Genomic DNA, 57,671 nt, shown 5'->3' with positions numbered 1-57,671 from the left:
GAGTTATATAAGGTTGTGATATCACCAGGGAACTCTCCCCAACTACTGAGCAGAATGGAGATTTTGCCCTTCAAATAATTGTTCACAGCGGATTGGAGGACAGCTGCTGTTCGTTCAAGCCAAGCGGGATCTTCCTTCTCGGTAGTAACCGGCTTCCGTTTCATGATGAAAACCAAATAATCATGTGCGTCTTTCGTAGACCAGCTATCGAATTTCTCGGCAAATAATTCCTCAACCATATTACTGATGGCATATTCCATTAAGGATAGACGCCCCATATCATATTCAAGGAAGTCAGATTCAAGTCGAATCATCATACATATACAAGTCTGTTCATGAAAATCAGGAAGTTCCAGCATATGCATTTTTTCTTGAAGCGATTGCTCAGAGAGTTTGCGTCCCTGAAGGAGATCATTCAGCAAGTTTCCTCGTAGTAGAGGCAGGTTTTCTTTGAACGTGTAAGTAAGCCGCTGGGTGGAGATGACTTCTTGCCATTCCTTCTGAAGCTTATCCATGACCCGACCAACCGTAGCTAGCAAATCCTTCTCTGTAACGGGCTTCAATAAATAATCCTCCGTACCTTGAAGGATGGCCTCTTTGGCGTAGTTGAAATCAGAGTAACCCGATAAGAGAATACACTTCGTTTTCTGCCATCTATCATTGATTTCAGCAATCAGTTCCAAGCCAGTAATCCCCGGCATTTGAATGTCCGTAATGACGATATCAATGGAAAATTGCTCAAGCAGCTCCAACGCTTCTTTACCCGAATATGCTTTGAAAATTTGTTCGATGCCCAGCGACGCCCAGTCAATCGTGGCGTGCAGCCGATCTACTACATGCGCTTCATCATCAACTATGAGAAGTTGAATCATGATCTTCTCTCCTGAGCAGCTGGAAGAGTTTCCAGCTGCTTCTCACGCTTCCAAGTCAACACAGCTTTCATGCCCCCATCTTCTCCTAATTGAAAAGTCAGCCCGGATCCTTCTCCAAATTGATAAAATAGCCGATGATGAATATTCCATGTGCCACAGCCAATGTCATCGGATATTGGTTGCTCCAGCTGTTTTGATAGCTGAGTTAATTGCTCTTGGTTCAGACCAGGGCCGTTATCCTCGACAATCACTCGGTTCCAGTCCCCATCTTGCTCGCCCTTGATGGTGATGCGGTCACTTTCCATACTGCGTTCAATACCATGAAGAATGGCGTTCTCCACCAAAGGTTGGAGAATAAGCCTAGGCACCGATTCGTTCAACATATCATCCGGAATGCGAATGTCGTACACTAGCCGATGAATACGCAACTGCTGAATGTTTAAATAGTGAATAACGAAATTCACTTCTTCCTGCAGCCGTACGACTTGTTTCTCGACTCTTGTTGTATACCGATAAAACTCGGCTAAATTTTGTGACATCRCCACAACGGATTCCTTATCCTCCATCTCGGCTGAATTGATAATGAAGAATAACGAATTGTACAGAAAATGCGGATGGATCTGTGACTGTAGTTGCTTCAAAGTGGCTTCGCGGGAGCGTATTTTCTCCGCATAAACATCTTCCACCAGCACTTGAATTTGCGTCGCCATTTCATTAAATCGTTGAATAAGGAAATCAAATTCATTCTTGGCTTTGTAGTCGATGCGTGCTGATAGGTCGCCCCTTTTCACCTTCTGTACACTTTGAATCATCTTGCCGATAGGTATCTGTACATTCCGATACAAGATAAAAGAAGCTAACACACTCATCATGAGCAAAAGTCCGATCGAGATGTAAAACAATTTGCGGGTCATGGTAATCGGAGACAGTATTTTCTGAACGGGCACATAGTCGACCAAATACCAATCCAGTTGTGTTGATTTTACATAACTGACCAGATACTGCTGTTTATCGATTTTTATTTGCATTTGGCCAGAGAGCGGTAGTGTAGATCCAGTTAGTTGTTCCCTGATCGAGGCCGTAATGGACGGATCTGAGGAACTGTTAAGAATGGAGGCCTGCCCACCATCCACCAAAAAAGGATCGCTTCGTTTATCTTTCTTATACACATCCAACAGCTGAACCATATTCTGCACACTAAATCTCACTTGATAAAGCACATTGGTTTGATCCACAATCTGCGCACGAATGGGCTCGCTAACTTCCCTAATGAACGATCCAACACCTTTGTCACCTTCACGTACTTCATAGGTCCAAGTTCTCTGAATCGGTCGATGCCAAGGCCATGCATCTGTACCATTTACGAAGATGCTGGAGGACAGCACTTGCTTCCCTTTGGGAATAGCTATCGTGAGTTCATTTACCCAACCGCTGGAGACACTTTGCAGGCTAAGCTTTTGGATGATGCGCGATTGTTCCTTCAACATGTCATAATCTGGCGAATCGTTCTTATCGATGTATTCCCTCACATAGGGGTCACTTCCCAAAATCACGGGAGACATCGCTAATCGCTCCACATCTGCATCCAGCTGGTGCATAAAAAAAGACAGTTGGTTCAAATTGGACGATTGTATCTGATCTTGAACGACATTGTTTGTAATTCGATTCGTATAACTGTAGAGCAGAACAATAGGAATGAGAAGCAGAACCAATAAGATTAAGATTTTGCTGAAAATATTCAGTTTATAGGGCATCATACGAAATCACCTTCCACGTATCTGCTAAGCTAACCAACTTCAAATTTAATATACGAGAGATGCTGTCTAAAAGAAAGGCGGCATCTCCCGTATTTACAATTCTGGTTATTAACCTTTAACAGCACCGGCGGAAAGTCCGCTTACGACGTAACGCTGAGATACTAAAGCGATGATGAGAACCGGAAGTGTGATAATGCAGGCGGCTGCCATCAATGCCCCCCAGTTGATTTCCGAGTAGGACATAAAGTTAAATACAGCGATCGGAAGCGTCTTTGTTTTGTCTCCGGCTAGAATCACTGAGAACATGAAATTGTTCCACGAGAAGATGAAGGAGAGAAGCGATGCCGTAATAACGCCAGGTCCCGAGATGGGCAAAATAATTCGTAAGAAAACTTGGTGGTGTGTACAGCCGTCGATAAGACCCGACTCTTCGATTTCGGTAGGCAGAGCCTCGAAAAATGAAATCATAATCCAAATAATAAAAGGCAGTCCGACAAGCATATGGCTTAAAATAAGTGCTGTATACGTGTCCACCAAATGGATTTTGGAGAACAAGATGAACCAAGGAATTAGAAACGTAATTCCCGGGATAATTCTCGCGACTAAGATGAGAAGCCCCAGCTTCTGAAGGTGATGACGAGCAATCGCATAGGCCGCAGGGAGACCTAGAATAAGTGACAACAGTGTTGAACCAGCGGCAACGAGGAAGCTATTCCAGATAAATCTAATGAAATCATATTCTTTAAACACGCTGACATAGTTGTGAAACGTCGGTTTGAAGATAAACATTTGGCCAGTCGACAAGATCTGTGATTGCGTCTTAAACGATGCTAGGAGCATCCATACGAATGGAAATGCAAACACAATGACGACCAGAAAGGTGAGCAGCGTTTGTGCAATTCTAGGACCTTTCTTTTTTTTCATGATGTGGCTCCCTCCATTCGTTTACGCATCCAAATCATAAATAAGGTTAATCCCATAACAAGGGCGAAGAAAATGACAAGTAGTGACGAAGCCATTCCAAGCTTAAAGTATTGGAAGCCAAGTACATATCCGTATAGATTCAAAGTCTCTGAAGCGAAGTTCGGTCCGCCTTGCGTCGTTGCATAAATGATGTCGAAAGTCTTCAAAACGTCAATTAATCGCAGCATAGCGGCCACAATAATGGTCGGTCTTAACAGTGGAAGTGTAATGGAAACAAACTTTCTCCATGTACTTGCGCCGTCTACATCCGCCGCTTCATAAGGATCTGTTGGGAGTGTAGCTAACCCTGCCATAATAATGAGTGCAATCATAGGCGTCCATTCCCACACATCGACGATAACAAGCGAAGGGATAACCTGATTAGGTGAAGCTAACCATAGGAGTGGCTCTAGACCAAACGTTTTGAGCAGCATGTTGGCTACCCCGATCGTTGGTTCGTAGATCAGCATCCAGACTAAGCCCATGGCTACCGGTGTTGCTACCATTGGCAGTAGGAAGATTGTTTTTACGATATTTTTCCCTTTGAATTCTCTTGAGAGTAAGAGGGCGATGGCAATACCAAGAATCACTTCGAGGGTAAGTGCAGCGAAAGTAAAATAAAACGTAGAGCCTGCTGCATGCCAGAATCGTTCATCTTTGAACAGGGCTATATAATTCGACAAACCCACCCAGAGAGGTGGTGTCGTTGCGGACATGCTCCATTCATAGAAGCTGATCCGAACGGTATAGATGATCGGAAACAGCATCATAAGCAGGACGAAGATGACCGCGGGAAGTGTATAAATCCATTTTAAGTTGCGGTTAAACCAACTGTATTGCACGCTGCATACACCCTTCCTGATGCCTTGATTTTCTGTATAAAGATGAAAAGGGCCATCAGATGACCCTTTTCACCCATCGAACACGTATTTATCTTGTTTTATCTTTATCCATAATTGTTTGGAGTGCTTGGTTGGCTTTGTCAGCAACAGGTTGAAGATTCGTTTCACCTGTCATAACCTTCTGAACAATTTCACCAACGGCATCACGAGCTTCACCAACACTAATTACGGTTGGACGGTCGTGGTCAACGCCTGTTTTGGCACTTTCCTTGATGATCGGAATGAGCTCAGCTGGGAAGCCAGTTGTGCCTTCTGGTTTATCCCATACCGAAGCGCGGGCACCAGGGTTACCTTTTTGCTGTGTTTTCAACACAATATCTTTACTTGTTGCCCATTGAATGAATGCCCAAGTCGCGTCTTTATTGGCGGATTTGGTGTTCATCGCAAGCCCCCAAGATGTAATACTGTAAGGTTTGGAGCCTGCTTTACCCCCAGGGAATACAGCAAACCCAACTTGATCAGAGATTTTCGATTTCGCCGGATCCGTTGCGTTCTGGTAGAGTGAGTTCGCATCGGTTAAGAAAGCGACCTTACCCTGCGCGAAGATACCGAAAGCTTGCGGCCATGACATATTGAGCACACCTGGAGGCGCATAATCTTTCAACAATGTACCGTAAGTCGTAAAGGCCTTGAGCGCTTCAGGCGTATTAATGCTAGCTTTTTCCCCTGTTGTGAAGTCTGCACCCTCGGAGTACAAGAACGAAGATACTTGCGTAACAAGTGGGGAACGTTGGCCTCGGGCTACGAATCCGTACATCTCATTTTTCGGATCGTGCAGCTTTTTAACAGCCGCGGTAAGCTCCTCTAACGTTTTAGGAACAGCGATACCCGCCTTTTGCAGCAAATCTTTCCGGTAATACAAAATTTCTTGTTCCGTAATGATCGGGATACCAGCTAATTTGGCATCAACTGTTGTTGAACCGATGGCGGATTTTGAGAAATCATTAAAATCGTAGTCTTTTGCTTTTTGAGCGTATTCATCAAGAGGTTGAAGCCAACCATTTTTGTAGAAAAGCTTGCCTTCTTGAAGAGGGCGATACATAAAAACATCAGGTGTTGCAGAACCAGAAGTGAATTGCACAGTCAGTTTCTGTGTGAGTTGATCCTCGAAAAAACTTTCAACATTCACCTTAATGCCCGTTTCTTTCTCGAAGTCAGGAAGCAAAGGCTTAATCGCTTCAGCCCAAGGATGGTTGGCTGTTACTAAGGAGATCGTCTTCCCTGCGAATGGCTTCGCATTGGCTGTTGCAGCAGCACTTGGCGCTGTTGTTGCTTGTTCTGTCTTCGTGGATGTATTGCCGCATCCTGCAACCACCGTTGCAGCCATGACGACTGTCGTGCTGACACCAATCCATTGTTTGAATGATTTTTTCATGTAATATGTGACCTCCCAAGTACGTTCAAATGGTTGTGTTTACATCTCTAAGAGTACCTGATTCCTCGGTTTGGTTGATATAACTAAGATTCAATATGGATAACTACAACTGAAGGAAATGGAAGTGCTGTAAGTAGTGTTGCCATTTTTCAAAGAAATTGTGAAGACCAGGGAGTCTACTGGAAATGAGATGGTTAATACCGCACCCGTACATAGCGGGGCGGTATTGACACATTACATCACTACGTCTACAATGTATAAAAATACAAATTAATGAATAATTATACGAAAGTGGTGACGACAGTGCAACACATTCTGTCCTTGCAAGAACTCGACAAAGAGAGCTTGTTCTCCATCATACTCAAAGGCATTGAGATCAAAAACAATCCCGAAGCTTACTACCATCAATGTGAGCGTAAGGGGTTGCTCATGCTTTTTCAAAAATCATCGACCCGAACGGCGCTTTCCTTTCATTCAGGTATTCATCAAATGGGTGGCTACGCGGTGAATATGGATTGGGATGCCAGCAATTTCAGTATCTCTCCCATTAAATACGAGGTCCGTTATGCATCAAGGAACTGCGATGTCATCATGGCTAGGCTCAAAAAGCATGTAGATGTACTAGAATTAGCTACCTATTCGGGGGTGCCTGTGATTAATGGATGTTGCGACATGTACCATCCGTGCCAAGCGCTTGCAGATTTAATGACGATTTATGAAGTTAAAGGGACTTTTGAAGGTGTAACTTTAGCCTATGTTGGCATTCATAATAATGTCGTCAATTCTTTAGTTGCAGGTTGTGTAACATTGGGAGTTAACCTACTGCTAGTCACCCCGATCGTGAATGAAGCTTCGTGGGATGAAGAGTTGATGAAGCGCGCTTATCAAAGTGGATTCGTTGAGGAGGTTGAAGTGCTGTCTGCTGCAATGAAAAAGGCTAATTTTATCTACACAGATACATGGGTCGACATGGAGTTTTTCTCGGATGCAGCTTACCAAGAAGAGAAGCAGAGACGAATTGACATTATGATGCCTTTCCAGATCAACAAGCACAGTCTTGGAAAGCATTCACCCTATATCATGCATGATATGCCCATTCATCCAGGTTTTGAAATTGCAGAAGATGTGGTTGAATCGGAGCAATCGATCATTTATCAGCAAGCGGAGAATCGGATGCATGTTCAGAAGAGCTTGCTTTTACACCTACTGAACATATAGATGGAGACCCACAGCAAATCGCTGAGGGCCTCTTTTACATAACCTAACCTCGCTTGAAAAAAGCAATCACAAACTCACGGAAATGAATGGCAGCCTGAGAGAGATAGTGCTTGCGATTCCAGGCGATACCGAAGGTGCGTTGACAGTAGGGTTCTGTTATTTTTAATTGCACGGTGTCCGGATTGGAAGCTCTTCTCCCTAAGGAAAGCGGAAGTGTGAAAGTAATGCCGAGCCCCATCTCGACCAAAGTTTGAACAGCGCTGACTTCCTCAAGCTCGAACGCGATGCGAGGTTCAAACCCCGCCTGACGGCAGAAGCCATCCGTAATTTCCCGGAAATTCGTTTGGGAGGACAAGGAGATGAAGGGTTCATTTGCAGCTTCTACTAACCGAATACTGTCTCTAGCGGCAAAACGGTGCCCCTTCGGGACTGTCAAATACAGCTCTTCTTCAACGAGTGTAAGCCATTCAATATCCGGTCCGATTACCGGTGTAGAAGAGATACAGAAATCGATTTCGGCATTCTCGAGATCATTTTTCATTTCCAAGGCAGATGCCAACTGTCGCTGGATGACTCGGACATGGGGGTGAAGGGTCAGGAATTCCTTGAGCAGAGTAGGCAGTACGTACGGTAGCGATACAAAAAGGGAAACGACGCCATGGTCGAGTCCAGCCATATCCTTGATCTCTCGTTCGCCTTCTTTCAGCTCTAGGAAAGCTTGCTCAACGCGGCGGAGATAGGTCTTCCCGAAGGCATTCAATTTCACATGCCTGCCTTGACGTTCGAACAAAGGGATACCTAACCTCTTCTCTAGCCGCTGGATAGAGTTGCTAAGGGAAGGCTGTGAGACATTGAGTTCTTTGGCCGCTTGGGTCATATGCTCAAGGCGTGCGACAGTCTGAAAATAATGAAGCTGTAGGAATTCCATGGTGAATCCTCGCTTTGTACATAACTTTGATGTGATCATTTTATCATATAATATGTATTATACATTATTGTTTTTCCCTCTTATACTAGTTCAACAGACAGAAAACCTTTGTGGAGAATGGAGCGCATATGTTGACTAGAGAGAGAATTTGGACGAAAAATTTTGTTGTCGTATGTATGAGCAGCTTTTTCATGTTTCTCACTTTTTATATTCTTGCTACGGCATTTCCCTTATATGTAAAAGATAGCTTGCACGGCGATCAGCAGCAAATGGGATTGTCGATAACGATTTATGTCATCGGTGGGGTGTTGATTAGACCCTTCTCAGGACAGTGGGTAGACCGATATGGTAAAAAGAAGATGGCCATTATCGGAATGGTCATTTTCTTATTGGCTTGCATCAGCTATTACGGTGCGAAGGGGATGTTCATGTTTCTGGTGATTCGTCTCATTCACGGCATGAGCTATGCGATCGCCTCAACAGCGACGAGTACGATTGCATCGTCACTCGTACCTAATTCACGTCAAGGTACGGGAATGGGCTATTTCAGCATGTTCATGAGTGTCGGCATGGTCATAGGTCCTGCACTGGGTTTATTTTTATGGAAAGATAAGGACATCCATGTGTTGCTGTTGGCGATTTGCGTGATTGCTGCGCTCTCGCTTCTTTTCACGCTGTGTATGCGAGTGCCGAAGCTAAGCCAAGAAGCGCTGCAGCCAGTGGAGCCAAAGCAACGGGAGAAACGACGCTTGCAGTGGAGTGATTTCATCGAACCCAAGGCACTGCCTATTTCGGTGGTGGGGTTTATTCTAGCTTTTGCCTATAGCTCCTTATCTGGCTTTATGTCCTCGTTTACGGTTGAAATTCATCAATCTCAAGTGGCAGGCACCTTCTTTGTTGTGTTTGCGCTGATGATCGTGGTGTTCCGGCCGCTGATTGGGAAAATATTCGATACTTACAATGAACATTATCTGTATTACCCTGGCATTATCTTGTTTGCAGTAGGCATGCTGCTGTTAAGCCAAGCGCACACGGCAACGATGGTTTTGGTGGCGGGCGTCATTATGGGCGTAGGCTATGGCGCGCTCTTACCTTGTTTTCAGGCACTAGCGATGAAACTGGCCCCTGAACACCGCAGAGGGAGTGCAACGGGGACATTTTTCTTGCTATTTGACCTCGGGTACGGCTTAGGGTCTTACGTCATGGGAATGATCGCTTCCGTATCGGATTATCGGATGATGTATGTCGTTGCAGGGCTCGTTCCGTTGTTATCCGCGGCTTTGTACTATGTGCTGCACCATCGCCCTCGAGCGAAGATCCAACTCCATAATCAGAATGCCAAGTTAGTATAAATAGGAGAATAGGCATAAAAACGTAAGCTTTTCCTCAAAATAAACCTTGTTCGAGAATTGTTTGCAGAGGAGAAGGTTTTTATGAAACGAAAGTTCTTATTAGTAACGCTGCTTGTAACGATGGTTCTCTCTTTCACTTTCATGCCGCTGGGCGCACAAGCCACCGCTGGGAAAGAGCCTGGTTCTGCGATGTGCATGAACGATGCGAAAGTGAAGCTGAAGCAAGACATGAGGAGACTTTGGGTCGATCATGTAGGCTGGACGAGGAGTTACATAATCAGCGCAATTGCTGGGGTTGAGGATCAGAAGGACGTGTTGGATAGGCTGTTGAAGAACCAGCAGGATATCGGTGACGCGGTGAAGCCATTTTATGGGGAAGCAGCAGGAAATAAGTTGGCTGAACTGCTGAGGGAGCACATCCAATTAGCTGGTGGTGTAGTAGACGCGGCGAAAGCTGGCAATCAAGCTGATCTAGCCAAATTAAACAAAGAGTTGTTTCGGAATGCGGATGATATTGCCAAATTTCTAAGCGCCGCTAACCCAAACTGGTCGGAGAAAGAACAACGGGACATGTTGTATGCACACTTGCAGTTTATTACCGATCAAGCTACTGCGAGGCTGAAAAAGGATTGGAAAGCCGATATTCTTGCCTATGATAAGGGTGAGGATCATATGATGATGTATGCGGATATGTTGTCAGATGGCATTATCAAGCAGTTTCCCGATAAGTTCAAATGAGTTCCCGAAATTTCAAATAAGCGCGTACCCCAAGCTGATACTGGTTGCATCCGGTGTCGGCTTGTTTTGTGCTTAATCGTGCGTAGATCGGGGGCGTCGTGCTATAATCGTGCCATATGAACGAGAGGAGAGGAAACGTCGAAACTTGTCGACTTTTCACGCCATATGGATATCAAAGAGCTCTTATCTTATTTAACCGAAGAGAATCTGATGCTGCTTTTGGACAAGTACCGTTCATTCGGTCCATTGCCTGGGCTGCTGCTTCCTTTTATGAAATCTTTCATTCCACCGCTCCCAACACTGGTGATCATTAGCGTAAATGCGGCTGTGTATGGGTTGTGGCTCGGTTTTCTGTACTCGTGGATCGGTATTGTATGTGGTTGCTTAGTGACGTTCGCGATTGTAAAAAAGGTGGCTGGCCACCCCTATCTCGTGCGCTGGTCGCAGAAACCGAACGTCCAAAAAAGTCTCATCTGGGCGCGGCGCCAAGCATTCAATTATGTCTTTATCCTTAGTTTATTTCCTCTGGGACCTTTTGTGGTCATTAATATGGCGGCGGGGCTGGTGCGGATGCGTTTTCGATCATTCCTCGTGGCGGTTGCAGCGGGGAAAGCGGTGATGGTTATGTCGGTAAGCTTTATTGGCTATGATCTGAAGCGGTTCATGGATCATCCGTATCAGCTTATTTATGTGGCCTTATTCATTGGGATTTCACTGGTGATTAGCAAAAGAGTAGAAAAACGGTTCATGTAATTGATGCCGCAAGATACCCCGCCTCTAGCAGGGCTTAATTCCCGATATACAGGGAGCGAAGCTTGAGCAGAGGCGGGGTCTTTGTGCATAGGAAAGAACTATTCGTTGGAGTCGCTCAACACACACAGAGTTAAGTTGGGATAGTTGGCTGCCAGCTCGGCGGCCTGTTGTTGTATTAGACGGAGGTCAAACGACTTGCTGAAAATTGCGCGATCAGGTAAAAATGTCACGCTCGTTCCAGTTTCCTTCGTCACACCCACCGTATGGACTTCGCTCTGAGGGATGCCATGCTTGTAGTGTTGCTGATAAACGCGCCCATCCCGCTTGATGGTAACGGAAAGCTTAAGGGAGAGTGCGTTGACGATTGGCATGCTGATGCCTTTCTCACTGCCAGGGGCGAAGAACTGGGCACTTCCGCGTAGGTGGTTCATATCCGTCAGAACAGACTGAACACGAAGTAATTCTACATCAGGCAAGGCCTGAACAGGGATGCCACGGCCATTGTCCGAGACTGTTATACTGCCATCCTCATGCGCAATGAGACTAACTTCCGTACATGTGCCATGCTGATGTTCCAACAGGCAGTTCTCCACGACAGCCCAAAGCAGCAGGTGTGGGTTATAGGCATCAGCGGCGCCTCCTAGGTAGTCAGGAGCATTCGTACGTGCCTCCGTCATCGCGATGTAGTCGGTTGTATCCATCAGATCCGAAGTAGCTGCGAGGAGTAAAAGCAGAGGAAGTACACGATGACCAGGAATTGCATACGTTCCGCCTCGCTCTTCTTGCACGAGCAAATCCGCGCCAACTAAGGCTTTCATATGATGATAAAGCTGCCCCGTCGTGCCCATATTCAAGCGTTCCACAAGCTCAGGTCCCGTTAGTGGCTCCTGTAATACTAATCGCAAAATATCCAAACGCTGCTTATGCGCAAGGGCTCCCAATACTTTGGCCGATTTATCGCCATCGAGTAAGAGTAACTGGCTGACTTGTTTGTCCTGCGGCTCCCAACGGTAGCTCGCATTCTCTCCCCGATACTGTCCAGAATAAAACAAACGGCCTAGCTCAGCCGAAGCAGGAGCTTCTTTGGTAGATGTGTTGATAGGGGAATGCTCCTGTGCATCCCTTTTCAGTAATTGCTGAACCAGCTGACCCAGTTGGTTCATTTGTGCCTTCAAAGCATCTAGCTCGGTGCCATAATCTCGCGTTGTGGTCAAAAAAGATCACCTCACATAAATTATTTAATTACGTAATTAAATAATAACATAATAGGGCTGTCTGAGGCAAGGGCGGGGGAATACAGTAATTGACTGCAAGACCGATGAACCTCCCCGGCCTAATTGAGGGCAAGGCAACAAGTGAGGAATTAAAAATAACTGGATTTTATGTAGCTACTTTTGCTGTGAAACCCACTTTGAGGAGATTAACTGGAAAAAATACAGCTAAATTTGAGCATTTACGCTGAATGTGGGGAATGTTGAGGAATTAGATGGAGTTTTTCCATCTAGTTCAGGAAAATGGTTATAAACGAGGGAATTAGCTGTAGGAAATCCAGTTAAAGTTTTCAGGCCCGCGAGGGGGACCTATGGGAGGAAACTGACGAGAGGGCAAGAATGCCAAAGGAAAGGCGATGCTACTTAAAGACACATGTGCAACGAGAATTCGAAATTCCAACCTTTCAGCATGTTCACCAATCCACCTCAAACCCGAACCTCAGCCACACCACAACCTCGCCTGAATTCAAACTCAGTCAAATCAAAATTTCGCCCAACCCCAACCCCGGATCGCAACCTCGCCCGAATTCAACCTCAATCAAATCAAAATTTTGCCCCACTCCCAACCCGGATCGCAACCCGAACCCGAACCTCAAGCCACACCACAACCTCGCCTGAATTCAACCTCAATCAAATCAAAATTTTGCCCCAATCCCAAGCCGGATCGCAACGGGAACCCGAACCTCAAGCCACACCACAACCTCGCCCAATTCAACCTCAATCCAACCAAAATCTAACCCAACCGCAACCCGGATCGCAACCGGAGACCCCAACCCCCGCGCGCTACATTGGATGTATCCAGTGTACGGTTCTGACAAGTAGCCAAGTATGAGTTTGATTGGACCAATCAAGCCACAAAAAAGACGAACCAACGCTTAATGCAGCGTTAATTCGTCCCTTCCTTGCGTTTCCAATTCCGTGTATACGCGGACCTGATCTTGATTGTCTATCGTAGCGAGCACGACGTGCTCGAGTTGGGCATGTGCGGCCTTCATCTGCGCCTCCAGCCAAGCCAGATCTTTCCCTTGCTGCGCGAGCAGCTTTTTATCATAGGCGCCTTGTATGATCAGTGGCTTCACGAGAGAGAAAGGGGCGCTGGGAATTGCCATATCTTTGGCGGTTACCGTTTGATGCTGCGGCTCGAGGAATACGGAAACCATCCCACCGGGCTCCCACAATGCTAGCGCCACTTTCTGGATATCCTCCACTTGTTGCTTGCGAAGCTCCGAGAAGAGGTGGTCGACTGAGATTTTGGCTTTGCGCAGGCCGCCCATGCGAAGTTTTCCGTGTTCAATAAGCGTCAGGGGTGACGGTTCAAAGAGATGTTTGAGGAAGTTCCATTTTAGACTCAGCCAAGAGGTTGTGAGATATAGTACGACGAGCGCAACGGTAGTGATCATGGAGCCTGTTAAAGCTAGGTGCTCATCCGAGAGCGGGTGTGCCATGATATTACCTAGAATAAGAGCGATGACAAAATCGAGAAAGCGGAGTTGAGAGATCGAGCGTTGGCCTAATGCTTTGGCGGTGATGAGCAGAAAAAAGTAGCCTACGACGGCACGTAAAATCCACTGCATGGTGGTCAGTGATTCTTGACTGCGAAAGAAGTCCAAGGGTCGTCACACTCCCAACATAAGGTAAATGCTCCCTATAACGTACCCTTGTATGGGATCAGCTATCCGCGGTTTGCAGGGGAGCAGCCCCGATGATCTAGTGCTTGTCGCTAGTGAGTCCGACCTGCTCCTCGCTCCAATCCCAGAGCTGAAGAGCTAGCGTGTCGTCCTTCGCTCGGGCGGAAACAGGCGCAATTGCCCGCCTGTAGAAGTACTCGCCGCTGACCGTCTGCACGTCCGGGCTTGTGGCCAAAAACACCGCCGTATCCGCGCCCTGCGCCGCCGTCAAGAAAAACGGCCGCATCATCGCATGCACGGCCTTCCCAAACCCGGTGTCGCGATCGACACCGATGTTCGTGGCCACGGCTCCCGGATGGAGCGAGTTGGCCGTGGCAGAAGTGCCTGCGAGCCGCTTCGCGAGCTCGCGGGTGAACAGGATATTCGCCAGCTTCGACTGGGCGTATCCGTTCCAGACCCGGAACCCTCGCTGCAGGTGAGGGTTGGCCCAATCGATGCGCCCGATTTTGTGGGCGCCGGAGGAGACATTGACGATCCGCCCCTGCGGAGCGCGGTTGATAGCGTCCAGCAGAAGCTGGGTCAGCAGGAAGTGGCCGAGATGGTTGACACCCATCATGGACTCGAAGCCATCTGCTGTGGTTTTTCGCTTCACGGTGACGACGCCAGCGTTGTTCACGAGCACGTCGAGCACGTCGTGCTTAGCTAGAAACGCCTCCGCAAAGGCTCGAATGCTCGCAAGCGAAGCGAGGTCGCAGAGCATCAGCTCGATGAGCTCGGAGCCGCTCTGGCGTCGTGCTTCTACGAGCGCCTGCTCGCCTCTTTGTTTGCTGCGGCAAAGCATGATGACGTTGGCGCCTAGCTTGGCCACTGCTACCGTTGTGGCAAGGCCCATGCCGGAGTTAGCTCCGGTGATGAGTACCGTTTTATTGTCCATCGCGGATCGCCTCCCTTTTACTTCCAGTATAGCCCATGAGAAGAATCCCCGCTTACTATATTGCGCTAACGATGCTGCATGGGGGTTTTCTTTTTATGTTAAACTAGTTGGATAGAATTCAATCAGTGGAAGTGAGGAGCGTGCACACGTGGAAGCGAAAAAAGCAGCAGCAGAGCTAGCTATTATGGAGATCCAAGATGGGATGATTGTCGGTTTGGGGACAGGATCTACGGCCTACTGGGCGATCCAAGGGCTTGGTGCTCGGGTGCAAAACGGCCTGCACATTCAGGCTGTTGCGACCTCAGTCGCCTCAGAGAACTTGGCTAAGGAGTTAGGCATCCCGCTTATTCCTTTTGCAGATATCTCAGAAATCGATGTCACGATAGATGGAGCCGACGAAGTCGATCCAGATTGGCACTTAATTAAAGGTGGGGGAGGCGCGCTGCTGCGGGAGAAAATCGTCGCATTTTCAAGTAAGAAGCTGATTATTGTGGTCGATGAAAGTAAAGTTGTTGCGCAGCTTGGCGCATTTCCACTACCTGTTGAAGTTGTTAAATTTGGCTATGAACTGACGATTCGAAAACTCCGAGCGCTTGGCTGCGAGCCCATGGTTAGAGTTGCTGACAGTCAGCCATTTGTGACGGACAATGGTAACTATATTATCGATTGTCAGTTTGCCAGCATCCCGAGCCCTGTTGAGCTTCATCAAGCTATTAATGGAATTCCGGGTGTAGTGGAGAATGGACTTTTTATCGGAATGGCGAGCCAGGTGATTGTCGGGTATAAGGAGGGTTCGGTGGGGAAATTGTAGGAAAATAACACGCCAAATAAAAAAGAGTTGCTCCACATGTCTCTGATGATTTGAGGGGCAACTCTTCTGTGTTTAAGTCGAGATTTAGAAGTCTCGATTGTCGTATTTTAAGAAATAGCTGGAAAACCTCCAGCTAATTCTGTCGTATTTCAACCAATTCGCAGATTAACTGGAAAAACTCCCGCTATTTCAGCCGTTAGGCGCCATTCTGGATCAAATGCTTCAGATTAGCTGTAGGAAATCCAGTTATTCGTCTCAAAAGGCTCATTCCGCTGAAATTAGCTACAGAAAAACCATCTATTCTACAGGAACTCCACCACGAGGGCGGAGGGGGATGGGCCTATTCTACTTGTCACTCCGTCGATAGGGCGAAGGAGGTGTTAGATTGGATGCAGTCAACTTGTAGCTCCAACACTAGGGCGAAAGGGTGTGCGAATGTATCAGTCAGTTGTGCAAGGTTATCCATGCGAATGGGTGTACGCTACCTGTCACTCAGCCGTTGGGGCAGAGGACGAATAGGCATAAGCAGGTGTACATGGTGGTGTTGAGCCTGCAAAGGCATCGCCTACACCAAAGGCTGCATACCCATCTCAACCCAACTCTCCCTTGTTGGACCATAAATATCGGGAACGCGCAATCCCGCTTGGCGCATCAAGACGATCATTTCACCGCGGTGATGAATTTCATGGGAGATGAGGACGCGCAGTGTAAGCCCGTTAGGCCACTGATCGCCATACATATCGCTTGTTTCGAACAACTTCGCATCTGTCCATTGCGATTGAATCGCTTCGATGGCTGCGGCAGCAGAGGTGCGGTAGGTGTCAGCGATGATTTGGGCAGAAGCGGGAGCAAGTTCTTCCCCTTCAGGTGCAGCGAAGGTCAGTCCCGTGCGGGATAGCATCTCGTGGACCGTTGTGGCGATGTGCCAAGCAATTTGTCCAAGTGAACGGAGTTCAGGTGTGATTTTCTGAGTAAGGGAAGCATCCGTTAGGGCGTCCATAACGCGCTGGGTGCCTTGCGCTTCGCGGGCATATTCGGTTGCAAAATCTTCAATCATTTTGATCATGGGGGTTGTCCTCCTCAAAGTTTTTCGCCAGAAAAACTGGCATCTTTAGCATGTGTTTGGTCTTTTCCCCAGAGGACTTCGGTCTTGTCTCCAAAGAACCTGGCATCTAGCATGCATTCCTGTATGGATACGTTGTCAGAAGGGGCAGAGTTTCATATAGATGCTTGCTCTTGGTTGATACGCACACCTCGTATCCCTAGTATAGACAAACAATGCTGACAACAGCGTGTCAGTGATTCGAATAGAGGGCGACTATTTTTTCGGCCTTTTCTTTGACGATGGCTGCGATATGCTTGGGTTCTAGAATACGCAGGTTTGGACCATAGCCGAGCAGCATGCCATGCAGCCAAGGTTCATCGGGCTGCGTCGCTCTAATCATGAGTGTTCCATCGGACTGAATGGTCACATCCTCAGGTCGGAAATAGTCTTCGATCTGCGCCCTAACATTCGGCTGCGCGTGGAGCACGAGCGTAATGAGGGTGGAAGGGTCTCTTTGGCCTCGACGATAATCAAGCTTCTCCAACGTTTCTTGTTTGCGTTCGAATGTTTGGGAAAGCACGTCGATGCCATTCATGCGGGATAAGCGAAAAACCCGGAAATCCTCCCGCAGCAAGCAGTAGCCGTACAGATACCAACCGAAGCCTTTGACCACGATGCCCATAGGTTCTACGGTTCGCACGGACGGTTCGCTTTGCGATGAAAGATAGGAAAAGGTGACGAGTCTTGTCTCCTTAATTGCGGTGCGAAGAGCTGTCAGCTGCTCTGTGTTTTGATGCCCACTGCTCCATGGATTCATATCAAGAATAAGCTGGTTGCCCAGTCTGGCTGCATCGGGTTGCTCGGATTTGGCGACGAGTGCGCCGACTTTATCCAGCAGATTGCTGATTTCTTGGTCGGGGACGGAAGCGCGAATTCCTTTGAGGCCCGTGATGATCGATTGCAGCTCTTCCAAGGACAGAAACTGTCGATCTAGCCGATATTGGTCCATGATTTCATAACCACCGCTGAGTCCCGCATAGGAAACAACCGGAATGCCAGCTTGGTTAATAGCCTCCACATCCCGATAAATGGTGCGCAAAGACACCTCAAACCGCTCGGAAAGCTCTTTGGCACTAATACGGCGACGATTGAGCAGCAGCATGGTGATGGCGAGTAAACGATCTATTTTCAAAAGGAACACCTCATAAATTCTGGTCGTATTCTTCATTCCTTATTCAATTATACAGAGGAAAATCCCTTGTTGCCCACTTTGCCGGAAGCTGCTAGGAAATCTCCGTTTCAAAGAAGGTAAACCCGAAAACCTAGGGAATAAGTGTAGCATAAATAGTTGAGAGGTGGCGGTTGTTGATGACACTTATTACGGACGAATGGATGACAAATGCAGATATTGTCACACTTCAACTTGCGATGGAACGGAGAGAAATCAACTCTGTAGATTTGGTTGTTTACTATACGGAGCGAATTAATACCTATAACTGCAAAATTAATGCGGTGCTGGAGCTGAATCCAGATGCAATAGAGATCGCGGAAATGTTAGATCGAGAACGTGCAGCAGGTGGGAGTCGGGGGCCTCTTCATGGCATTCCGATTTTGCTCAAAGACAATATTCAGACGGCTGACCGGATGCACACAAGTGCTGGGTCGATTTGTTTGGCGGAGCATGTGGCGACAGAAGATGCATATATCGCTGCCAAGCTGCGTGAAGCCGGTGCAGTGCTGCTGGGCAAAGTAAATATGACAGAGTGGGCCAATTTCATGGCGGTGGCGATGCCATCTGGTTATAGCTCAAGAGGCGGACAGGTGGCCAATCCGTATGGGCCTGGCATTTTCGAAGTTGGAGGATCCAGTTCGGGGTCTGGTGCGGCGGTTGCGGCGCATTTTGCAGTGGGAGCGATCGGTACGGAAACGTCTGGATCTATCGTCAATCCAGCGGGGCATAACAGTCTTGTCGGCTTGAAGCCAACGGTTGGCCTGTTAAGTCGCTCGGGCATTATTCCGCTTGCCAGTAGCCAGGATACACCTGGGCCAATGACGAGAACTGTGAGGGATGCGGCTGTGCTGCTTGGCGTTATGACAGGTGTTGACGCTTCGGATGCACATAGTATAGCTAGCGACGGTCAGGGCCACCGGGATTATACCCCCTATCTCGATCACCGAGGGCTTCAGCAGGCCAGAATAGGGATCCCACGCTGGTATTATCAGCAGTTGGATGAGGAAGAACGGCAGCTTGCCGAGCGAGCTATTCAAGTTTTGCGCGACGAAGGTGCGATTGTCATTGATGATGTGGTGCTTCCTTGCCAAGATGCTGTCTGGAACTACGACGTACTGCTCTACGAATTCAAAAGAGATCTCAACGCCTATCTGGCCAAGCTAGATCCGTCCCAGACACCTGTGCATTCCTTAGAAGAGGTTATTGCGTTCAATGAAAGGCATGCCGATCAGGCGCTGGTCTATGGGCAGGATACGCTGATTTGGTCAGAGGATGCGAACGGAACGCTTACCGAAGAGACATATTTGACGAGTCTACATAGATATCAGGAGCTCACACGAGCACAAGGGATCGATCATGCCCTTCACACGTATCAACTCGATGCGTTGTTTTTTCCCAAAGATGAAGGCGAGGATATTGCCGCCAGGGCAGGCTATCCACTGCTGATTGTACCCGCTGGTTACACAAGCAAAGGGTCAATGGGTGTCATGTTTGCAGCAGGAGCCTATAGTGAGTCGACGCTGATTAAGCTTGCGTATGCGTTCGAACAGGCGACGCTTTATCGCAAACCGCCTATTTTGTAGTTAGAATCTGCATACCTCATTGGAAAATTTGGAATAATAAACCGGAATTAATTCCATGATGGGAAGTGCGAACAATGTCTCGGTTTAGAAAAGGTTTTATAATCCCACTGCGTGCAGCAACGATGGGTATGCTCTTGAGCTGCGCTTTAAGCTTTGGTGGAACGGCAGAGGCCTTCACGCAAGAGGTGCCTCCACCCCCCTCACAACTAGCGCCTCCACAGAGTGGACAAGGTCAGCTTATCCAGACGCGTGAGATTGATGTCACCGGCGATGGCAAATTAGATACGGTCTCCCTTGTCGGTCTGAAATCAGACCTGAACAGCCCCTATTATGACAAGCTGTTTATCTCCGTCACTGGACAAGGCCAGGCGCAGGTCGTGATTCCGCTGGAAGGCGGATATAATCCGAAGATGGATTATTGTGATTTTATCCATGACAAGCTGCCTCAGATTTATGTGACCTCCGATACCGGCGGCAGTGGCGGGTTTACCTCGAATTACATCTATTCGCTCAAAAATAACGTACCCACTGCGATCCCGATGCCGGAACCGCTGCATGTCAAAGCAACCTTTAAGAATAATTATAAGGTGAAAATGAAAATCGAAGAGACCGGCAAATCCTTCACCCTCGATATTGCGGATCGCAAGGAGGCATATGAGCAATTTGGCATTTACAACCAAGGGAAGATTGTGAAGCCAATCATTGTTAATGTGGATGCATACAGCCTGTTGAAGCCTGTCGATGTGGACCGAGATGGTTTCTGTGAGTTGAAAGGCGTTCAACGCATCACAGGTATCGCGAATGCGGACACACTAGGCTATGTTACTTCGGTGTGGAAATGGCACAAAGGCCAATGGAAGCTGAAGGAAGCGGCTGTTAAGCAAACCTTGACGACCAGCATGGTGCGTGTACCGAGTCTTGAAGACGAGGATTAGATGCGACAAAGACCGCTCTTACACGGAAATATTTCCATGTAGGGGCGGTCTTTCATTCATGTGGGCTTATGCCCAGTTCCCATTGCGGAATATGGGCTCACGCGTGCCGTCTGCCAAAATTCCGTCAATCGCCATATCCTTGGAACCAATCATGAAATCCACGTGGATTAAGCTTTTGTTATAGCCATTTGCCTCAAGCTCCTCGGCACTCATCGTCGTTCCACCCTCAATCGTGAACGGGTAGGAATTGCCGAGCGCGACGTGACAGGAAGCATTCTCATCGAAAAGTGTGTTGTAGTAGATGAGGCCTGATTGTGAGATAGGCGAGTCATAGGGCACGAGTGCCACTTCACCCAAATAACGAGCGCCTTCATCCATATTCAGCATGTTGTTCAACACTTCTTGCCCCACTTCTGCGGTTGCCTCGACGACGCGGCCATCCTTGAAGGTTAGGGAGAAGCCATCAATCAATGAGCCTTGGTAGCTCAGCGGCAGCGTGCTGCGCACTGTACCGTTCGTGCCGTTACGGGCTGGCATCGTAAACACTTCCTCCGTCGGAATGTTCGGTACGAAGAAAATGCCGCTCTCGGTCTCACTGCCTGCAGCCACCCATTGATGCTTAGGTGCTAGTTCTATGTATAAGTCGGTTCCTGGTGATTGGAAATGAAGCTGCTTATACTTCTGGTTGTTCAGCATATTCTGTTTCGCGGTCAATGTAGCAATATGCTCTTTCCATGCCGCAACAGGATCTGCTTTGTCTACACGTGTCAGCTTGAAAATCTGCTCCCATAGCTGTGTAATCCGCTCGGATTCGCTCAAATTCGGGAATACCTTCGCTGACCATTCTGCCGTTGGATAAGAGACCATCAACCAGTTGACCTTGTTGTTGCGCATATAGGAAAGGAAGCCTGCGCGTGCAGTTGCTGCTGCTTTACCGGACATCGCGACACGTTCAGGAGCGACTTCCTTGAACAAGTCCGAGTTAGGCGCATAAATGGACAGGAATGCAGCGCCCTCCTTCGCCATTTCCTCCATGCCAGTTGCCCGCCACATAGGGTAAGTCTTCAAGGTGTCTTCGGAAGCGTTCTTGAGGCGGAGCGCCTTCACTTCATCGTCATCCCAATCCACTACAACGTCCTTAGCGCCTGCTTCATAGGCTTTCTTTGCCAGCTTACGAACGAAATCCGCACAAGCAATCGGTGTCGTGATGACAACGGTTTGATCCTTTTGTACATTTAATCCGACGCGTATCGCAAGCTCTGCATATTGATCTAAGTAATGCTCGAATGATTCCATCTCTTTGTCTCCTTTATATTTGAGTACCATTAATGTATGATAGAAAATAAAACTTTAACCCGTGGGAGAAAGGCTGGGCACATATGGAAACGAAAAACGCTGAAGCTAACGTAAGCGCAATATCAAATTTCATTAAGAACATTGTAAACGAAGATTTGAAATCAGGCAAAGTCAGTCAGGTCGTGACCCGATTTCCCCCGGAGCCGAACGGTTACCTTCATATAGGACATGCAAAGGCGATATGCACGAACTTTGAAATCGCGGATGATTTCAATGGACTAACGAACCTTCGATTTGATGATACGAATCCGGTCAAGGAAGATGTTGAATATGTGGAGTCCATTAAAGAAGACGTAGCATGGCTAGGCTTTAAATGGGACGGGCTTTTCTTTGCTTCTGACTATTTTGAAGAAATGTATAGCCGAGCATTAGTTTTGATTCGCAAAGGGCTGGCTTATGTAGACGACCAATCTGCGGATGAAATCCGTGAAACGCGTGGAACACTGACGCAAGGAGGAACAAACAGTCCGTATCGTGAACGCACGATAGAGGAGAATTTGTCCCTATTTGAGCGTATGCGTGCTGGTGAGTTCAAAGACGGCGAGCGTGTGCTGCGTGCCAAAATTGATATGTCTGCGCCGAATATTAATCTGAGAGACCCGGTCATCTACCGTATTCTTCACGCACATCACCATAACACAGGAGATGCGTGGTGCATCTATCCGATGTACACGTACGCTCACCCACTGGAAGATGCGATTGAAGGTGTCACGCACTCGCTTTGTTCAAGTGAGTTCGAGGATCAACGTCCGTTCTACGACTGGGTGATTCGTGAATGTGAGATGCCGAATGTGCCGAGACAATATGAATTCGCTCGTATTTCTCTAATGAATACCGTTACAAGCAAAAGAAAGCTGAAACAACTCGTCGACGAGAAAGCTGTTGACGGTTGGGACGATCCACGAATGCCGACTATATCAGGTCTGCGCCGTAGAGGCCTGACGCCAGAGTCGATTCGCAATTTTGTTCGTGAGCTTGGCGTATCCAAAGGCGGCGGTGGCAGTGTTGTTGACACTCGCATGCTGGATCACTTCATCCGCGAGGATTTGAAGCTGAAGGCGATGCGCACGATGGGCGTGCTGAATCCGCTCAAAGTCGTCATCACCAACTATCCCGAGGATGGCGTGGAAATGCTGGAAGCAGAGAATAACTCCGAGAACCCGGAAATGGGMAATCGCATGATTCCATTCTCCCGCGAGATCTACATCGAGCAAGATGACTTCATGGAAAATCCGCCGGCCAAATATTTCCGGTTATTTCCCGGCAACGAAGTGCGTTTGAAAAACGCCTACTTCATCAAATGCAACGACTTCATCAAGGATGCCGATGGCAACGTGGTTGAGCTGCATTGCACCTATGATGTTGAGACCAAGAGCGGCAGCGGCTTCACCGGCCGTAAAGTCAAAGGCACGATCCACTGGGTGGACGCGAAAAGCGCTGTACCAGCGGAATTCCGCCTGTACGAGCCACTGATCTTGGATGACGAGGAAGACGAAGAAGAGAAATCCTTCATGGATAAAGTGAACCCGAATTCCTTGCAAATCGTGCAAGGTTTCGTCGAAGACAACATGAAGAACGTGAGCCCACAGGATAAATTCCAGTTCTTCCGCCACGGCTACTTCAACGTGGATCCGAAGTACACAACACCTGATCATCMCGTGTTCAACTTGATCGTTTCGTTGAAAAGCTCGTTCGTGGTGTAACGAACGGATAAATAGTTAGAACAGCCCCCCAAGCGGATGCTTGGGGGTTTTTGGTTTAAGCTCGGCAAAAAGGGGAGCTATGCTATGGGCCCTAGATAACCAGCAAAAGTGCAAAAGTGCAACTTTTATGGGGCTTTTTGTGCGAAAAAGGTAGGAAAAATGCAAATAGGCAGTTATTTGGAGGAGAATCTCCGAAATCGCTGCGATTATGGAGAAAAGGTTGTATTTTCGCAAGTATTTACTACTAGCTAGGAGATTGGCGGGAAAAAGGGTGCCTATTAGCAGTTTTCAGGTTGGCTGAAGAACTAGGACAAGAGATTAAGATATTTGAGGATCTTCGGGAAAGACATTTTTCTGGAGAAGATGATCCAATTCCTGAAGATAAGTTCATGTCTGAGATGAAACGGATGTTTGATGATTTTGATTATGCCTATCCAGGTGGAGAGTCTAACAGAGCCTGCCAGCAAAGAGCGGTGGTCGTATTGAGAAATATCCTAGAAGAAAATAAAGGGAAGAAGATAGCCATTGGCACTCATGGTAACGTTATGACATTGATGATGAATCATTTTGATGCCACATATGGATTCGATTTCTTGAATCAAACCGTGAAACCTGATATTTATAAAATGCAATTTAATGACCTCGTACTAGAGGAAGTGACAAGACTCTGGGAACACCGTGAATAAAATGAACGACATATAACGATAAAACAGAGCAATCGCAGCCGAAGGAAGCTGAAGGATTGTTCTATTTGTATGTGCTAAAAAAGAAATTTTTTCATCACAATTATCCAGTAAAATAAAAGGATAATGGTTTCAATTAGGGAGCGTGACCACACGTGACATTAGTATTAGTCGTAGACGATGATCTGAATATATGTAAAATCACGAAGCTATACCTGGAGAAGAATGGCTTCGAGGTAGCAACGGCGAACGATGGCGAGCAGGCACTCGCTCGGTTCAAGGAGCTGCAGCCCGACTTCATCGTGCTGGATATTATGCTGCCGAAACGCGACGGGTGGTCGGTCTGTCAGATGGTCCGTGCACAAAGCGATGTGCCGATTCTGATGCTAACGGCGCGAGGCCACGTGGATGAGCGCGTGGAGGGCTTGCGGATGGGAGCCGACGACTATCTAGTGAAACCTTTTGACCCGAATGAACTGGTCGCACGGGTAACGACAATCCTTCGTCGGACGGGGCTCCGCACCCAAGTTGCGCCTGCGTCAAACGTGTATGAGGTAGGCAGCTTACGTATTGATAGCCTAGGTCATGAGGTAACCGTTGATGGGCAGGTTGTGGCACTGCCGAAGAAAGAGTACGAGCTGCTGCTGTTTTTCGTACGGAATCCGAACCAAGTGTTCACGCGCGAGGATCTGATCGCTAAAATCTGGGGGTGGGATTTCGAAGGTGAGGACCGGGTGGTCGATTTATATATCAAACGATTAAGACAGAAGCTCACAGCAGGGAAAGAGGATTGGAGTATTCGCACGGTGTGGGGTGTGGGTTATAAGTTTGAGGGACCTGGCGTATGTTGAGTTCCTTTTATCGCAAGCTATTATTTATATATATAGCCATTACGGTGGTGTCGATTCTAGCGATTTCGGGCGCAATTGGTTACACAATGAAGCAGAAGACGTATGACCGCAGTGAGAAGCTTTTACTGGAAAAAGTAGAGCAAGTGGAGGAGCTAGCGAAGGATTTGTTCGATAATTCGACGGCTCAGAAGGATTTCCGCAAGCAAATTAATGCCATGGAGAAAACCTCCAATGTCCGCGTTTCGGTCATTCGTCATCCTCGAGCGACCTTGGATAAAATCCAAGCTGTAGGCGAAGTTCCTGCCCGGCTGGGCTGGGTGGAGAAGGTACTCTCCGGTAACCCGGTGACGGTGAAGAGTACATTCGCACAGAATAGCAATGTCAAAATGCTGATCGTCGGACGTCCAGTCCTACAGGACAGCCGAGTGGTTGGGGCGATTTTTCTGTATACGCCTATCGTGAACATTCAAGGTACGATTAATGAAATTAATCGTGCGATTTATGTATCGGCCCTCGTAGTTGCGCTGCTGGCTATTGCACTTCTTTACTTTGTGTCGCGGCACTTTGTGAAGCCGCTGCAGCAGATGAGCAAGACGGCGGAGGCACTGGCGCTTGGGGATTTTAGCGGCAGGGTGCCTGTACGCGGAAAAGATGAAATCGCCTCGTTATCGGGTTCACTCAACCGAATGGCCGGCAAGCTGCAGAAGGTCGAAGAAGGCCGCAAGCGGTTTCTCTCCGAAATTTCTCACGAGCTCAGAACCCCGCTGACGACGATTCGTGCCTCTCTGCAGGGCATCACCGATGGCGTGGTAGAGCCAGAAGATGCGAAGGAATTCATCGATATCTCCCTCCAGGAGACACTGCGATTAAGCCATTTGGTAGATGATCTGCTGGAGCTGTCTTCATTTGAGGAGAAGCAGGTGAAGTTGACGATGCAAGCCGTTGATCTGCCGGAATTAATTGGACTCGTCGTGACACAGCTGAAGATGAAGGCGAAAGGCAAGGGAATTGAGCTCAGCGCAGATAGTGAGGCCCCATATACCGTCAAGGCTGACGCGGATAGACTTAGGCAGGTATTCATCAACTTGCTGGATAATGCGATCAATCACATTCCAGAGGGCTCACAAGCTGGGATCCGCGTGAAGGCGGTCAGGCAGGAGCGTTGGATCGAGGTATGGGATGATGGGCAGGGCATCTCGCCGGAGAAGCTGCCGTATCTTTTTGATCGGTTTTACAAAGCAGACGAAAGCCGCAATCGCGCTGGCGCAGGGCTGGGTTTAACGATTTGTAAACACATTATCGAAGCGCACGGCGGTTCGATTCTTGCCGAGTCGCAGCTGGGGGCTGGGACAGTTTTCAAAATCTTTTTGCCAATTGTATAAATGTAGGTGCATGACAAACTTATGACATAACTATGGGATAAGATAGGGTTCGTAAGGTACACAGCTAATAAACGAATCGAGGAGTGATTCCACATGTTGAAGAAGAAGTTAGCAGGAATAGTGTTGGTAGGTGCGATCGTATGTTCCGTTCCGGTAGCAGCTTTCGCTGAAAATGTACAAGGAGATGCGACAGCGTCTGCGACAAGCAAGTTTCATCCGATCAAGCAACTTTTGCTAGAAAAAGCGCAAGCTTTTGGCATATCAACGGATGGAAAAACGAACAAGGAGATCAAGACAGAGCTGAAGGCGGCTGGTACGGCGAAACATACCGAGCATCTGAATGCGGCGGCAGCTAAATTGGGTATCTCCACAGATGGCAAGACAGCGGAGCAGCTTAAAACGGAGATCCAAGCCGCTGTAACGGTGAAACTTCAGGCGAAAGCAACGAAGCTTGGCGTGAGCACGGACGGGCTGACGAACAAGGAGCTCAAAGCAGCCTTGAAAGCGGCCAAAGAAGCTAAGAAAGCAGCAAAAGAAGCGAAGAAATCAGAGGCTGTGAACAAGAAGGCAGCCAAATTGGGCATCTCCACGGATGGTAAAACAACCGAGCAAGTGTACGCGGAGATTGAAAGTGCCCTGCAAGCGAAATGGGCGAAAAAAGCAGCAAAATAAACGTGGCAAATAAAGCGGCCCTGAGCTCATAACTCAAGGCCGCTTTATATTAGGAAAGGTCAAATGCCACCAAATCTCTCGCCATCGTGATTGGGCCATCATATATCTCCGCCATGCCTTCCGTGTAGGCGGCCTCCGCCTCCTCATTGGCAGCAGGTGCAGGAATGTGGTGGGTAAGAACTAGATGCGCTACGCCCGCTTCTCGGGCAATTTCGGCCACTTCCAGCGTCGTAGAATGATACTTTGCCGGATTGGACAGACCAATGGTTTGCTCAGGGAATTTGGCGATCAGCGCGTCTAGCCACGCTTTGTTATAAGATTCGTGTACTAGTAAATCCACGCCGCGACTATGTTTGATCATATTGTCAACCGGAATGGTATCCCCCGAAATGACAACCGACTTGCCGTTGTATTCGAATTTGTAGGCAATAGCAGGATCAACAGGTTTATGATCGACTTCGAAACCGGTGATTTTAACACCACCCTGATCGTAAACAACACCATCGTTGCTTTCAAAATAACGAATGTCGGCCCCTTCACCCGCGGAGAAGTTATAGTTCACTCGAAGATTTACGTCGAAGTCGAAAGACGCTCTCATTTTGCCGATAATCTCCTTCGTCGTGGTCGGTCCGTAGACATTCATTGGACCTTTCCGCCCCTCAAAAACCCGATCCGCGATCACATGTGTCCGCCAGCTCGTAATGAAGACATCGAAAAACCCGGAATTATGATCACTATGATGATGCGTAAAAAAGACATCCGAAATCCGTTGCGGCATAACTCCTGCCTTAATTAGCTGGTCAACGGTCGCACCTCCGCAATCGAATAGAAAGGCTTTATTGCCTGCGAGAATTACGACGCCTGCCTTCGCCCTGCCATAGAAGGCTCTCGGTGTGCCTGTGCCAAGAATGATGACTTTGATATGCTCATGATACTCTGGCAATAGATTTTCTTGGGGTTGTATATACAAATGAATGGCCTCCTCGGTCACATCAGGTTATTTTTCTTTCTTCGCTTCATTTAAAAGCGATAAATCCAAAAATTTGCTGAAATCCAACTCTTCCGCTTTCACTTTTAAATACCCTGCATCAAAGGAGGCTTTAGCCTGCTCGTTAATATCATCCAACGTGATGTCTTCGGTTAATTTCAAATGGTCGATAGCTGCTTTGATAAGCGCTGGCTCCATCCCTTTACCCGTTAATTGCTTCAATTCATCGCTAATGAGCTCATAGGCTTTGTTCGGATTTTGCTGAATGAAATCGATGGCTTGTTTGTTGGCTTTCACGGCTTTTTTGGCCAAATCACGGTGATCTTTCAGAAACGTATCGCTGGCTACGAGAATTGTTAATGGATAATTGCCGTCTTTGGGCGGGATCTTGTTCCAATCGACTAAAATCGTACCGGAACCCTCTTGGATCATCTGTGTGCCCCACGGCTCTGCAATTAAAGTGGCATCTACTTCTTTCTGGCGCATCGCAACTAATGTATCTGCCGGGGCACGCGTAACGATTTGTACGCCTGACGTATCAGTCGATACTTTCAATCCTTCCTGTTTGAGCAGCAAGCGAAGGGACAGATCTGGCGTGCCTCCTTTGGCAGCGACGGCTACTGTTTTACCGACAAGATCCTTCACGGAATTGATGCCTGCGTCCTTGCGTGCAACCAATACCGCGCCGCCGTTATTCGCGCCAGTAATAACTCGGATATTTTTGCTTTTCAAATATTGATTGATAACTGGACCCGGACCCACGTAGCCAATATCAATTTGGTCCGTAGCAATGGCTGTTGCGAAATCTGCTCCATTGTCAAAGGCAGTGACGTCAATCTTGGCATTTTTACCAAAAGCGTCCTGGAAATAGTTGTTTTGCAGGGCAACAAATCCCGGAGCATGGGTGACATTTTTCAAAATACCAATTTTCACAGTCGTATTGACAGCGCTTGAAGCGGTTTCTTTACTCTGATCGCAGGCCGACAAAACCAAGGATACGACTAAGACCAAACTCATGATCCAACCTATTTTTTTCACACTAATTCCCCCTTATTTGGTTCTAGCAAACGCCATTTATTTCTTAAGCTGAAAACGAAGCACGATCCGATCCTCTAGTTGTTTAAAACAGAAATGATCCGAAATGGTACCGATCACAGCGATGATGATGACGACGCAGAGGATCGTTGCCGTGTCGCCAAGTCCGCGTCCGTCCTGCAGCATTTGCCCAAGTCCCACACCTTTGGCAATCAGTTCGCCAGCTACAAGCGCCCGCCAAGCGAAGGCCCAAGCGACTCGAATCCCAGTTATCCAATGGGGAAATGCCGCCGGCAGCTGCACTTGAAAGAACAAGCGGTATCCGCTGCCTGTTCCCAGCATTTGCGCAGCTCGCAGATGAATCGGCGAAATATTCATGATCCCTGTGCGGCTGGCCATCGACATCGTCCATGTGGCGCCAATGGTGGTAATGAAAATGACCGCCGTGTCATTCAAGCCAAACCAGATAATCGCGAAGGGCAGCCATGCTATACTCGGGACGGTCTGGAGGGCAACAACGACAAAGCCGAAGGTCTCGTCAAAATAGCGATAGCGAGCAAATAAATAACCTAGTAGCGTCCCGATCCCAATGGAAATGGCAAATGAGATGATTAAACGACGGAGACTAGCCCCAATGGCACTTAAGAGGTGCCCGTGAACAAACCCATCATAGAAGGCCTGGAAGGTTTGCAGCGGTGAAGGAAACTTCCATCCCCACTGGAAAATTCTAAATCCCAACTCCCATATGATCAGCAGCAGAATTAGAAATAGTGTTCTTCTTAAGGCTGTATGCATGGCCAAGCTCCTCTCTGACTACCTTCTCGAGCTCATCAGTAAGAGCTTCCATAATTCTACTCTCCAAAGCATGAATGAGCGGATCGCTGCTTTGATGAGGCCTTGCTGCCTGCACGGTGAATTCTTTCTTAACCCGGCCAGGCTGCGTCGCCATCACGACAACACGATCGGATAACATGACGGCTTCACGAATGTTATGCGTAATGAACAAGATGGTTTTACCGGTTTTCAGCCAAATCTCTTCCAAATCCTTCAGTAAGATGAAGCGCGTTTGCTCATCCAAGGCCGCAAAGGGTTCATCCATTAATAGGATCTCAGGATCCATAACGAGCGCTCTGGCAATCGCTACTCTTTGTTTCATCCCGCCAGACAGCTCATGCGGATACCGATCGATGAACTTGCTCAAGTGCACGGCTTTAATTTGTTCAGAAGCAAGTGCATAGCGATCTTTCTTGGATAGCCCTTTTTGCTTCAAACCGAAGGCCACATTATCCAGCACGGTAAGCCAAGGGAACAAGCCGTGTTCTTGGAAAACAACAATCCGATCGGCCCCTGGCGCAGTAACCTTTTGCCCATTGACGGTAATCGCTCCACTACTTACTTGTTCGAATCCGGCGATCAGATTCAATAGCGTGGACTTCCCGCAGCCAGAAGGTCCTACCACGGAGACGAATTCTCCCTTTTTAATCGTGAGAGAAACTTGATCTAATGCCGTATAGGCATTGCCTTTATGCTGTGAAAAAGATTTATTCACATTGTTTATTGAAATCATAGGTTTGGCCTCCAGGCTGATGTTCGTCTATATATCTGTGAAGAAACGGTTCGGATGATAAACGACGATCTTCTTTTTGGCATAATCGATGAGTCCTTTATCGCGCCATTTGTTCAATGTTTCCGTAACGGTTTGTCTGCTGCAGCCAATGACATAGGAAATTTCTTCATGACTGAGCGGCACCTGAACTTCAAGCTTCTCCTCTGTCGGCTTGCCCAGCTGCAGGAGGAACCAAGCGAGCCTCCACGCGACGGGGCGGGAGATTAAGGTTTCGACCATTCGCTGTGTTTGCAGGAGTCTGCGAGCACCTAGCACGGCAACGGAGTAGGAAAACTCCGCATTCTCCTTGGCCAATTCGAGAAATTTCCGGCTGTCTAGTGTAACGATGTGGCTGTCCACTAGGCACTTGGCGTAGCGCTTCCGAGCGATGTTCGTCAACACTTCCGCATTGCCGAAAACCTCTCCCTCGTAGCGAAGAAATAAGGTAATCCCTTGCCCCTCCTCGGAAGATTGGGAAATCTTAATTAATCCTGAAGCCACATAATAGGCACCGCTGGGCAAGTCATTTTCCTGAAAAACAAACTCGTTTTTTCGGTAAGTATGACTAATACCATGTTTGCGAAAAGCCTCAATCATGACTTCCTTTGTAGGGTCTTTGTCCTGAAGGTCAGCAAGCTCATGTAATTGGTCCATAATAGGATCATTCTCCCATTCGTATTTCTTAAAAGCGTGCACTTCATTTAATACCTAGTATTCCAATCTGTTATATGTATATTATCACATGATATCACGTTAGAATGTCGGATTCCCGACAAAATGAAAAAAACGTGAGTTCAAAGAGTTAGACGCTTTAGGATTCATTCATCTAGCGTCATTTTTCTTGATATACTAAATGAAAGTCTGGAAATTGTTGGGCCGATGCCTGTCAGGAGGTCATCATGCTTTTCTTCTCAAAATTTCTATTACGTCTCATTCGTTGGAATAATCTCTTTGTTTTTGGCGTGGCCGTTGTGTTCATTGGAGGAAGTTCGCTCTTAGCCTACGAGCTAGAGCCGAGCACCTTTGAGACCCGATTTAACGGCTTGTGGTGGGTGATGACGACAGTTACAACAGTGGGTTATGGTGACTTCTATCCACATACGGTTGCAGGCAAATGCCTAGGGATCGTCGTCTATATCTTCGGTATTGGGCTTATTTCCATCACAATTAGCAAAGTCGTGGATGCCTTATTTGTGTATCAGCGGATGAAGGAGGAAGGGAAATTGAAATTTGCAGGGGAGAATCATTTTGTCATCATTGATTGGAGTCAGCATGCAGAGAATGCGATTAATGAGATTCTGAACTCAGATCCTCTCGTGGAGATTGTCCTTATAGATACACTGGAAAAATCGCCAGTTCAGCATGATCGCGTACATTATGTGCTGGGCAACCCGCAGCTCGTGACGACACTCGACATGGCGAATACGTCGAAGGCAAGAGCGGTCTTCATCTTTGCGGATGAGGTGACGCAGTTCCAGAACACGATTCGAGATCCCGCCTTCGTCGATGGCAAAACATTACTGGTCGCGACGACCGTCGAGCGCAATTATAACCATGTATACACGATTGTGGAGATTCGCGATAAGAACAACTTGCCTAACTTCCAGCATATTCGCATCGACGAATTCATCTTTGGCAGTGAGACGATTTCGCAGCTTGCGGTACGCTCGGCGTTTAGCCCAGGCACCTCGAAGATTCTTACCCAGCTGCTAACGCGGACGCCGCAGGGTGAGGATCTCTATGAAATTCCTACACAAGCGAAGTKGGTAACTTTTCATGATGCTTTTCAGGACTTGCTGCAAAAGGGTGCAACACTGATCTCAGATGGCGAGCATCTGAATATCAATAAAAGGCTTCATGAAGAGATTCCGCAGGGGGCTAAGCTGTTCGTGATTTGTGATAAGGAAACGTACGGACGGTTGACGCGGAAATAGAAGAAGAGCCAGGAGGGAGTTGGTCCTCTTGGCTCTTTTTGACTTACAGTTTCATATTGCGTGATGGTCAAGTACGAAATAGCGGGAGAATGTACAGGTAATTACATAGAAACCCTTGATTTTATGGAGTTAACTGTAAAATATACATTTAATTTCAAGTATTTGCTGCAAAAACGACAGGAACTTAAAAATTAGCTTCATGTTTTCCAGTTAATCTTCAGAATCCAGCTAGAATCGGATAAATAACTGGAGTTTTTCCAGTTAATGAGAATGTGTGGCCGGATAGCCATCTGTAAACTATGTAAAACAGGCCTAATAGGCTCGGGAGGCAGTCCTCAGGTTTCCTCATCGTGGTTGTGAAGGGCATACCCCCATATCGCAGTATAAGCCCTCTCACTTCACCTTCAAGACCGCAACCAACCGGCTCAACGTCGTCCCTTGAACGAGCAATGAGAAGACCACATTGCTGAACGTCATCGCGAGCAGCAGGTCGCGACCCTCGAACGCAGGCGACACGCCTAGCAGGAGTGCAATGGACAGCGAGCCCTTCAGCCCGCCCCAAGCGATGATGGGCTTCCAAGCCGAAGGCATATCGCGATCCATGGCAAGACTTACATACACGGCGATGAATCTGGCGAGGAGGACGATGACGATACTGCCGCCGATCTCTTGCCATTTGTCCGTGAAGTTGATGTTCGATATTTCCAAGCCCACCATAAGGAAAATAAGGGCATTGCCAATGAAGGCGATGACTTCCCAGAAGGAGTCCATTTTCTCCAGCGTGGTATCGGACATGCCGATGTTCTTCCCATAAGTCCCGAGCAATAGTCCAGCGAAGACGACCGAAATTACGCCAGATAGATGAAACATCTCAGCGATCTCGAATACGCCATAGAACAAGACGATGGAAAGACCAATTTCGACGAGATAGTTATCGATCCGCGAGGTGATTCGGGAAGCTAGGAAGCCGCCAATGATTCCGATTGCCATGCCGCCGATGACCACTTTAGCAAACTCTAATGTGCCGTCAAGGAGACTGGACATGCTGAGCATCGTGGTGACTAGCGCAATTTTGAACAGGACGACAGCGACACCGTCGTTGGCCAAGCTTTCACCCTCGACGATGGTAGATAACTTCGAGTTCAGTCCTAGCGACTTGAAGATACTTAGCACGGAAACGGGATCGGTAGCCGCCATCAAGGCGCCGAATACGAGTGCTTTTTGCAGGGAGAGACCTAAGAAAACAGAACAGAGCACCGCTACAAGAACAAAGGTGATCAACGTGCCGAGTAAGGAGAGCAGCAGGATAGGTCGCTTGTTTTCCTTCACCTCATGGAAGTGCAGCTTGATTGCGGCATCCCCAATGAGGGCGGATAAGAAGATCAGGATAACCGTAGTTTGAAACACATGGTCGGAAGCAATGTAATCTTTCAACTCATCCATAGCGGGAATGGGGAGAAGTCCAAGGAGTAAACCAGCTATGACGAGCAGTGTAGGGTAGGGTTGCTTCGTTTTATCAGCCAAATAGGCAATGGCTACCGCAATGGCAAGCAGGACTAGCCAGTAGTGAATCATCTCAGTTCCTCTCCTTTTCACCCAAGTGTTCCAATTGTGTAAACAATGTTACCAACTTCGCTACAGCCAAGTGACACTAGTCAAAATGCGATGCTTCATAAGAGATAGAATAAAGGCCTCATAGTAATCCTTGCGGACAATGAATTGATACTTATGATCGTGGAAAGCGTAGAACAAGACATCGGTCATAACGTGATTATGGTCAAAATCGTGCTGAACGTCTTTCACCCTCTGATCCATAGTGGCATCCCCGAGAACATGAATACGAAATTCAATATCTTGGTTGTTGGCTGTTTCACTGAGTTCGATAGCTTTTTCGTCAAACGTGTACGTTAACATGGCACTTACCTCCTCTTTCTCACATCAAATACCTGAAATAAATATAGAAGCTGGACAGAACGATCGAGATGATCATCAGCGGGAAGCCATATTTCAAATATTTCACAAAGGTGATCGGATAGCCTTCTTTTCCGGCTAGGCCAGCTACGATCAAGTTTGCGCTCGCCCCGATTAACGTACCATTGCCGCCCAAACAAGCGCCCAAAGCCAGACTCCACCACAGCGGCTCTAGATTGCTCACGCCCATATTACCCATTTCCTGAATCAATGGAATCATGGTGGCAACGAACGGGATGTTGTCGAGGAAAGCCGATGCAATCGCGCTCAGCCAAAGAATCAGCATTGAGGTTGCGAATTCATTACCGCCCGTTAATTCAATCGCGTGCGCAGCTAACTGCGTAATCACGCCTGTTTCTACAAGTCCGGACACGAGCACGAAAAGACCAACAAAGAAGAAGATCGTAGGCCACTCGATACTGGCAAAAGCAGGCTCCAGCATGTGCTCGCCAGTCAGGAGAAGCAGCAGAAACGCGCCGCTCAGTGCTACCGTAGCCGATTCTAGATGTAGGCTCTGATGCAGGAAGAAGCCTAGAATGGTAAGGGCCAGAACGATGAGGCATTTCCATAGGAGCTTCCGATCCGTCAGCATGGCCTTCTCATCCATCGCCATAATGCTTTGTTGCAGCTCGGGCGTAGACTTGATTTGTTTGCCGAACAGTAGAAGGAACAAAGGAATATATGCCAGCAGGATAATGATGACGATCGGTGTTAAATTGGAGATAAACGCCATGAACGTGAGCTCACTCACCGCGCTTCCGATCATAATATTAGGCGGATCACCGATCAACGTTGCAGTTCCTCCGACGTTGGAAGCAATGATTTGTGTAAAAAGAAACGGGAACGGATTTACCCGAAGCTGCCTCGTGATACTCAGGGTGACAGGGACCATCAGAAGGACCGTAGTCACATTGTCTAGAAAGGCCGAGCATACCGCTGTGATGATCACAAGCGCGATCAATATCCTTCGCGGCTGTCCCTTGGCGAGCTTCGCTGCCTTCACCGCGACATATTTGAAAAGCCCCGTCTCCGCCGTAATGCCTACGATAATCATCATCCCGATGAGTAGGCCCAGCGTGTTGAAGTCGATGTGATGCAGAGCTGTCTCTTGGCTGACGGTGCCAAAAACAACCATCAGCACGGCGCCGATCATCGCGATAATGGTGCGGTGGATTCTCTCGGAAATGATAATCGCATAAATAAGTAAGAAGATGCCGATCGCCCAGTAAGCTTGTAATTCCACTAAATCTGCCTCCATTTAACTTTATTTCAGGATTTCCAGTATTGTCCTGAATTATGTACGAGGAAGGACCACAGTTCCCTGAAAAAGATAAAAAGAGCCCGCTTTTGGCAGGCTCCTCCGGGTCAATCCTATATAGCGTAACTATACCTGCTCCGTTGGGAGTTGTAAAGATAAAGTGATGTCATCATGGGGTTGTTGCAGCAGATAACGTTATGGCATAACGCTATTTGCCGAATTGCCTCGTGTTAAAGGCTCGATCACGTATGTCGAACTCGCTTCAGGCGTAGCTGCCTGCTCGCCGCGCACGGTCCACCCATAGGAGAGGACGGCAGTCAGGCGTTGATGCTGCTCCGCGGTAAGAGTTGCCACGACCGCTTCGTGACCGGTTTCGAGCTGCAACTCAGGCTCCTGACCGAAAACGACGAGAATCCAGCTGGCGATGCCGCGCAGCGTATTATATTTGATCTGGTAGCCTTGACGAACGGCTTGCTCGAACGCGGCGAGATCGTCACTCGCGAGCTCGGTTAAGCGCGTATAGTCGAATTGGAACTTGCTTTCATCTACCGGAAGCTGGCCAGCTTGGACCCGCCTAAGAAGCTCATCTGCGGAAGATTCTTGGGACTTGAGTGATTCTAGGATGAGTGCATCCCATTGCGACAGTTTAACTGGGTTGGCTTCGGGAGTTGGCATTTGGATTCGCTCCTGTCTGTACGATGTGGTTTGTATGAAAGAGACTGCCCAACCGTCGTATCGACGATGAGGCAGTCTTCTTAGCATGTTTAGCAGTTGAATTACTTACCGGATTTGCTTGCGTTATACTTGCTCAAGAAATCCTTCACTTTAGCAGAATCTGCTTTGATTTCTAATCCCGTTTTGACAAGCGGGCTTAATGTCGAGATTGCTTTGAACTTATTGTTCTTGTAGTAAGCAAGGAATTCGTCTTGATTGATAGAGTAAAGTACAGCTTTTCTCAAGTCAGCGCTCTTGGCAACTTCACGGTTCTTGGTGTTGAACAGCAAGTAGGAGACAGCGTTGCTTGGGATCGTTTGGAGTGAAAGCTTAGTATCCGCTTTGACAACGTCGAACTTCACTTCGGACACGCCGTAGTACAAGTGAATTTCACCGCTTCTAAGCGCTGACAGGGTGGCTTCAGCATCTTTGATGAAACGAATTTTGATGGAGTCAACTTTCGGCTCGTACTTTGTCCCCTTCATATAACCAGGGTTTTTATAGAAAACGGCTTCGTAATCATTTTTGTAAGACAAAATGTAAGGACCGCTTGTAGCCAACGTGTTGTTGTATTTAGCACCCTCAGTAATCGTCGCTTGGTCGCCGTACGCGATGTCTTTATTTACGTCATATTTGGCTACATCGTACGTGTTGATGCTTTCAACTTGCTTCTTGGAGACGATACCCGCCGATTGATGTGCTAGATAGTTCAAAACTTGCGGGAACGGTTCCGTCGTTGTCAGCTTAACAACTTGATATTTGCCTTCTTTATTGCTTGCTTTTGTTTTATCCGCGACTAGGGATGAAATTTTGGTGCCAAGGCCTTTTTCGAGACTCGACTTGATTGTGTCGGAACCACCGGATACTTTAACGGATTCAAGTACGGCAGGGTCGGTCACGAGTTCTACATTTTTAATATGCTCATGCAAAGTGAAAGTACGGTGATTCGGTACAGAGTTTTTGTCTTTGGCACGATTTAGCGAGAAAATAACATCTTCAGCACCAACGCGTTCGCCAGAGTCAGCGGCTAGCTTGTTCTTAATTTGTGCAAAGTCGATATCGTCACGAAGTAAGAAGTAGTAGTCTGAATTCCCGTTGGCGATGGCAAAGTTGTGCGAAAGTGAGCCTTCAGCCGTTAGCTTGTCGTCATCTGTCAAGTTGAGTAGACGTACGTACATGTTCGTGTTGATAATATTGATCGAACCGTCATTGCCTTTGATCGGATCGAGGGATGTCAAAGATGGAAGCGTGGATTGCAGAATGATCGGGTCTTTCGCACGTTTGGCCGTATCCTTGAAGTCTAGCTCTTCCCATGGAAGGGAGCGTGATTTCGAGAGACGTACAGACTCTTTCTTCAGCACATCTTGATTGAACGCTTGTGCTTTAAGTGAGTTGTAAAGCGGTGCGATGTAAGCCTTGTCTAGCACTAATTGTTGTTCGAATTTCTTGTAAGTTTCTGTGTACTGCTCTGGTGTCTGTGCTGCTGCTTGATCAATCAGCTTGTCGATCTCAGGATCGGACATAATGCTGTAGTCGCCACCTGTTTTGAAAAGGGAACGTACCGCATAATCCGGGTTACCTGTAACCGTAGTCCAGCTGGACAAGGCAGCATCGAAATTGCCTGCATCTTGTTGCGCTTTGAACGTACCGTAATCCGGCTGGATGTTCAACTTCACGTTAAAACCGTTCTTCGTAAGTTGGTCACGAACGATGTTAAGGTCTGTTTCGTTGGAGCTCATACCCAATAGTTCGATGTCTACAGGGGTAGTGTTGGCAGCAGCTGATGCTCCTGGTGATGGTGACGCAGCATCCTTCGTTGTGAAATTGCATCCGCTCAGCATCAAAGAGGCACCGAGGATGACGGGGATGACGACCTTGCTTTTCTTAATCATAGATTGACCCTCCTAGTAAAAGTAAGTGTATGAACGCACATTCATTCCATATTCCTTCAAGTGTATGTGTAACGATGAGGTCCATGGAGTAAGAATGAATATTCCAAGATGATTTGCTTGTTTTAGTCAAGCTTTGGATCTAGCGCGTCGCGTAGTCCGTCTCCAAGGAAGTTGAAGGACAGCACGAGTGCGATGATAGCCAAGCCAGGATAAATTGCCGTGTAGGCATGAGTTTCGAGATAGGAACTTCCGACCTTTAGAATATTACCCCACTCGGGGATATGCGGTTCGACGCCGAGTCCGAGGTAGCTCAAGCTGCTTGTTGAGATGATGGCTCCACCGACAGTCAACGTAGATTTAACGATCATTGGCGCAATGGAGTTCGGGATAATATGTCTGAGCAAAATGATAAAATCGCCAGCGCCGAAAGCGCGCGCCGCTTGCACATATTCAAGCGTAGAGACGAGCAGCACGTTGGCTCTCATGGTCCGAGCATACGTAGGAATGGCCCCTACGCTCAGTGCGATGATGAGATTGACCGTGCTGGCGCCGAATGCCGCGATGATCGCGATGGCAAGCAGGATGCCTGGAATGGCGTACAAGATATCAAGCGCTCGCATGATGAGATTGTCTGTACTGCGTCCGTAGTAGCCGGATATCGCTCCCAGTGAGCCTCCAATAATGACAGGGATCAATGTAGAGAGGATACCAACAAAGAGCGAGATGCGTGCACCGAATACGATCCGAGAGAACAGACATCGACCGAAGTTGTCCGTACCAAGCGGATAGGCAAGGCTTGGCGATTGCAGAATAGCTCCGTAATTATTATCGATCGCCATCCCGTAGTCGAACGTCAAGTAGCTGCACAACGAGATTGAAATAAGAAAACCGATGAACCACAGACCCAGCATGGAAGTAGAACTGCGGGACAGCCGATCAACAACCTCATTTAATTTCGTGCCGGACGAACCATCTCTGTTCTTAAGTTTGGACATCAACAGGATGCCAAGCGCCAAGGCGAACACATTGCCCGTTAAAGCAGTTACAAGCAGCAGAACCGCAACGACCCACATCCACTTGGGCATATGCTGGTCATCTGCATATCGGGAGATCAGAAGAAGAGCAAGTAATTGAACGACTCCGGCGACTAAAATGAGGCCCATACCCGGTACGAATAAGTTGGATACATACGGCTTGAAGACGTTTAGAGCTGAGACAGCGAAAACGAACAAGGTCGTCAATAATGCGTAGAACGAGAGAATATATGCTGCATTCTTCTTGCGTTTGATGAGCTGAAAGGCAGCTGTAACGATGAAAATATTCGCAGTCAGCAAGCTGAGCAATAGTAGGTAGCCTAACCATCGAGTGGTGCGGCGGATCTCACCATGCTGAAGCAGATCTCTGCGGATCAAAGCCATTGTTCCTAGTTGAAGAAGTGCAAAGACCAAATACGAGACAAAGGCAGCGAACACGGCTGAATGCACAGCGAGGTGAGCTCCTTCGAAGCTGTTGATCAACAATACCAGCGCCAAGCTTAAGGAGGCGATCCCCGCAAAGCTGGCTTGTCCGTATTCGGAGCAGGTACGTAATCTGAAATGAGTGTCCTGTTTAGTAAGTATCGGTTTGGTCACGTTGTCACCTGCTAGTATTGTTTCATTTTGGAACGGATTCGTGGATCAAAAAAGGCATATAAAATGTCAATGACGACATTGACGATAGAGATTGTGATGGCTGTATAGACGACGCCACCCATAATTGCGGGAATATCGGGAATGAACTGCTTGTCCACGATATAGCTTCCAATCCCGTTGATATTGAAAACCTTCTCTGTCACAGCCGCTCCGCCGAGCATGGCACCGAACTGAAGTCCGATGACCGTAATGATCGGGATTAGCGCATTACCCACGGCGTGCTTCCAAAGCACCTGGCCGCGGGATAACCCTTTGGCCCGGGCTGTCGTAATATAATCCTCGTGGATGACCTCCAGTGTAGAAGAACGCGTCATCCGGGCGACGGCCGCTGTAAGTCCTGTTCCTAATACGACAATCGGCATGATCATCGTCAAGGCATTATTCGGATTATACGTAGCCGGGAGCCAGTGCAGCTTGATTGAGAAATTTAAGATAAGGACGAGCCCTTGCCAGAAGTTAGGGATCGACAATCCAATCAGTGCAATCAACATGAACGTATAGTCGAAGAAAGAATTCGGCCGAGTGGCAGATACCAACCCGATCGGCAGCGCGATCAGTACCGCTACAATCGTGGAGATGACAGTTAGTGTCAGCGTCACGGGAAACTTCGCGGCGATGGAGGTAGTGACGTCTTCACTTCCCGCAAACGACTTGCCTAGATCGAATGTCAGAATACCTCGGAACGTATGCCACAGCTGAACCAGATAAGGCTGATCAAGCCCGTAAAGCTGATTAAACTTGGCAATCTGCTCGGCTGTAGCCGTTTCCCCGATAATGTTGGCCGCAGGATTCATGGGCGACAGATAGAGAATGGTAAAGACCAGAAATGCGACGCCAAAAATGACGAAAACGGTCATCACGAGCCGTTCAGCGATATATTTGAAATAGGCATTGTTATAAATCAACATAAGAATGTACATAAGAACACCGGGAATAATGGATATAGCGAGAAAAGCCGGGTGTCGTATCAACTGGGTGAATGTATCGGCATAGGTAGTCTGCGACTTGCCATTCCCATCTTGCTCAGCATCAAGGTGACGCAATAACGCCTCCCTGAACTTGATCGCCGTGATCTGATTAGCTTCACGATCCAGCTTCTCTGGTGCGACGGTCTGACCGAAAAATCGGTGCTTGCGTTCAAGTTGTTCTTTCGCCTCCTTGAACATCTGATCGCGATATCCGGAGGCAGTCCATTGCTGTTCTAACTTGTCCAACTTAGCCTTGTGCATACTCTTCTTCTTATTGGACAGGTAAACCACATAGACGATTAGATGCAAGGGAGCCCCCGCCAGTAGTAGCAGAAAGCGATAAGTAGGATGCAGTAGCATTTTGGGAAAAATGTTCCCGAGTCGATCGACTAGAGGTGAATCCATAGCTGAAGTGTGCCCGGTCAAGTTCGTATGCTCCTTTGTCGGTCGTTTATATTGCATTATTCCGATCGATATAGTAGATTTTAAGAGTGGCAGCTGAAAATGTCAATAATGGTCGGAAAATAGTTTATTTTATTCGAATTATATAATTTTTTTATCGTTGCGATATAATTAACTTATATTTTAACATGTATTTACGAATGATAGAAACTTTCTTTTCAAGTTTATCCCAACTCAAAGGTGATTATATGACATCCATTTTAGAAGTGAAGCAATTGTCTGTCTCTTTCTACACACGAGATAAGGAAGTTGAAGCGGTTCGTAACGTAAGTTTCTCTGTTCGCGAGGGAGAGACGCTGGGGATCGTGGGCGAATCCGGCAGCGGGAAGAGCGTTACAGCACGTACGATCATGAGGTTGCTGCCATCACCTCCTTCGATGGTGAAGGGGGGAGAGGTTCTCTTCCAAGGACAGAACCTCGCTGATAAGTCAGATCTTGAGATGGAGCATATTCGCGGTCGCGATATCGGCATGATCTTCCAAGATCCGATGTCCTCCCTGAACCCAACGATGCGTATCGGTCGACAAATTGAGGAGAGTTTGATCAAGCATCGAAAGCTTGGCAAGGAAGAAGCACAGCGGGAAGCGATTGAGATGCTGAAGCTTGTTGGTATCCCCTTCGCAGAAGCACGCTACTTACAGTATCCCCATGAATTTTCCGGTGGTATGCGTCAACGCGTAATGATTGCGATCGCGCTTGCTTGTCGACCATCGCTGCTTATTGCGGACGAGCCGACGACTTCGCTTGATGTCACCATTCAGGCGCAGATTTTGCACCAGATGAAGGAGATTCAGCGCAAGCTGGGCACCTCTATTATCTTGATTACGCATGATCTAGGTGTCGTAGCCGGCATGTGTGATCGGGTCGTAGTCATGAAGGATGGCGAAGTCGTGGAGACGGGCACGACGGAGGAGATTTTCTCTGCTCCGAAGCATCCCTACACAGTGCGTCTGCTGAACGCACTGCCAAGGCTTGACGAGAAGAAGAAACCTAAACTCGTTTCCTCTGTCACTCGTTCAGCAGATGATCGTCCCTTGCTGGAGGTTCGGTCGCTTAGACAGCATTTCAATCTAGGCAAAGGCCAGATCATCAAAGCAGTCAACGATGTCAGCTTTGATATCCGTGCCGGGGAGACGCTAGGCGTAGTAGGAGAATCTGGCTGTGGTAAATCCACCACAGGTCGGACCATCTTGCGGTTAAACGAAGCGACAGGCGGAGAGGTGCTGTACAAGGGGATCTCGCTCAACCGCTTAAACCGCAGGGAAATGAAGACGATGCGACGCTACATGCAGATGATCTTCCAGGATCCGTATGCCTCCCTGAATCCGCGTATGCGTGTTGCCGACATTATCGGCGAGGCGTTGGACCTCCACCGCATGACGAAAAGCAGGGGGGAGCGGCAGCATCGGATCGAAGAACTGCTTGAGATGGTCGGTCTTAGCCCATCTCACGCGATGCGCTATCCGCATGAGTTCTCTGGCGGGCAGCGGCAGCGGATTGGCATCGCCCGAACACTGGCGGTTGAGCCAGAGTTTATCGTTTGCGACGAGCCGTTGTCGGCTCTGGATGTTTCCATTCAGGCGCAAATCGTCAAGCTGCTKGAGGAACTGCAGCAGAGGCTGGGGCTAACGTACCTATTCATCGCTCACGACCTTTCGATGGTCAAGCATATCAGTGACCGCGTAGCCGTGATGTACAAGGGTAAGATCGTTGAACTCGCAGAGAGCGAAGAGTTGTATGCGAACCCGATGCACGCGTATACCAAGTCGCTGCTCGCGGCGATTCCGGTTCCTGATCCGGCGGTGGAGTCGCGTAAGGCGTTCGTGCCACTCATGGATTCGTCGATACAGGATCCGTATGGGCTGGAGCGGTCGCGGTTTGTTGAAGTGACGCCAGGCCATTGGCTGGCTGTGAATGAATGATAACGCGCGTCCCTTCATGGAGGGACGCGCTTTTGTGACATATAAGAATTTTGGGTAAGCGAATCTTTCCCCCTTATTTCATGTATAATCAAACTTCACTTTAACTGATTTCGGCTTTCCCACCCGGCTAAATGGAAAACATACAGTTAATTATTGCAAATTCCTCCAAATTCTACGATTAGATGGATTTTATGTGGTTAAATCATCAAATTTCATCCGTATTCTCTTGAAATTTTGAAATTACATGGATAGTTTCCAGTTAAATCACTGAAACACGAATGAGACGTGAAATTAGCTGTACAAAATACAGTTACTCTAGTGTTTGGCCCTCGGCTGCCCGCATTCCCTGCACGAGAGAGGAGCGCGAACGTGACTACCGTATACAAAAAGGGACGTACTTCACAAGTACAGTCCCTTTTCTTGTATTTCTCTATAAACGCTCCGTCCTTGAAGGACGGCGGAGGCGTTTTTTTGCACGTTAGTGAGCGTGTATTTCTTGGGAATGGTGCACGAGGATGTTATGATGGATGAAAGAATACGTTTAACAAAGTGATTGTGCACGGGGTGATAATAGTGATCAACATCGGTTTAGCGGGTTGGGGGGACCATGACTTGGGCGGGAGCAAAGGGAAGCTCGTGACGTACGGCGCTCATTTCCCGATCGTGGAGGTAGATACCTCCTTCTACGCGGTTCAGCCTGAACGTAATTATGCGAAATGGGTCCAGGAGACTCCTGAGAATTTTGGGTTTATAATCAAAGCCTATCAAGGGATGACTGGCCATCTACGGGGAGAGAATCCGTTTGCCGGTGGGGCAGACCAGATGTACGAGGCGTTCTTGCAGTCCATTCGACCGGTTCAGGAAGCGGGGAAGCTGAAGGCGGTGCTGTTTCAGTATCCTCCTTGGTTTGCGTGCAACAAGGCGAGTGTGGATGTGATTCGCGAGGCGAAGGCGAGAATGGGCGATGTGCCGCTAGCGCTGGAGTTCCGCCATCAGAGCTGGTTCACGGAGGACATGCGCGACAAGACGCTGGCCTTCATGAAGCGCGAGGGCTGGATGCATAGCATCTGCGACGAGCCGCAGGCGGGAATTGGATCGGTTCCGATCGTCCTGGAGGCGACGCATCCAGACATGACGATGGTCCGCTTCCACGGACGAAATGTCGGGGGATGGGTACAGACGAACGAAGCTAACTGGCGCGATGTGCGGTATCTGTACGACTACAATTCGCAGGAATTGTTGGAGTGGAAGGTGAGGTTGCTCCACTTGCAGGAGCAGACGCGCGAAGTTTGCATCATTTTCAACAACAACTCAGGTGGACATGCTGCTGGGAATGCGAAAACGTTGATGAGCATGCTGGGCTTAGACTACGAGGGGCTCGCGCCGAGGCAGTTGGATTTGTTCTAATAGGTTGCGAGGTTGGGTTTCTGTTGCGGAATTGTCGAAGTGGGTGCTGTTTGGACGGGGCGACTTTTGTTACAATGGGATGTAAGAGTAGATATAAGGAGCGGTGCTAGGTGGTTGGTGCAATTATAGGAAGTATCATAGCCATTATTATTGTGATTGGGCTAACGATTTGGATTACGAAGAAGGCTTATTCGCGTAAATGGGAAGATGATGAATAGAACTGCTGAAGTTCAAATGCCCCTGTGGAAAGCGCACGACTGTAGCGTGCTTACCAGCAGGGGTGTTTTTAGGTTGTCTCGACGATACGGAACGAGGTTCCGTATGAAGCTGTCATTTGACAGAAGCTGCTGGACCCGCTTACCGACTACACCTCACCACGCTTCGCAGCCAAGTCTGTTGCCAACGTCAGTGTACGCTGTTTATTTAACGGATAGACGAATACGAGCATGATGAAAATCACGAAGAATACAATGCCCGGCACCAACGTGCCTAAGCGGTAAATTCCTTCCAACGCAGCCTGTGTTTGCTTAGGAAGTATGGAATCGTAGCCCACTGCAGCAATCGCGAATCCGCCAATGCCACCAGCGATGGCTTGGCCTAATTTACGAGCGAAAGAGTACACGGAGTAGACGGTTCCATCTTCGCGCATGCCTGTCAGGAATTCGTGGTAGTCAATGACATCGGTTACAAATGCCCATACAACGAGGTTGAAGAAGGCGAATCCGAATGTTCCTAATGTGGATATGCCAATGAACTGCATCGCTGTTAGGCCTGGAAGGAAGGCAAGGACAAGATTCACGATAGCGGCAAGGAGCATGCCGGCAGCGGCGATTTCTTTTTTACCAAATTTAGCGACTAAAGGTTTAGCCAACGGAATGGCAATTAGAATGACAACAACCTGAACAAGTCCGACGATACTCAGGGAGGATGCGCTTCCAAAATAGTCTTTAAATAGATAAACGTTAACCGCGCCAGTTAGCATGTTCAACATCATGAACATCAGCGAGATGACTAGAATCGAGAGTAATGGTTTGTTTTTGCCTAATGCTTTCAAGGTTACCTTGATATTCGTATTCTTCTCTTGTGCTGCTGATGTCGTAATGCGTTCCGTAGACATCGTGTAACAAGCTAAGTAACAAGAAATGGATAGGATGCCAAAGAGGATTGCACCCATCATGAAGTGGTTCGCATCAGCTTTGTTATTCACGAATAGAACCAGCGGTCCAACCACATTAATAATCAAGCTGGCGAACAGTCCGCCCATTGTTCTGAACGTAGACAAGCTAGTACGCTCAACAGGATCACTCGTGATGAATGAAGCCATGGAGCCATAAGGAATATTGACGGTGCTGTAGAGGGTTCCCCAGAGAATATAGGTGATGAAGGCATAAGTCAGATAGAAGCCGTTCGACATGCCAGGAATATGAACGAACATAAGCACACCAGATACGACAAGCGGGAAAGACATTCGCAGAATCCAAGGTTTAAATTTACCATGCTTACTCGCCTTGCGCGTATCTATAAATCGGCCCCAAGTCAGATCAGCAACCGCGTCCCAAATACGAGCTACGAGGAAGAGGATACCAACAGTCGCCGCGCTGATATGGAAGATATCGGTGTAGTAGACCATGAGAAAAGAGCTTACAAGTATGAAAAAGAAATCGTTTCCAAAATCCCCGAACAAGTACCCGATTTTATCACGCATACCAAACTTCCTAGTTTCTCTCGCGGCTACTTCGATTTGTTGTTTGTGTAAATTCGTCATGGTGTTCATAGTTTTTCCTCCAGGTGGACAAGGTTTATACAAGACAAGAAAAGGGGCGAAAGCCGCCCCATCTGAACGGGAGTAATTAGGAACTAATGCGTATTGATTTCCGTCTGTTTCCGGATTTGAGTCAACTCTTTATTCAGTGCATATAGCAGTGTTTCGTTGAAAATATCGCTTGCCAGCGAAGCCAGCATATCGATTTTCATCGCTTGTGCCATGCCGAACATCGGATGCTCCGAGAAGTTGCCCAAATATTTCTCAAGTACCGCGCGCGCTGCGTCGTTATCCATCATTTCGCCCATGGAACAGCGAGTGGAATAGACGTCATCGGTGATAACAAGCTCTTCGACTTGCACATCACCAAGATCAGGAACTTGGAACCAGTTCTTGACGATGCCGCCTTTTTCTTCCGGCGCTTCATAGCTTGGGTTGGCAACGGCTACCTTGTTGAAGAAGGCCGTATCTTCGAACGTCTGACCATCTTGGTGGGCGATAACGGTGATCTCATTTTGGCCAGCAAGAAGTGCTACTTGGTCGAAAAGGAAGATCCGATTCTCACTGGATTGTGAAGCTAACTCAGTACCGTTCACATAAAGCGTAACTGTGTCACAGTTGGTGTAGACTTTCACGTTAATCGCGTCATCTGCGCGGTCGATATAGCGTTTGCTTGCGATATGAACGAATTTCTCATCGGACCAGTTCGCTTTGTACATATAGAAGGCATCTTTCTTGATCTTGCGATCGTAAGTGACTAAGCCTTTGTTGTTACGGCCTTTCACGCCGCCTTCGTCCCGAATGTTAGCGCCGAAATCGAACATATTCCATACATACGTTGCCCACAGGAAAGGACGTTTGGCGAAAATATCCCACACGATTTCATGGTACAGCGCATGGTATTCTTCGGTATAATCTTTCACCTTCGGATCGTTGCTGTGGTATTGAATAATCCCTTCAGCCCCGTATTCGGAGATCCCAAGCTTCGCTGTTGGGTTCGTTTGGCGGAAGCCATCAATCCACGCGGCAAAATCCTCCGCTTTCCCGTTGTACCAGCCATAGTATTTGTTATAGCCAATAATGTCAGTTGTCCGGTTATAGTCGTCAGTATCCTCAACGAACATCACGTTCGCCATCGTCGTCAAACGCGTAGGGTCTTCTTTCTTCGTTAACGCATTCAATTCATTGACGAGCTTGCGAAGCGCAGGTGTATCGCCGCCGATTTGAATCTCATTCTGGATGCCCCAGAACATGATGGACGGATGGTTGAAGTTTTGGCGGATCAATTCGATCATCTGTTGCTTCGCATTGATGCCTTCTAGCTCCGTTTTGGACATGATCGAAATGAACGGGATCTCGGCCCACACGACCATCCCCTCTTGATCGCATAGATTGTAGAAATGTTGATCATGCTGGTAATGTGCGAGACGAATGGACGTTGCACCCACTTCTTTGATTAGCGCCATATCTTCTTCATGTTGTTGTGGCGTAATCGCCCAGCCCATATCTTTGCGATCCTGGTGACGAGAAACCCCATTCAAAGCCAGATGCTCACCGTTCAGGAAGAAGCCTTTGTCCGCATCGACTTCAAAATAACGCACACCAAACGGAATGCTTAGCGCATCTATCGTATCGTTATAAGAGATCAAGGACACTTGGGCGTTATATAGATACGCATTCTTGCGACCGTTCCAGAGCGTTGGATTCTTGATCACGACTGGCACTTCAACGACTTGTGTTTCACCAGCGGCTAGCATGACTTCTTTAGCTGCATAAGCGACATGACGCCCCGCCGCATCGAGGATATCCACCCATAGTCTTACTTTTTTATCTACAGCTTCATCATTCGTTAGGTTAGATTTGATCGTAAGAACGGCTTTCTCATGGCTAACGTCCTCTTGAATGACATAGACACCCGTGGAACCGTAATCCAGCAGGTCAAAATGGACCGGGCTAGCAATGATCATGTTCACATTCCGGTAAATACCACCGAAGAACGTGAAATCAGCCATTTGCGGGTAGACATCGTCCACAACCGTGTTGTCGACTCTCACGCTAAGGGTATTTTCAGCACCGACGGTGATCACGTCCGTCATATCAAAACGGAAGCTTGAATAGCCGCCGCGGTGTTGCCCCAAATGGTGCCCATTAACATAAACGTCGGTGATACTGTTGGAGCCTTCGAACTCAATGAATACGCGATTGCCATGTGCCGTCGTACTAACGAAGAAGCTTTTGCGATACCAACAAGTTCCTTTGTAAAAATCAAATCCGTTCGCGCCGTCAATCGCATTCCATGTGTGGGGGAGGTCGATCGGTTCCCAATTGCTCGCATCCCAAAAAATATCATTCGCAACGGCGATATCTTGTTTGCTGAAAGACCAAGATTGGTTCATATTTATAAGTTGTCTCATGGATAGATCCCATCCTTTTGTGAGTTTATGGATTACACGAGGTTGAAAACGATTACAAATCTATTTTAAATGATTTATCCTGTTTGAGATCGCACGATTTTGATTGGATTAGCACGAAAATTGCTTCTTGTCTTGAGGTGGATTTATACTAGGGGTATTCATAAGAAGGGGATGAGCTAGTTGGGAGATGGTCATTTTGATCTACATGCCTTTAATAAAACCTTGCAGTTGCTGCACCATTTTATTAAGTTGGATGTCCGATTTATTGACTCAGAGGATCAGGTTGCTATTCAACTGGTGGACCATCAGCTTCCCGCTGTGATTCAGTCAGTAGGCCGTGCGTACCCGGAATTAAAGGGGATCTTACAAGGGCTAAGTCCTACGAGCTGCTTTTATTACATCAATGAGGTTGGACTTGAATATCTTGCGGTGGGTGTATGGCGGGAACAGTCCTATTGCGGATTCGTGCTAGCGGGACCTTTTCTATCAAGCTTTCCGAATGCGGATTTTATAAGTGATGTCATTGTGAAAAGTAATCTGCCGATCAGTGAGCGCAAGCAGCTTCAATCCTTCTACCAATCCTTATCGTTTATGAGCAGTAATGACTCCAACATGATGGGGGATTTCATTGTCAATCTATGTGCACATCCGCATGCAGACAGCCAATTGGTCAGTCCAGCTATCATTCAGCCCGTTCTTCGTAAAGAGGAGCAAGAGAGTCAAATCGCGGAGAGTATCTCTGTGATTGAGCTTCGCTATCGCTATGAGAAAGAGATGATGGATGCAGTCACAAGGGGAAATACGGAGGAAATTCGTCGGATAACCGCAGGAATAGGAAGCCATTTTAATCTCCCCGATCGCATTCCAGAGAGCCCAATTAGGTCAACGAAAAATTTATTGATTACACTCAATACCTTATGCCGGATTGCCGCCGAGAAGGGTGGCTTGCATCCGGTTTATGTACATAATATATCGGAGAAATTCTCGATCACGATTGAGAGGTCGACGAATCTGCCGCAGTTGAAGAAATTGACGGCGGTTATCATCGAAGAGTACTGCGAGGCTGTACATGTCTATTCCACGAAGAGCTATAGCAGTATTGTAAAAAATGCGGTCAATCATATCGATTTAAATCTGCAAAAGCCTCTGACCTTGCAGCAGATTGCCGCAAATATTCATGTCAATGCTTCGCATCTTTCAAGGAAGTTTAAGCAGGATGTCGGCATAAATCTGATCGATTATATCAATCTGAAGCGGGTGGAGGCTTCTAAGATTTATTTGCTAAGAGGCAACATTCCAATTACGGAAATTGCTTTCATGGTGGGCTTTAACGATCTCAATTATTTTGCAAGAGTGTTCAAAAAATGCACGGCCATGACGCCTTCCCAGTACATACTCGCTAATAGATAAGCGGCAGATTGTAGGCCCGGGGAATATCGTGAGCGCGTCGCTGCTGCCAAAGCCGAAGACAATCGAAGGGTTGTCCTTTGCTGGGGATTTGCACAGCGAGGATGTCATTCTCAAATCAGAGTAAGACGATAGGGCTGTCAGCGAATGCTGGCGGCCTTTTGTGCACATGAGCCGCACACCCGTTCTAGCCAACGTGTTGCGAAAATTACTGTTTTCGTAACACATGCGTGCTCAGCTAAAAAGAATCCCAAGTATAATAGGCATAAAGATCTAGATGATTTAGTTATTTATACCTAGGTCAATAAACGTATGCTTGCGAGCTGCTCAGGAGGCGAAGAACACATGCAGAAAGTTGGCAGTACTCCCTTGAAATGGGGCTTTACAATTCGAAAGAAGCTTTTGGCCTTTTGCCTATTGTTGTTGTTGATCCCTACGCTGTTTTTATCTATTAACAGTTATTTTAACGCCAAAGACGAGACGGATAGGCTCATTGAGAAAAACCTGGAGAACAGCGTCAAACTGATGGTTCAAAATATTAATCAGCTAAATGAGCTGGTCAAGAACGGTCAATTGACGATGCAGCAGGCGGAAGAAGACGCGAAGCTCATCATGCTGGGCAGCAAGCAGGCAGATGGGACAAGACCGATTAATCGTAATATTAACATGGGCGCCAACGGCTATTATTTTGTCCTTAACGATAAAGGGGATTTGCAAGCGCATCCGAGTCTGGAAGGTCAGAACATCTGGGATAAAAAGTCGTCGGACGGAGTTTATTACATCCAGGATATGATTGGCCAGGCTCAAAATGGCGGCGGGTTTACCTTTTATAACTGGCCGCTGCCAAACAGTGACCAAGAGGCGCTGAAGATAGCCTACGCCCTCAAAGTGCCGGATTGGAATTGGATTGTCGCAGCCGGTTCCTATTACCAGGACTACAATGATGGCCAGAAGCGCATGCTGCATGCCACGATCACGATGCTGCTCATTTGTTTGGTCTTGGGGTCGCTGGGCGTTATCCTTTTCTCCAATCATATCTCCAAACCGATTAAAAAAATTGCCGCTGAAGCTCGAAAGGTTGCGACTGGCGACCTAACTTCGGATCCGCTGTACATTAAGAACAGGGATGAAATCGGCAAGCTGGCCAGTGATTTTACGACGATGAGCACGAATTTAAAAACGCTGGTGAAGCAAGTGATGCACAGCTCGGATCAAGTATCCGCAGCTTCCGAGACGCTGCAATCCTCCATTGATGAAACGACACAAGCTTCAAGGAATATTGCAGAGTCCACGCAGCTTATTGCGACAGGCATCGAAACACAAGCGATGAGCACGGAGCAAAGCTCCAGAGCGATGGAAGAAATGACGCAGGGAATTCTGCGAATTGCCGATACGTCTTCGCTGGCCTATGAAACATCAATTCAATCAAAGAGGGAAGCGGAATACGGCTTCGGGCTTATTGAGCTGTCAATTTCCAAAATGCAGTCCGTGGAGGAAGCGGTCAACAATATCTCCAAGGTGATGGAGACGCTGAATGTGCGCTCCCAGGAAATTAGCAGCATTGTCACCATGATGTCGGATATCGCCTCGCAAACGAGCCTGTTGTCACTAAATGCATCTATTGAGGCGGCACGGGCCGGGGAGCAAGGCCGAGGTTTTGCGGTTGTTGCGTCCGAGGTGAAAAAGCTGGCGGAAATGTCGAAGAACTCTTCCGAGCAGATCAACGAGCTTGTCAGTCAAGTGCAGGCGGACATTGCGTCGGCTTCCAGTTCGACTGTCCAAGGCATCGACGAATTCCAGCAAGGCATGTTGGCGATTGAGCAAACGGGAACAGCTTTTGCTAAAATTGTGGAAACAGCTCAAGGGGTCGTGAGCCAAATTCAAGAGGCTTCGGCGGCGGCGGAGCAAATGTCGGCAAGTTCCGAAGAAATTACTGCCTCTTTGCAGGAACTGGACCGCATTGCCGGGCAGTCGGCCAAAAATTCCGAGACGATTACCTCTGCAACGGAAGAACAAATGGCCACGATTGACGAGATTGCGCAATCCTCCAGTTCTCTTAACCACATGGCGACAGCACTTAAGGAGATGGCACATCAGTTTCAGATTAAGGAATGAGATGTTAGCGGTTCACGGGGGTGAACGGCTGAACAGAGCGGTGGAGCGACAAGACGAATGTCTTGATCGCTCTTTTTTGACACGCCAGAAATTATATGGCCTGGGGAGTGGTAAACGGTAAGCCACACGGATAGGCCTTTATGATGTTGTCAGGTAAGGGCTTTCTTGCTATGATGAAGCTAGTAAACATAAAGGTGGCTGACCAATGAATCGCATGGAGGCCGAATTCAGTAACTTGGTAAAAGCGTACCGCAAGAGGCATATGGGCAAAGGGCCGGAACGCGTGACGACGACCTTCTGCAAAAGTTGGGCAATCTGCGAAATGGCAGGAAACCTTTCTCCCGTAGAAAAGTTTATGGCGAAGACGGGCGATGGCAGGCAAATGCTCCGCACGGCACGCACAGAAATGGTCAAAGAAATATACAAGGATCATCCCCCTGTAGAGATGGAAGCGCTGCTGGGCGCGAAGTTCGTTCAGCTGTTCGTTGATATTGATATTGCGCAGGATATAGGGATGTCGATATTCGTCTTTGATGAGGATTTGGAAAAGAAGTTCAGTACCAGACACGGATAACTATCCGCTCGTACATCTACATATACATAAGTAAGGTGCTTGGCACTTGGTAGCGAACCTGCCGGAGACTAACCACTGTGAGACAACCCGAGACTCTTCTCGTAAAGAGGGGCTTGGGGTTGTTTTGCGGTGGTTTTTTGCTTCTAGAGAGCCGAGGAGCGGTTGTTAACAAGCTGTTCAAACTTTAAGTGCTCAGCCGGCCTTTCTAGGCGTTCAAAGATGCAAATAGGCAACCTTTTCACGCTAGACTCCTCGCTGAGTAGGAATTGTTGCGAATAGGCAACCTTTTTGTGATAAATACGCTACAAACGTCAGAAGCGCCAGAAATAGTTGCAGATTTGCACTTATTTCTCTAAAGTAGGCGAATTTGTTGGAGAAAGGTTGCACTATTGCAGTTATTTGGGGCAACGGTTGGTTGTGGAGGCAGTGGGGAATGGTCTGGGTAAGAGGGCATGCAAACTAGATGCCATACATAGTGATGGCATACAAACGCAATAGGCTAGGCAACATGCAAATTACATGGGAATACATAGTGATGCCATACATACACACAATGGGAGGCGCTTCAATTGGGGAAAACGAAGCACACAGGGCCGATCAAGTTGCCGGCGAAACCAGACCCGAAGCTTTGGGTCAGTAAGATACCGTTCGGTCTCGGTAAAGTGAAGCCGAAACATATTCGAGAAACAGCCAAAATCGCATGGCAAAATCGGGATAATCTGCCCTATGCGGTGAGAATTTTGACACAAGGGGTGTGCGACGGCTGTGCGCTTGGTGTGTCGGGGCTATACGATCAAACGCTGGCGGGGCCGCATATCTGCACGACAAGGCTGAACGTCCTGCGGCTGAATACGATGCCAGCCATTCGCGAGGAGCTGCTTCATGCGGACATCGACGAGCTCAGCCGCATGAGCTCCACCGAGCTTCGCCAGCTCGGACGCATTCCGTATCCGCTCATTCGGAAGAAAGGTGAGCGACGTTTCCGCCGCGCCACCTGGGACGAAGCGCTGGAAACGGTTGCGTCGAAGATGCGCGGGTTGAACCCGAAGCAGATGGCGTTCTATTTAACGGCGAGAGGGATTACGAACGAGTCGTACTATGTGGCAGCGAAGGTAGCGAGATTGCTCGGGACGAACAATATCGACAATGCCTCACGCATCTGCCACTCGCCGTCGAAGACGGCACTGAAGCGCTCCGTAGGCGTGGGCGCATCGACTTGCAATTACAAGGACTGGATCGGCACGGACGTCCTTGTGTTCTGGGGCAGCGTGGCCGCGAACAATCAGCCGGTCTCGACGAAGTATATGTATGCGGCCAAACGCAAAGGGACGAAAATCATCGTCATTAACCCGTACTACGAGCCGTCGATGGAGCAGTACTGGATCCCTTCGATTGCCGAATCAGCGTTATTCGGCACCAAGCTGGCTGACGATGTATACCAAGTCAACATCGGGGGAGATATTGCCTTCATGAATGGCATCATGAAGGTGTGGTTCGAGATGGAGGCGCGCGAGCCCGGCTCCGCGATTGACCATGCGTTCGTGGCTGCGCACACGAACGGCATTGAAGAGCTGCGCGCCCACGTGGCGCAGCAGGACTGGACGACGCTCACGCAGTCGTCCGGTCTCACCCGCGAGCGCATCAGCGAGCTCGCTGCAATCCTAGCCCGTGCCGCTAGCGCGGTATTCGTGTGGAGCATGGGGCTCACACAGCATCGCTTCGGCACGGACAACATCTCGCAGGTGGCGAATCTCGCCCTCCTGCGAGGCTTTCTCGGCCGCGAGCACTGCGGGCTGATGCCCATCCGCGGCCATAGCGGCGTGCAGGGATCCGGCGAAATGGGCGCCGATCCCTTCTCCTTGCCGGGCGGCGAGATCAGCAGCGCCGCCGATCGCGAGCGCATCGAGCAGCTCTGGGGCTTCGAGCTGCCGAGCTGGCAGGGTGACATCGTCGGCGTCACCCTCGAGAATGCGCTCCTGCCGGAGGAGCAGGAGCGGAAGCTCCGGTTGTTTTACACATCCGGAGGCAACTTCCTCGAGACGATGCCGGACCCAGTGTTCGTCCGGCAAGCCCTAGAATCAATCGATGTCCGTGTCCACCAGGACATTATTCTCAACACCTCCACGCTGCTCGACGCGCGGGAGGCCGTAGTGGTGCTGCCCGCGATGACGCGCTACGAGCAGCCTGGGGGAGGCACATCCACCTCGACGGAGCGGATGGTGTATTTCTCGCCCGAGATCGCTGGCCCCCGCATCGGAGAAGCCCGTGCGGAGTGGGACATCTACGGCGATCTCGCCCGCCGGGTGAAGCCCGAAGCCGTAGCGCTGCTAGGCTGCAGCACAGCGGAAGCGATCCGCGCGGAGATCGCGCAGGCCGCGCCGAGCTACGACGGCATCCAGCACCTGCGGGAGCGCGGGGATGTGTTTCAGTCCGGCGGCGCGTGGCTGTGCGAAGACGGCGTCTGTCCGACGCCGGATGGCCGCGGCCGGCTGCTGCCGATCGAGCTTCCGGAGCTGCGGAAGCCGGAGGGGCATTTCGCGGTGACGACGCGCCGCGGCAAGCAATTCAATTCGATGATCTACAGTGACGTCGATCCGTTCAATGAAGCGGATCGCTACGACGTGCTGATTCATAAAGATGACGCGAAGGGACTCGCCTTAAAGGAAGGAGAAGCGATCGTGGTCTACAATGGGTTTGGCAGCATGCACGGCAGAGTGAAGCAAGCGGATGTCAAGCAGGGCAACATTGAGGTGCATTGGCCTGAGGGTAACAGTTTAATACCCAAGGGGGTATATGAGCCATTCGCTGGCATTCCGGAGTATAACACGGCTGTTATCGTTGAAAAGGCAGAAACGTATCACGCACACAAAGACACACGTTATGTAGAGAAGCGCATTTTAGAGTTGGAAACGGAGATGGAGGGATGAGCTTGGATGATGAAAAGCTTCCATCACCTGCGACCACAACATGGTCGATTCACCGTTATAACGGCTCTGAGGTGCTTCCAGCGGAGGATACGATTGCCGTCGAAGCACCTCTGACGATTCTGCTCGATGGTGAAGAGTTTGCTACACTCGTCTACACACCAAGCGACACGATAGATTTGGTTACGGGTTTTCTTGCTTCCGAAGGGATGATCCGTTTTGTCGATCAGATTGAATCCCTATCCCTCGAGGAGGATCGCGGCTTCGCTCATGTGAAGCTGCGGCATCTTCATCAGCTGAGCCGTCAGATGGTATCCAAGCGATTCATCGGATCTTGTTGCGGGAAAAGCCGCCAGTTTTATTTTCACAATGATATGCGCACGGCCAAAACGGTGACAACGAAGCTCAGTCTGACTATCCCTCAATGCTTTCATCTAATGAGCGAACTTCAGGAGCAATCGGCGGAATTTCGGGCGACAGGAGGGTTACATAACGCAGCGCTGTGCACGGTCAGTGAGCTTCGAGTTACCCGAGCAGATATCGGCAGGCATAACGCGCTTGATAAAATATACGGACACATCCTTAGGGAGCGGATTTCGGTTCGGGATAAGGTTCTCGCTTTCAGCGGAAGAGTCTCTTCCGAGGTTGTGTTGAAGACGTCGAAAATCGGCGTCGGCCTCCTTTTGTCCAAATCAGCACCGACCGATCTAGCTCTTCGACTCGCTCACGATCTTGGCATTACGGTGGTTGGCTTCATTCGGAAGGACCATTTAACCGTGTACACGCATCCCGAGCGCATTGCAGAATGTCGATAAAGTTACCTTTTTGTGGAAATATTTATATTGTCTCTCTACCAGAATTGTGCTAGATTCTAGCTATTGCCAACTTTTGTTAAGAGAGGAACGACATAATGGGGAATTGGAAAGTTTGGATGAAAAAAGGGAGCATTTCGCTGGTCGCAGCTTTCGTACTTGTGACGTATGCACAGCCGATGTCTTCGCATGTTTACGCTGCTGAAATTAACGCAGAGATTCCGCAGGTTATCGAGAAAGCCTCACCTTCCGTGGTCGCCATTATAGGAAAACCATCTTCGGAGATGGATAAGTCATTAGAGAAGAATCGCTTTAACCTTGCACACGGGACGGGTGTCATTGTTGCCTCCAACGGTGTGATTGTTACGAATGCTCATGTGGTGAAAAATATGAAAAATATCGTCGTCGTGACCTCCGAAGGGACAACCTATCGCGGGCATGCCTCGAATATTGATGAGGAGAGCGATTTGGCACTTGTCAAAATTGACGCCTCTGGCCTCCAACCGGCCACCTTCGCCTCCTCTTCGGACATCAAAGTTGGTGAAACGGTAGCTGCGATTGGAACGCCAATTTCGTTCGCTTTACGTAACTCTGTAACCGTAGGCATTGTCAGCGGTCTAGATCGCTCGGTGAGCTCGCAGTATCAGTTGATTCAAACAGACGCAGCCATTAACCCGGGCAATAGCGGGGGCGCTTTGATCAATATGAAGGGCGAAGTCATTGGGATTAATACGATGAAATACGCCGATATTGGTGTAGAAAATCTAGGATTTGCTATACCCGTAGATACGGTGAAATATGTTTTGAAGCATTTTGAACTGTATGGCAAAGTAAAGCGCGCTTATACAGGGCTGGAATTAGAAGAGAGCTGG

48 protein-coding genes (2 of these 48 running past the window's edge) are annotated in these 57,671 nt (G+C 48.3%); 22 read left to right on the top strand and 26 right to left on the bottom strand.

Annotated elements, in window-relative coordinates; translation table 11 throughout:
• The 5 genes from AB4114_RS18240 to AB4114_RS18220 all read right to left on the bottom strand — a co-directional run.
• A protein-coding gene (locus tag AB4114_RS18240) for a response regulator transcription factor (RefSeq protein WP_441989749.1) crosses the window boundary here: on the bottom strand, positions 1–872 show its 5' portion. The gene continues 745 nt to the left of window position 1, outside the view; 872 of the gene's 1,617 nt are visible here — the first part of the coding sequence; the start codon lies at positions 870–872; the stop codon falls past the left edge of the window.
• Positions 869–2,629: a sensor histidine kinase gene (locus AB4114_RS18235; RefSeq protein ID WP_441989748.1), complete on the bottom strand. Its 1,761-nt coding sequence runs from the start codon at positions 2,627–2,629 to the stop codon at positions 869–871. The genes AB4114_RS18240 and AB4114_RS18235 overlap by 4 nt, the downstream gene beginning before the upstream one ends.
• Positions 2,630–2,737: 108 nt before the next feature.
• Positions 2,738–3,553, bottom strand: a complete 816-nt coding sequence (locus AB4114_RS18230) for a carbohydrate ABC transporter permease (RefSeq protein ID WP_441989747.1) — start codon at positions 3,551–3,553, stop codon at positions 2,738–2,740.
• Positions 3,550–4,434, bottom strand: a complete 885-nt coding sequence (locus AB4114_RS18225; protein ID WP_171638405.1) for a carbohydrate ABC transporter permease — start codon at positions 4,432–4,434, stop codon at positions 3,550–3,552. Before AB4114_RS18225 ends, AB4114_RS18230 begins: the two co-directional genes overlap by 4 nt.
• Positions 4,435–4,522: 88 nt before the next feature.
• Positions 4,523–5,869 (bottom strand): ABC transporter substrate-binding protein, encoded by a 1,347-nt coding sequence (locus AB4114_RS18220; RefSeq protein WP_441989746.1) that lies wholly within the window; start codon positions 5,867–5,869, stop codon positions 4,523–4,525.
• Positions 5,870–6,172: 303 nt separating this feature from the next.
• On the opposite strand from AB4114_RS18220, the gene AB4114_RS18215 reads away from it, so the two are divergent.
• Positions 6,173–7,087: an ornithine carbamoyltransferase gene (locus AB4114_RS18215; RefSeq protein ID WP_441989745.1), complete on the top strand. Its 915-nt coding sequence runs from the start codon at positions 6,173–6,175 to the stop codon at positions 7,085–7,087.
• A 43-nt stretch (positions 7,088–7,130) separates the two neighbouring features.
• Here the strand turns inward: AB4114_RS18215 and AB4114_RS18210 are convergent, their stop codons facing one another.
• Positions 7,131–8,015 (bottom strand): LysR family transcriptional regulator, encoded by an 885-nt coding sequence (locus AB4114_RS18210; RefSeq protein ID WP_441989744.1) that lies wholly within the window; start codon positions 8,013–8,015, stop codon positions 7,131–7,133.
• Between the two features lie 128 nt (positions 8,016–8,143).
• Between AB4114_RS18210 and AB4114_RS18205 the strand changes: the two genes are divergently transcribed.
• From AB4114_RS18205 to AB4114_RS18195, 3 genes are all read left to right on the top strand, one after another.
• Positions 8,144–9,367, top strand: a complete 1,224-nt coding sequence (locus tag AB4114_RS18205; protein ID WP_441989743.1) for an MFS transporter — start codon at positions 8,144–8,146, stop codon at positions 9,365–9,367.
• An 81-nt stretch (positions 9,368–9,448) separates the two neighbouring features.
• Positions 9,449–10,105, top strand: coding sequence for a glycosyltransferase (locus tag AB4114_RS18200; protein ID WP_441989742.1), 657 nt, complete (start codon positions 9,449–9,451; stop codon positions 10,103–10,105).
• A gap of 165 nt (positions 10,106–10,270) precedes the next feature.
• Complete coding sequence (locus tag AB4114_RS18195) at positions 10,271–10,858, top strand: TVP38/TMEM64 family protein (RefSeq protein WP_441989741.1); 588 nt, start codon at positions 10,271–10,273, stop codon at positions 10,856–10,858.
• A 98-nt stretch (positions 10,859–10,956) separates the two neighbouring features.
• Here the strand turns inward: AB4114_RS18195 and AB4114_RS18190 are convergent, their stop codons facing one another.
• Positions 10,957–12,072, bottom strand: a complete 1,116-nt coding sequence (locus AB4114_RS18190; RefSeq protein WP_441989740.1) for an ATP-binding protein — start codon at positions 12,070–12,072, stop codon at positions 10,957–10,959.
• A gap of 89 nt (positions 12,073–12,161) precedes the next feature.
• On the opposite strand from AB4114_RS18190, the gene AB4114_RS18185 reads away from it, so the two are divergent.
• Positions 12,162–12,320, top strand: a complete 159-nt coding sequence (locus tag AB4114_RS18185; RefSeq protein ID WP_441989739.1) for a hypothetical protein — start codon at positions 12,162–12,164, stop codon at positions 12,318–12,320.
• A 684-nt stretch (positions 12,321–13,004) separates the two neighbouring features.
• On the opposite strand, the gene AB4114_RS18180 is transcribed toward AB4114_RS18185, so the two are convergent.
• Both AB4114_RS18180 and AB4114_RS18175 read right to left on the bottom strand, forming a co-directional pair.
• Positions 13,005–13,739 (bottom strand): DUF421 domain-containing protein, encoded by a 735-nt coding sequence (locus tag AB4114_RS18180; protein ID WP_441989738.1) that lies wholly within the window; start codon positions 13,737–13,739, stop codon positions 13,005–13,007.
• Positions 13,740–13,836: 97 nt separating this feature from the next.
• The gene (locus AB4114_RS18175) at positions 13,837–14,691 is read right to left on the bottom strand and encodes an SDR family oxidoreductase (RefSeq protein ID WP_441989737.1); all 855 of its coding nucleotides are present in this window, start codon (positions 14,689–14,691) and stop codon (positions 13,837–13,839) included.
• Between the two features lie 148 nt (positions 14,692–14,839).
• On the opposite strand from AB4114_RS18175, the gene rpiA reads away from it, so the two are divergent.
• Positions 14,840–15,502 carry a ribose-5-phosphate isomerase RpiA gene (gene rpiA, locus AB4114_RS18170; protein ID WP_441989736.1) on the top strand — a complete coding sequence of 221 codons (663 nt, stop codon included), beginning with the start codon at positions 14,840–14,842 and terminating at the stop codon, positions 15,500–15,502.
• A 565-nt stretch (positions 15,503–16,067) separates the two neighbouring features.
• Here rpiA and AB4114_RS18165 read toward each other — a convergent pair.
• Positions 16,068–16,568 (bottom strand): DinB family protein, encoded by a 501-nt coding sequence (locus AB4114_RS18165; protein ID WP_441989735.1) that lies wholly within the window; start codon positions 16,566–16,568, stop codon positions 16,068–16,070.
• A gap of 229 nt (positions 16,569–16,797) precedes the next feature.
• Complete coding sequence (locus AB4114_RS18160) at positions 16,798–17,739, bottom strand: helix-turn-helix transcriptional regulator (RefSeq protein ID WP_441989734.1); 942 nt, start codon at positions 17,737–17,739, stop codon at positions 16,798–16,800.
• Positions 17,740–17,915: 176 nt separating this feature from the next.
• On the opposite strand from AB4114_RS18160, the gene AB4114_RS18155 reads away from it, so the two are divergent.
• Together AB4114_RS18155 and AB4114_RS18150 are read left to right on the top strand one after the other, a co-directional pair.
• A complete protein-coding gene (locus AB4114_RS18155; protein WP_441989733.1) occupies positions 17,916–19,361 on the top strand; it encodes an amidase family protein in 1,446 nt (481 codons plus the stop codon).
• 74 nt (positions 19,362–19,435) lie between these two features.
• Positions 19,436–20,296: a hypothetical protein gene (locus AB4114_RS18150; protein WP_441989732.1), complete on the top strand. Its 861-nt coding sequence runs from the start codon at positions 19,436–19,438 to the stop codon at positions 20,294–20,296.
• A gap of 66 nt (positions 20,297–20,362) precedes the next feature.
• Here the strand turns inward: AB4114_RS18150 and AB4114_RS18145 are convergent, their stop codons facing one another.
• Complete coding sequence (locus tag AB4114_RS18145; protein WP_441989731.1) at positions 20,363–21,592, bottom strand: aminopeptidase; 1,230 nt, start codon at positions 21,590–21,592, stop codon at positions 20,363–20,365.
• 83 nt (positions 21,593–21,675) lie between these two features.
• Between AB4114_RS18145 and AB4114_RS18140 the strand changes: the two genes are divergently transcribed.
• The 5 genes from AB4114_RS18140 (at position 21,676) to AB4114_RS18120 (ending at position 26,943) form a co-directional block, all read left to right on the top strand.
• The gene (locus AB4114_RS18140) at positions 21,676–23,355 is read left to right on the top strand and encodes a glutamine--tRNA ligase/YqeY domain fusion protein (RefSeq protein ID WP_441989730.1); all 1,680 of its coding nucleotides are present in this window, start codon (positions 21,676–21,678) and stop codon (positions 23,353–23,355) included.
• Between the two features lie 293 nt (positions 23,356–23,648).
• Positions 23,649–24,041, top strand: coding sequence for a histidine phosphatase family protein (locus AB4114_RS18135; RefSeq protein WP_441989729.1), 393 nt, complete (start codon positions 23,649–23,651; stop codon positions 24,039–24,041).
• A gap of 152 nt (positions 24,042–24,193) precedes the next feature.
• Positions 24,194–24,889 (top strand): response regulator transcription factor, encoded by a 696-nt coding sequence (locus AB4114_RS18130; protein ID WP_441989728.1) that lies wholly within the window; start codon positions 24,194–24,196, stop codon positions 24,887–24,889.
• A complete protein-coding gene (locus AB4114_RS18125; RefSeq protein WP_441989727.1) occupies positions 24,883–26,271 on the top strand; it encodes a sensor histidine kinase in 1,389 nt (462 codons plus the stop codon). Before AB4114_RS18130 ends, AB4114_RS18125 begins: the two co-directional genes overlap by 7 nt.
• Before the next feature lie 93 nt (positions 26,272–26,364).
• On the top strand, positions 26,365–26,943 hold the full coding sequence (locus tag AB4114_RS18120) for a hypothetical protein (RefSeq protein WP_441989726.1): 579 nt from the start codon (positions 26,365–26,367) through the stop codon (positions 26,941–26,943).
• Positions 26,944–26,992: 49 nt separating this feature from the next.
• Here AB4114_RS18120 and AB4114_RS18115 read toward each other — a convergent pair whose 3' ends face one another.
• Genes AB4114_RS18115 through AB4114_RS18095 form a run of 5 tightly spaced genes read right to left on the bottom strand, consistent with a single transcriptional unit; the run spans position 26,993 to position 31,226 of the window.
• On the bottom strand, positions 26,993–27,913 hold the full coding sequence (locus tag AB4114_RS18115) for an MBL fold metallo-hydrolase (RefSeq protein ID WP_441989725.1): 921 nt from the start codon (positions 27,911–27,913) through the stop codon (positions 26,993–26,995).
• 27 nt (positions 27,914–27,940) lie between these two features.
• Positions 27,941–28,969: an ABC transporter substrate-binding protein gene (locus AB4114_RS18110; protein ID WP_441989724.1), complete on the bottom strand. Its 1,029-nt coding sequence runs from the start codon at positions 28,967–28,969 to the stop codon at positions 27,941–27,943.
• Positions 28,970–29,005: 36 nt separating this feature from the next.
• Positions 29,006–29,761 carry an ABC transporter permease gene (locus tag AB4114_RS18105; protein WP_441989723.1) on the bottom strand — a complete coding sequence of 252 codons (756 nt, stop codon included), beginning with the start codon at positions 29,759–29,761 and terminating at the stop codon, positions 29,006–29,008.
• On the bottom strand, positions 29,694–30,533 hold the full coding sequence (locus AB4114_RS18100) for an ABC transporter ATP-binding protein (protein ID WP_441989722.1): 840 nt from the start codon (positions 30,531–30,533) through the stop codon (positions 29,694–29,696). Before AB4114_RS18100 ends, AB4114_RS18105 begins: the two co-directional genes overlap by 68 nt.
• Before the next feature lie 27 nt (positions 30,534–30,560).
• Positions 30,561–31,226 (bottom strand): Crp/Fnr family transcriptional regulator, encoded by a 666-nt coding sequence (locus AB4114_RS18095; RefSeq protein ID WP_441989721.1) that lies wholly within the window; start codon positions 31,224–31,226, stop codon positions 30,561–30,563.
• A 245-nt stretch (positions 31,227–31,471) separates the two neighbouring features.
• Here AB4114_RS18095 and AB4114_RS18090 point away from each other — a divergent pair, with 245 nt between their 5' ends.
• Positions 31,472–32,506, top strand: a complete 1,035-nt coding sequence (locus AB4114_RS18090; protein WP_441989720.1) for a potassium channel family protein — start codon at positions 31,472–31,474, stop codon at positions 32,504–32,506.
• A 393-nt stretch (positions 32,507–32,899) separates the two neighbouring features.
• On the opposite strand, the gene AB4114_RS18085 is transcribed toward AB4114_RS18090, so the two are convergent.
• The 7 genes from AB4114_RS18085 to AB4114_RS18055 all read right to left on the bottom strand — a co-directional run bounded on the left by AB4114_RS18085 (position 32,900) and on the right by AB4114_RS18055 (position 41,426).
• Positions 32,900–34,081: a cation:proton antiporter gene (locus tag AB4114_RS18085; RefSeq protein WP_441989719.1), complete on the bottom strand. Its 1,182-nt coding sequence runs from the start codon at positions 34,079–34,081 to the stop codon at positions 32,900–32,902.
• 60 nt (positions 34,082–34,141) lie between these two features.
• On the bottom strand, positions 34,142–34,420 hold the full coding sequence (locus AB4114_RS18080) for a hypothetical protein (RefSeq protein WP_441989718.1): 279 nt from the start codon (positions 34,418–34,420) through the stop codon (positions 34,142–34,144).
• A 19-nt stretch (positions 34,421–34,439) separates the two neighbouring features.
• Positions 34,440–35,720 (bottom strand): sodium:proton antiporter, encoded by a 1,281-nt coding sequence (locus AB4114_RS18075; RefSeq protein ID WP_441989717.1) that lies wholly within the window; start codon positions 35,718–35,720, stop codon positions 34,440–34,442.
• Between the two features lie 210 nt (positions 35,721–35,930).
• Positions 35,931–36,410: a hypothetical protein gene (locus AB4114_RS18070; protein WP_441989716.1), complete on the bottom strand. Its 480-nt coding sequence runs from the start codon at positions 36,408–36,410 to the stop codon at positions 35,931–35,933.
• A 101-nt stretch (positions 36,411–36,511) separates the two neighbouring features.
• Positions 36,512–38,341 (bottom strand): ABC transporter substrate-binding protein, encoded by a 1,830-nt coding sequence (locus AB4114_RS18065; RefSeq protein WP_441989715.1) that lies wholly within the window; start codon positions 38,339–38,341, stop codon positions 36,512–36,514.
• 122 nt (positions 38,342–38,463) lie between these two features.
• Positions 38,464–39,972: an ABC transporter permease gene (locus tag AB4114_RS18060; RefSeq protein ID WP_441989714.1), complete on the bottom strand. Its 1,509-nt coding sequence runs from the start codon at positions 39,970–39,972 to the stop codon at positions 38,464–38,466.
• An 11-nt stretch (positions 39,973–39,983) separates the two neighbouring features.
• Complete coding sequence (locus AB4114_RS18055) at positions 39,984–41,426, bottom strand: ABC transporter permease (protein WP_441989713.1); 1,443 nt, start codon at positions 41,424–41,426, stop codon at positions 39,984–39,986.
• Positions 41,427–41,650: 224 nt separating this feature from the next.
• Here AB4114_RS18055 and AB4114_RS18050 point away from each other — a divergent pair, with 224 nt between their 5' ends.
• Both AB4114_RS18050 and AB4114_RS18045 read left to right on the top strand, forming a co-directional pair.
• Positions 41,651–43,384: an ABC transporter ATP-binding protein gene (locus tag AB4114_RS18050; RefSeq protein WP_441989712.1), complete on the top strand. Its 1,734-nt coding sequence runs from the start codon at positions 41,651–41,653 to the stop codon at positions 43,382–43,384.
• A 573-nt stretch (positions 43,385–43,957) separates the two neighbouring features.
• Positions 43,958–44,791 carry a DUF72 domain-containing protein gene (locus AB4114_RS18045; RefSeq protein WP_441989711.1) on the top strand — a complete coding sequence of 278 codons (834 nt, stop codon included), beginning with the start codon at positions 43,958–43,960 and terminating at the stop codon, positions 44,789–44,791.
• A gap of 364 nt (positions 44,792–45,155) precedes the next feature.
• On the opposite strand, the gene AB4114_RS18040 is transcribed toward AB4114_RS18045, so the two are convergent.
• Positions 45,156–46,565, bottom strand: coding sequence for an MFS transporter (locus AB4114_RS18040; protein WP_441989710.1), 1,410 nt, complete (start codon positions 46,563–46,565; stop codon positions 45,156–45,158).
• Positions 46,566–46,648: 83 nt separating this feature from the next.
• Positions 46,649–48,967 (bottom strand): glycoside hydrolase family 2 TIM barrel-domain containing protein, encoded by a 2,319-nt coding sequence (locus tag AB4114_RS18035; protein WP_441989709.1) that lies wholly within the window; start codon positions 48,965–48,967, stop codon positions 46,649–46,651.
• A gap of 180 nt (positions 48,968–49,147) precedes the next feature.
• On the opposite strand from AB4114_RS18035, the gene AB4114_RS18030 reads away from it, so the two are divergent.
• The 6 genes from AB4114_RS18030 to AB4114_RS18005 all read left to right on the top strand — a co-directional run.
• Positions 49,148–50,377, top strand: a complete 1,230-nt coding sequence (locus AB4114_RS18030; protein WP_441989708.1) for a helix-turn-helix transcriptional regulator — start codon at positions 49,148–49,150, stop codon at positions 50,375–50,377.
• Positions 50,378–50,719: 342 nt separating this feature from the next.
• Complete coding sequence (locus AB4114_RS18025) at positions 50,720–52,489, top strand: methyl-accepting chemotaxis protein (RefSeq protein ID WP_441989707.1); 1,770 nt, start codon at positions 50,720–50,722, stop codon at positions 52,487–52,489.
• 205 nt (positions 52,490–52,694) lie between these two features.
• On the top strand, positions 52,695–53,063 hold the full coding sequence (locus tag AB4114_RS18020) for a DUF2294 domain-containing protein (protein ID WP_441989706.1): 369 nt from the start codon (positions 52,695–52,697) through the stop codon (positions 53,061–53,063).
• 569 nt (positions 53,064–53,632) lie between these two features.
• A complete protein-coding gene (locus AB4114_RS18015; protein WP_441989705.1) occupies positions 53,633–55,990 on the top strand; it encodes an FdhF/YdeP family oxidoreductase in 2,358 nt (785 codons plus the stop codon).
• 2 nt (positions 55,991–55,992) lie between these two features.
• Positions 55,993–56,802: a formate dehydrogenase accessory sulfurtransferase FdhD gene (fdhD, locus tag AB4114_RS18010; RefSeq protein WP_441989704.1), complete on the top strand. Its 810-nt coding sequence runs from the start codon at positions 55,993–55,995 to the stop codon at positions 56,800–56,802.
• Between the two features lie 95 nt (positions 56,803–56,897).
• Positions 56,898–57,671 carry the 5' portion of a trypsin-like peptidase domain-containing protein gene (locus AB4114_RS18005; protein WP_441989703.1) on the top strand. The gene runs 1,749 nt beyond the window's last position, so 774 of the gene's 2,523 nt are visible here — the first part of the coding sequence; it begins with the start codon at positions 56,898–56,900; the stop codon falls past the right edge of the window.

Origin of the sequence: Paenibacillus sp. 2RAB27 (assembly GCF_052115445.1) — a bacterium.
Classification (GTDB): Bacteria; Bacillota; Bacilli; order Paenibacillales; family NBRC-103111; genus Paenibacillus_E.
The sequence above is the reverse complement of the archived record's forward strand: the minus strand, read 5'-3'. Positions and strand labels throughout refer to the sequence as shown.

Bases quoted from the DNA above. Each gene is read 5' to 3' on its own strand.
- AB4114_RS18230 (WP_441989747.1), bottom strand. From the start codon at position 3,553: ATGAAAAAAAAGAAAGGTCCTAGAATTGCACAAACGCTGCTCACCTTT.
- AB4114_RS18220 (WP_441989746.1), bottom strand. From the start codon at position 5,869: ATGAAAAAATCATTCAAACAATGGATTGGTGTCAGCACGACAGTCGTC.
- AB4114_RS18210 (WP_441989744.1), bottom strand. From the start codon at position 8,015: ATGGAATTCCTACAGCTTCATTATTTTCAGACTGTCGCACGCCTTGAG.
- AB4114_RS18205 (WP_441989743.1), top strand. From the start codon at position 8,144: ATGTTGACTAGAGAGAGAATTTGGACGAAAAATTTTGTTGTCGTATGT.
- AB4114_RS18200 (WP_441989742.1), top strand. From the start codon at position 9,449: ATGAAACGAAAGTTCTTATTAGTAACGCTGCTTGTAACGATGGTTCTC.
- AB4114_RS18195 (WP_441989741.1), top strand. From the start codon at position 10,271: ATGGATATCAAAGAGCTCTTATCTTATTTAACCGAAGAGAATCTGATG.
- AB4114_RS18175 (WP_441989737.1), bottom strand. From the start codon at position 14,691: ATGGACAATAAAACGGTACTCATCACCGGAGCTAACTCCGGCATGGGC.
- AB4114_RS18165 (WP_441989735.1), bottom strand. From the start codon at position 16,568: ATGATCAAAATGATTGAAGATTTTGCAACCGAATATGCCCGCGAAGCG.
- AB4114_RS18155 (WP_441989733.1), top strand. From the start codon at position 17,916: ATGACACTTATTACGGACGAATGGATGACAAATGCAGATATTGTCACA.
- AB4114_RS18150 (WP_441989732.1), top strand. From the start codon at position 19,436: ATGTCTCGGTTTAGAAAAGGTTTTATAATCCCACTGCGTGCAGCAACG.
- AB4114_RS18145 (WP_441989731.1), bottom strand. From the start codon at position 21,592: ATGGAATCATTCGAGCATTACTTAGATCAATATGCAGAGCTTGCGATA.
- AB4114_RS18125 (WP_441989727.1), top strand. From the start codon at position 24,883: ATGTTGAGTTCCTTTTATCGCAAGCTATTATTTATATATATAGCCATT.
- AB4114_RS18120 (WP_441989726.1), top strand. From the start codon at position 26,365: ATGTTGAAGAAGAAGTTAGCAGGAATAGTGTTGGTAGGTGCGATCGTA.
- AB4114_RS18105 (WP_441989723.1), bottom strand. From the start codon at position 29,761: ATGCATACAGCCTTAAGAAGAACACTATTTCTAATTCTGCTGCTGATC.
- AB4114_RS18100 (WP_441989722.1), bottom strand. From the start codon at position 30,533: ATGATTTCAATAAACAATGTGAATAAATCTTTTTCACAGCATAAAGGC.
- AB4114_RS18095 (WP_441989721.1), bottom strand. From the start codon at position 31,226: ATGGACCAATTACATGAGCTTGCTGACCTTCAGGACAAAGACCCTACA.
- AB4114_RS18085 (WP_441989719.1), bottom strand. From the start codon at position 34,081: ATGATTCACTACTGGCTAGTCCTGCTTGCCATTGCGGTAGCCATTGCC.
- AB4114_RS18080 (WP_441989718.1), bottom strand. From the start codon at position 34,420: ATGTTAACGTACACGTTTGACGAAAAAGCTATCGAACTCAGTGAAACA.
- AB4114_RS18070 (WP_441989716.1), bottom strand. From the start codon at position 36,410: ATGCCAACTCCCGAAGCCAACCCAGTTAAACTGTCGCAATGGGATGCA.
- AB4114_RS18065 (WP_441989715.1), bottom strand. From the start codon at position 38,341: ATGATTAAGAAAAGCAAGGTCGTCATCCCCGTCATCCTCGGTGCCTCT.
- AB4114_RS18040 (WP_441989710.1), bottom strand. From the start codon at position 46,565: ATGAACACCATGACGAATTTACACAAACAACAAATCGAAGTAGCCGCG.
- AB4114_RS18035 (WP_441989709.1), bottom strand. From the start codon at position 48,967: ATGAGACAACTTATAAATATGAACCAATCTTGGTCTTTCAGCAAACAA.
- AB4114_RS18025 (WP_441989707.1), top strand. From the start codon at position 50,720: ATGCAGAAAGTTGGCAGTACTCCCTTGAAATGGGGCTTTACAATTCGA.
- AB4114_RS18020 (WP_441989706.1), top strand. From the start codon at position 52,695: ATGAATCGCATGGAGGCCGAATTCAGTAACTTGGTAAAAGCGTACCGC.